Source organism: Streptomyces sp. NPDC024555, from assembly GCF_055559335.1.
Genome location: NZ_JBVHKV010000029.1, coordinates 55,451 through 99,498 on the forward strand (window position 1 = coordinate 55,451; position 44,048 = coordinate 99,498).

The 44,048-nt window shown below is 72.8% G+C and carries 43 protein-coding genes (1 of these 43 cut by a window edge); 29 read left to right on the forward strand and 14 right to left on the reverse strand.

Annotated elements, in window-relative coordinates; all coding sequences use genetic code 11:
- A protein-coding gene (locus ACZ4FH_RS34215; RefSeq protein WP_467309660.1) for an SAM-dependent methyltransferase crosses the window boundary here: on the reverse strand, window positions 1-179 show its 5' portion. Its footprint begins 790 nt before the window's first position; the window shows 179 of its 969 coding nt (coding positions 1-179); the start codon lies at window positions 177-179; its stop codon lies beyond the left edge, outside the window.
- A gap of 96 nt (window positions 180-275) precedes the next feature.
- Here ACZ4FH_RS34215 and ACZ4FH_RS34220 point away from each other — a divergent pair, with 96 nt between their 5' ends.
- The 3 genes from ACZ4FH_RS34220 to ACZ4FH_RS34230 are packed head-to-tail and all read left to right on the forward strand — an operon-like array spanning window position 276 to window position 2,834.
- Window positions 276-1,490, forward strand: a complete 1,215-nt coding sequence (locus ACZ4FH_RS34220; RefSeq protein WP_467309661.1) for a sensor histidine kinase — start codon at window positions 276-278, stop codon at window positions 1,488-1,490.
- 57 nt (window positions 1,491-1,547) lie between these two features.
- A complete protein-coding gene (locus ACZ4FH_RS34225; protein ID WP_467309662.1) occupies window positions 1,548-2,222 on the forward strand; it encodes a response regulator in 675 nt (224 codons plus the stop codon).
- Window positions 2,223-2,225: 3 nt separating this feature from the next.
- A complete protein-coding gene (locus tag ACZ4FH_RS34230) occupies window positions 2,226-2,834 on the forward strand; it encodes an AAA family ATPase (RefSeq protein ID WP_467309663.1) in 609 nt (202 codons plus the stop codon).
- Window positions 2,835-2,849: 15 nt separating this feature from the next.
- On the opposite strand, the gene ACZ4FH_RS34235 is transcribed toward ACZ4FH_RS34230, so the two are convergent.
- On the reverse strand, window positions 2,850-3,962 hold the full coding sequence (locus ACZ4FH_RS34235) for a DUF5937 family protein (protein ID WP_467309664.1): 1,113 nt from the start codon (window positions 3,960-3,962) through the stop codon (window positions 2,850-2,852).
- Window positions 3,963-4,044: 82 nt separating this feature from the next.
- Window positions 4,045-5,280, reverse strand: a complete 1,236-nt coding sequence (locus ACZ4FH_RS34240) for a threonine aldolase family protein (RefSeq protein WP_467309665.1) — start codon at window positions 5,278-5,280, stop codon at window positions 4,045-4,047.
- 179 nt (window positions 5,281-5,459) lie between these two features.
- Here ACZ4FH_RS34240 and ACZ4FH_RS34245 point away from each other — a divergent pair, with 179 nt between their 5' ends.
- The 10 genes from ACZ4FH_RS34245 to ACZ4FH_RS34290 all read left to right on the forward strand — a co-directional run bounded on the left by ACZ4FH_RS34245 (window position 5,460) and on the right by ACZ4FH_RS34290 (window position 13,536).
- Window positions 5,460-6,398, forward strand: a complete 939-nt coding sequence (locus ACZ4FH_RS34245; RefSeq protein ID WP_467309666.1) for a Rossmann-like and DUF2520 domain-containing protein — start codon at window positions 5,460-5,462, stop codon at window positions 6,396-6,398.
- The gene (panC, locus tag ACZ4FH_RS34250; RefSeq protein ID WP_467309667.1) at window positions 6,395-7,429 is read left to right on the forward strand and encodes a pantoate--beta-alanine ligase; all 1,035 of its coding nucleotides are present in this window, start codon (window positions 6,395-6,397) and stop codon (window positions 7,427-7,429) included. Before ACZ4FH_RS34245 ends, panC begins: the two co-directional genes overlap by 4 nt.
- Window positions 7,426-9,132, forward strand: a complete 1,707-nt coding sequence (locus ACZ4FH_RS34255) for an L-aspartate oxidase (protein WP_467309668.1) — start codon at window positions 7,426-7,428, stop codon at window positions 9,130-9,132. Before panC ends, ACZ4FH_RS34255 begins: the two co-directional genes overlap by 4 nt.
- Before the next feature lie 2 nt (window positions 9,133-9,134).
- Window positions 9,135-10,178 carry a carboxylating nicotinate-nucleotide diphosphorylase gene (gene nadC, locus ACZ4FH_RS34260; RefSeq protein ID WP_467309669.1) on the forward strand — a complete coding sequence of 348 codons (1,044 nt, stop codon included), beginning with the start codon at window positions 9,135-9,137 and terminating at the stop codon, window positions 10,176-10,178.
- Entirely contained in the window at window positions 10,178-10,975 is a 798-nt protein-coding gene (locus ACZ4FH_RS34265) for a type III pantothenate kinase (RefSeq protein WP_383648725.1), read from the forward strand. Before nadC ends, ACZ4FH_RS34265 begins: the two co-directional genes overlap by 1 nt.
- Window positions 10,976-11,121: 146 nt before the next feature.
- Window positions 11,122-11,700 (forward strand): hypothetical protein, encoded by a 579-nt coding sequence (locus ACZ4FH_RS34270; RefSeq protein WP_467309692.1) that lies wholly within the window; start codon window positions 11,122-11,124, stop codon window positions 11,698-11,700.
- 37 nt (window positions 11,701-11,737) lie between these two features.
- Window positions 11,738-11,917 (forward strand): hypothetical protein, encoded by a 180-nt coding sequence (locus ACZ4FH_RS34275; protein WP_383648728.1) that lies wholly within the window; start codon window positions 11,738-11,740, stop codon window positions 11,915-11,917.
- Between the two features lie 122 nt (window positions 11,918-12,039).
- Entirely contained in the window at window positions 12,040-12,489 is a 450-nt protein-coding gene (locus ACZ4FH_RS34280; protein ID WP_467309670.1) for a BlaI/MecI/CopY family transcriptional regulator, read from the forward strand.
- 9 nt (window positions 12,490-12,498) lie between these two features.
- The gene (locus ACZ4FH_RS34285; RefSeq protein WP_467309671.1) at window positions 12,499-13,056 is read left to right on the forward strand and encodes an amino-acid N-acetyltransferase; all 558 of its coding nucleotides are present in this window, start codon (window positions 12,499-12,501) and stop codon (window positions 13,054-13,056) included.
- A gap of 144 nt (window positions 13,057-13,200) precedes the next feature.
- Window positions 13,201-13,536 carry a histone-like nucleoid-structuring protein Lsr2 gene (locus ACZ4FH_RS34290; RefSeq protein ID WP_136320273.1) on the forward strand — a complete coding sequence of 112 codons (336 nt, stop codon included), beginning with the start codon at window positions 13,201-13,203 and terminating at the stop codon, window positions 13,534-13,536.
- On the opposite strand, the gene ACZ4FH_RS34295 is transcribed toward ACZ4FH_RS34290, so the two are convergent.
- Window positions 13,515-14,135: an SCO3374 family protein gene (locus ACZ4FH_RS34295; RefSeq protein WP_467309672.1), complete on the reverse strand. Its 621-nt coding sequence runs from the start codon at window positions 14,133-14,135 to the stop codon at window positions 13,515-13,517. The two genes, ACZ4FH_RS34290 and ACZ4FH_RS34295, sit on opposite strands and share 22 nt — an antisense overlap.
- 443 nt (window positions 14,136-14,578) lie before the next feature.
- Here ACZ4FH_RS34295 and ACZ4FH_RS34300 point away from each other — a divergent pair, with 443 nt between their 5' ends.
- From ACZ4FH_RS34300 to ACZ4FH_RS34310, 3 genes are all read left to right on the forward strand, one after another.
- Window positions 14,579-17,107, forward strand: coding sequence for an ATP-dependent Clp protease ATP-binding subunit (locus ACZ4FH_RS34300; protein ID WP_467309673.1), 2,529 nt, complete (start codon window positions 14,579-14,581; stop codon window positions 17,105-17,107).
- A gap of 221 nt (window positions 17,108-17,328) precedes the next feature.
- On the forward strand, window positions 17,329-18,525 hold the full coding sequence (locus ACZ4FH_RS34305; protein WP_467309674.1) for a PQQ-binding-like beta-propeller repeat protein: 1,197 nt from the start codon (window positions 17,329-17,331) through the stop codon (window positions 18,523-18,525).
- Between the two features lie 431 nt (window positions 18,526-18,956).
- Entirely contained in the window at window positions 18,957-19,682 is a 726-nt protein-coding gene (locus tag ACZ4FH_RS34310; protein ID WP_383648744.1) for a M23 family metallopeptidase, read from the forward strand.
- 22 nt (window positions 19,683-19,704) lie between these two features.
- On the opposite strand, the gene ACZ4FH_RS34315 is transcribed toward ACZ4FH_RS34310, so the two are convergent.
- Window positions 19,705-20,289 carry a TetR/AcrR family transcriptional regulator gene (locus ACZ4FH_RS34315; RefSeq protein ID WP_467309675.1) on the reverse strand — a complete coding sequence of 195 codons (585 nt, stop codon included), beginning with the start codon at window positions 20,287-20,289 and terminating at the stop codon, window positions 19,705-19,707.
- A 122-nt stretch (window positions 20,290-20,411) separates the two neighbouring features.
- Here ACZ4FH_RS34315 and ACZ4FH_RS34320 point away from each other — a divergent pair, with 122 nt between their 5' ends.
- Entirely contained in the window at window positions 20,412-21,986 is a 1,575-nt protein-coding gene (locus ACZ4FH_RS34320) for an MDR family MFS transporter (RefSeq protein WP_467309676.1), read from the forward strand.
- On the opposite strand, the gene cseC is transcribed toward ACZ4FH_RS34320, so the two are convergent.
- The 5 genes from cseC to ACZ4FH_RS34345 form a co-directional block, all read right to left on the reverse strand.
- A complete protein-coding gene (cseC, locus tag ACZ4FH_RS34325) occupies window positions 21,983-23,380 on the reverse strand; it encodes a two-component system sensor histidine kinase CseC (RefSeq protein WP_467309677.1) in 1,398 nt (465 codons plus the stop codon). The two genes, ACZ4FH_RS34320 and cseC, sit on opposite strands and share 4 nt — an antisense overlap.
- Window positions 23,377-24,081 (reverse strand): two-component system response regulator CseB, encoded by a 705-nt coding sequence (gene cseB / locus ACZ4FH_RS34330; protein ID WP_467309678.1) that lies wholly within the window; start codon window positions 24,079-24,081, stop codon window positions 23,377-23,379. The genes cseC and cseB overlap by 4 nt, the downstream gene beginning before the upstream one ends.
- Window positions 24,082-24,091: 10 nt before the next feature.
- Complete coding sequence (locus ACZ4FH_RS34335) at window positions 24,092-24,829, reverse strand: hypothetical protein (RefSeq protein WP_467309679.1); 738 nt, start codon at window positions 24,827-24,829, stop codon at window positions 24,092-24,094.
- Window positions 24,817-25,461: a SigE family RNA polymerase sigma factor gene (locus tag ACZ4FH_RS34340; protein ID WP_383648761.1), complete on the reverse strand. Its 645-nt coding sequence runs from the start codon at window positions 25,459-25,461 to the stop codon at window positions 24,817-24,819. Before ACZ4FH_RS34340 ends, ACZ4FH_RS34335 begins: the two co-directional genes overlap by 13 nt.
- A gap of 210 nt (window positions 25,462-25,671) precedes the next feature.
- Complete coding sequence (locus ACZ4FH_RS34345) at window positions 25,672-26,574, reverse strand: HhH-GPD family protein (RefSeq protein ID WP_383648764.1); 903 nt, start codon at window positions 26,572-26,574, stop codon at window positions 25,672-25,674.
- Between the two features lie 337 nt (window positions 26,575-26,911).
- Between ACZ4FH_RS34345 and ACZ4FH_RS34350 the strand changes: the two genes are divergently transcribed.
- Window positions 26,912-27,742 (forward strand): hypothetical protein, encoded by an 831-nt coding sequence (locus ACZ4FH_RS34350; RefSeq protein ID WP_467309680.1) that lies wholly within the window; start codon window positions 26,912-26,914, stop codon window positions 27,740-27,742.
- A 42-nt stretch (window positions 27,743-27,784) separates the two neighbouring features.
- Here the strand turns inward: ACZ4FH_RS34350 and disA are convergent, their stop codons facing one another.
- Both disA and radA read right to left on the reverse strand, forming a co-directional pair.
- The gene (gene disA, locus ACZ4FH_RS34355; RefSeq protein ID WP_383648771.1) at window positions 27,785-28,909 is read right to left on the reverse strand and encodes a DNA integrity scanning diadenylate cyclase DisA; all 1,125 of its coding nucleotides are present in this window, start codon (window positions 28,907-28,909) and stop codon (window positions 27,785-27,787) included.
- A 123-nt stretch (window positions 28,910-29,032) separates the two neighbouring features.
- On the reverse strand, window positions 29,033-30,445 hold the full coding sequence (radA, locus tag ACZ4FH_RS34360) for a DNA repair protein RadA (RefSeq protein WP_383648774.1): 1,413 nt from the start codon (window positions 30,443-30,445) through the stop codon (window positions 29,033-29,035).
- Between the two features lie 184 nt (window positions 30,446-30,629).
- Here radA and ACZ4FH_RS34365 point away from each other — a divergent pair, with 184 nt between their 5' ends.
- A complete protein-coding gene (locus ACZ4FH_RS34365; protein WP_467309681.1) occupies window positions 30,630-32,561 on the forward strand; it encodes a BACON domain-containing protein in 1,932 nt (643 codons plus the stop codon).
- Between the two features lie 13 nt (window positions 32,562-32,574).
- Here the strand turns inward: ACZ4FH_RS34365 and ACZ4FH_RS34370 are convergent, their stop codons facing one another.
- Window positions 32,575-33,405, reverse strand: a complete 831-nt coding sequence (locus tag ACZ4FH_RS34370) for a DUF3109 family protein (RefSeq protein ID WP_467309682.1) — start codon at window positions 33,403-33,405, stop codon at window positions 32,575-32,577.
- Window positions 33,406-33,490: 85 nt separating this feature from the next.
- Here ACZ4FH_RS34370 and ACZ4FH_RS34375 point away from each other — a divergent pair, with 85 nt between their 5' ends.
- The 9 genes from ACZ4FH_RS34375 to proC all read left to right on the forward strand — a co-directional run bounded on the left by ACZ4FH_RS34375 (window position 33,491) and on the right by proC (window position 42,064).
- Window positions 33,491-34,441 (forward strand): Ppx/GppA family phosphatase, encoded by a 951-nt coding sequence (locus ACZ4FH_RS34375; RefSeq protein ID WP_467309683.1) that lies wholly within the window; start codon window positions 33,491-33,493, stop codon window positions 34,439-34,441.
- A 110-nt stretch (window positions 34,442-34,551) separates the two neighbouring features.
- On the forward strand, window positions 34,552-35,364 hold the full coding sequence (locus tag ACZ4FH_RS34380) for a sugar phosphate isomerase/epimerase family protein (protein ID WP_467309693.1): 813 nt from the start codon (window positions 34,552-34,554) through the stop codon (window positions 35,362-35,364).
- Window positions 35,361-35,984 carry a TetR/AcrR family transcriptional regulator gene (locus ACZ4FH_RS34385; RefSeq protein ID WP_383648788.1) on the forward strand — a complete coding sequence of 208 codons (624 nt, stop codon included), beginning with the start codon at window positions 35,361-35,363 and terminating at the stop codon, window positions 35,982-35,984. The genes ACZ4FH_RS34380 and ACZ4FH_RS34385 overlap by 4 nt, the downstream gene beginning before the upstream one ends.
- A 132-nt stretch (window positions 35,985-36,116) precedes the next feature.
- Complete coding sequence (gene ilvD / locus ACZ4FH_RS34390; RefSeq protein WP_467309684.1) at window positions 36,117-37,967, forward strand: dihydroxy-acid dehydratase; 1,851 nt, start codon at window positions 36,117-36,119, stop codon at window positions 37,965-37,967.
- A 104-nt stretch (window positions 37,968-38,071) separates the two neighbouring features.
- Window positions 38,072-38,632 carry a hypothetical protein gene (locus ACZ4FH_RS34395; protein WP_467309685.1) on the forward strand — a complete coding sequence of 187 codons (561 nt, stop codon included), beginning with the start codon at window positions 38,072-38,074 and terminating at the stop codon, window positions 38,630-38,632.
- 128 nt (window positions 38,633-38,760) lie between these two features.
- Window positions 38,761-39,552, forward strand: a complete 792-nt coding sequence (locus tag ACZ4FH_RS34400; RefSeq protein WP_467309686.1) for a class I SAM-dependent methyltransferase — start codon at window positions 38,761-38,763, stop codon at window positions 39,550-39,552.
- A gap of 84 nt (window positions 39,553-39,636) precedes the next feature.
- Window positions 39,637-40,404 (forward strand): ABC transporter ATP-binding protein, encoded by a 768-nt coding sequence (locus ACZ4FH_RS34405; protein WP_383648801.1) that lies wholly within the window; start codon window positions 39,637-39,639, stop codon window positions 40,402-40,404.
- The gene (locus tag ACZ4FH_RS34410; protein WP_467309687.1) at window positions 40,401-41,180 is read left to right on the forward strand and encodes an ABC transporter permease; all 780 of its coding nucleotides are present in this window, start codon (window positions 40,401-40,403) and stop codon (window positions 41,178-41,180) included. The genes ACZ4FH_RS34405 and ACZ4FH_RS34410 overlap by 4 nt, the downstream gene beginning before the upstream one ends.
- 74 nt (window positions 41,181-41,254) lie before the next feature.
- Window positions 41,255-42,064 (forward strand): pyrroline-5-carboxylate reductase, encoded by an 810-nt coding sequence (gene proC, locus ACZ4FH_RS34415; RefSeq protein ID WP_467309688.1) that lies wholly within the window; start codon window positions 41,255-41,257, stop codon window positions 42,062-42,064.
- A 19-nt stretch (window positions 42,065-42,083) separates the two neighbouring features.
- Here the strand turns inward: proC and ACZ4FH_RS34420 are convergent, their stop codons facing one another.
- Window positions 42,084-42,668, reverse strand: a complete 585-nt coding sequence (locus ACZ4FH_RS34420; protein ID WP_467309689.1) for a cysteine hydrolase family protein — start codon at window positions 42,666-42,668, stop codon at window positions 42,084-42,086.
- Between the two features lie 74 nt (window positions 42,669-42,742).
- On the opposite strand from ACZ4FH_RS34420, the gene ACZ4FH_RS34425 reads away from it, so the two are divergent.
- The gene (locus ACZ4FH_RS34425; protein WP_467309690.1) at window positions 42,743-43,765 is read left to right on the forward strand and encodes a GlxA family transcriptional regulator; all 1,023 of its coding nucleotides are present in this window, start codon (window positions 42,743-42,745) and stop codon (window positions 43,763-43,765) included.
- Window positions 43,766-44,048: the final 283 nt, after the last annotated feature.

The window sequence follows — 44,048 nt, forward strand, 5'->3', positions numbered from 1 at the left end:
GTGCCCAGCTCCCCGGCCGTCGCGACCAGCAGCCGGGCGACGGCGGCGGCGAACAGCGGGGAGGCGTGCACCGACGTACGGAAATGCCCCGCGGGCCCCTCCGGTCTCCGGTAGAACCCCTCGTCCCCGTAGAGCGCGGCCTCGGCCGCCTCCTGCCACCCACTCCACTCGTCCGTCACGTTTCCCAGTCTCCACCTTGGGGAGTACGGTCTCCGGACCCGGATCGGCCCTCGGGCTGACCCACCCACCCCCCGGCCTTCCCTACTCTGGGTTACGTGCAGCGCTTCTACGATTTCATCCGCAGACACCCGACGGGCGTCGACTGCTTCTGGGCGGTCGTCCTCCTCGGGCTCTCCGGCATGACGATCGTGGTGGGCGACGTCGGCGACGGCGGGCGCGGGGAGCGCGTCGCCGTCGTCCCCGTGGTCGTCGGACTCTGCGCCGTCGTCGCGCTGCGCCGGCGCGCCCCCGAGAAGATGCTGCTGCTGGCCATCGCCATGGGCCTGCTGCAACTGCTCTCCGGGGTCCGGCCGACCGTGGCGAACTTCGCGATGCTCGTGATCACCTTCACGGTCGCCACCATCGGTGAGCGCTGGGCCTCCCGGCTCGCCCTCGTCTGCTCGCTCTGCGCGGCCTCGCTCGCCCAGCTGCGCTGGCCGGAGGGGTCGGACCCGCACCGCAGCTGGGCGCAGACCGTGTTCCTCGTCGTCGTGATGACGGTGCCCTTCGTGCTGGCCTGGGTGCTCGGCGACTCGATGCGGACCCGGCGCGCCTACTTCGACCAGCTGGAGGAGCGCGCGGCCCGGCTGGAGCGGGAGCGCGAGGCGCAGTCGAAGGTGGCGGTGGCGGCCGAGCGGGCCCGGATCGCCCGTGAACTGCACGACGTCGTCGCGCACAACGTCTCCGTGATGGTGGTGCAGGCCGACGGCGCCGCCTATGTGCTGGACGCCGCCCCCGACCAGGCGCGGCAGGCGCTGGAGACGATCTCCAGCACCGGCCGGCAGGCCCTCGCGGAGATGCGTCGGCTGCTCGGGGTGCTGCGCACCGGGGACACCCCGGAGAGCGGGGAGTACGTGCCGCAGCCCGACGTCGAGCAGATCGAGGTGCTGATCGAGCAGGTCAGGACCGCCGGGCTGGCCGTCGACTTCCGGGTCGAGGGCACCCCGCGCCCGCTGCCCAGCGGCGTCGAGCTGACCGCGTACCGCATCGTCCAGGAGGCCCTGACCAACACGCGCAAGCACGGCGGTCCGAACGCGGGGGCCAGCGTGCGGCTGGTCTACTTCGACGACGGACTCGGTCTGCTGGTGGAGGACGACGGGCGCGGCGCCGCCCACGAGCTGTACGAGGACGGCGGTGCGGACGGCGCCGGCCACGGCATGATCGGCATGCGGGAACGCGTCGGCATGGTCGGCGGCACGCTGGACGCCGGACCGAGACCGGGCGGCGGCTTCCGGATCAGCGCGCTGCTGCCCCTCAAGACCGCGGGATAGTCCGTGCCCGGGACCCCCGCCCCCGACCGACCCGTACCGAACAGGAGACCGTGACCGATGGCGATCCGCGTGATGCTCGTCGACGACCAGGCGCTGTTGCGCACCGGATTCCGGATGGTGCTGGCCGCCCAGCCGGACATGGAGGTCGTCGCCGAGGCCGGCGACGGCGCGGAGGCGATCGAGATCCTCCGCTCCACCGCCGTCGACGTGGTGCTGATGGACGTGCGCATGCCGCGGCTGGACGGGGTGGAGGCGACGGCCCGCATCTGCGCGCAGCCGGACGCGCCGAAGGTGCTCATCCTGACGACGTTCGACCTCGACGAGTACGCGTTCTCCGGGCTGAAGGCCGGGGCCAGCGGCTTCATGCTCAAGGACGTCCCGCCGGGCGAACTGCTCGGCGCGATCCGCTCGGTGCACAGCGGGGACGCCGTCGTCGCCCCGTCCACCACCCGCAGGCTGCTCGACCGCTTCTCCCCGATGCTGCCCAGCGGCCGGGCCGAACCGGAGCACAAGGACGTCGCCAAGCTCACCGAGCGCGAGCGCGAGGTGATGCTGCTGGTCGCCCAGGGCCTGTCGAACGGCGAGATCGCCGGCCGGCTGGTGCTCTCCGAGGCGACCGTGAAGACGCACGTCGGCCGCATCCTGACCAAGCTCGGCCTGCGCGACCGGGTGCAGGTGGTGGTCCTCGCCTACGAGACGGGACTGGTGCGGGCCGGCGGCGGGGCGGGCTGAGCCGTGGCCGCCCTGGTCTGGGTCAACGGCCCGTTCGGCGGGGGCAAGACGATGACCGCGTACGAGCTGGAGCGGCGGCTGCCCGGCAGCGTGGTCTGCGATCCGGAACACGTCGGCTTCGGGCTGCACCGCACGATGCCGCGCGCCCTGCGCGGCGACTTCCAGGACCTGGCCGCCTGGCGGCAGGGGGTGCGCGAGGTCCTCGACCTCACCCTGCGCGGGCACGACGGCACGGTCATCGCCCCGATGACCCTGGTCGAGCCCGGCTACTTCGCGGAGATCGTCGGGCGGCTGCGCGAGGACGGGCACACGGTCCACCACTTCTCGCTGCTCGCCGACCGGGCCACCGTGCTGGGGCGGCTGCGCGAACGCGGTCTGGGACGGGGCCTGAAGCACGAGAGCTTCGCCGTGGAGAGGCTGGACCACTGCCTGGAGCGGCTGCACGCCCCGGAGTTCGCCGAGCACATCCGTACCGACCGGCTGACCGTCCCCCAGGTCGCCGACCGGATCGCCGCGTCGGCCGGGCTGTCGCTGCTGCCGAACACCGACGGCCGGCTGCGGGGCCGGCTGCGCCGGACCTGGACGGGCCTGCGCCACATCCGCCTCGGCTGACCGGCGGGCCGCGGCTCAGCGCAGGATGCCCTCCAGGAAGTCGCTGCCGAGCCGGGACACCAGGGTCAGGTCCAGCTGGTGCAGGACGTAGCGGCCGCGCCGCCGCGTCGTGACGAGACCGGCCTTCTTGAGCACCGCGAGATGGCGGGAGACCTCGGGGGCGGTGATGCCGATGGAGTCGGCCAGCTCGCCCGTCGTGTACGGGGAGCGGGCGATGTTGCGGCAGAGCCGCATCCGCATCGGGTGGGCCAGCGCCTCCATGCGCAGCTGGAGCAGCTCCACCGAACCGGGCGAGGGCAGCTCCGGCCGGTGCACCGGGTAGTGGATGACCGGGCGCCAGCCGGGGGCGTGCAGCACCGTCAGATGCGGCCAGCCGAAACTGGTCGGGATGAGCGTCAGTCCGGGGCCGGCGGCCGGATCGGTCGCGTCGGTCGAACCGCTGGTCATCTTGTCGACGCTGATCCGCTTGCCGTCCTCGTCCACGGAGAGGGCCGCCGACACCGCGCCCACCGCCTCGGCCAGCCCCCTGCGGCGCAGCAGATCCGTCTTGTGCCGGGCGTCGGCCACCAGCTGGACCCGGACCCGCCGCCAGGTGTCCGCGAAGAACGCCTGGTCGCAGTCCTCGAACAGCCGCCTGAGCCAGTGGCGTACGGAGACGGGGTCGGCGAGCAGCCGCTCGGTGAACTCGGTCTGGCGCGGGCCGCGCGCCGCCGCCATGTCCAGTGCCCGCGCCCGCATCCGGGCGTCACTCAGCGGCGAGGGCGCGCCGGTCCCGTAGAGCGAGGTGCAGGTGAACTCCAGGGCGGCCGAGGCGAACCGCTCGTCGTCCAGCCGGTCCAGGATGTCCAGGTCCTCGGCCAGGTCGGCGCCCGCCCTGCCGGTCCCGCCGCGGACCCCGGCGAAGGGCATGAAGATGTCCGAGAAGATGTTCCGCCACAGGAACTCGGCCTCGTGCAGCCGGTCGGCCAGGTCCGGTTCCAGGGCCGAGGCGGTGGCCGTCGCCCAGCCGTGCACCCCGGGGTGGTGGCCCGGCTCGGACAGGGCGTGCAGGGCCAGCCCCAGCTCGGCGAGGGGGGAGGTCTCGAAGACGACGTGCCCGGGGTCGAGCCCGGCGATGTCGATGGTCACGCTCACCCCTCCATGGTGCGGGGTGCGCGGGGCGGTCCGGGCCCCGATTGACGGCGGGCGTCAATCGGGGCCCGGACACGCACTAGGGCGTCACCCGCTCCAGGAAGGCGGTCAGTGCCGCCTTCACGTCGGCCGCCGTCCACTCCAGGGCCTCCCGGGCCACCGTGACCTCGGTGAAGGAGACGCCGGGCGGGCCGTCCGCCGCGAACCACCGGCGGAAGAGCGTGACGTCGGTCTCCTCCGCCAGCCGCACCGAGGCCTCCGTCAGCACGTCGGCCCCGTACGGCAGCCACACCTGGAACTGATGGGTGTGCGGCTCCTCGGGATGCACCCGGAACCATCCGGTCCCGGCCTCCGCGAAGCCCTCGGCCAGCGCCCCGGCCACCGTCCGCGCGTGCGCCACGTACGACGGCAGCGCCGGCAGCTCCCGGTCCAGGCCGCCCAGCGCGGAGAGCGCCGCGGGGAACTGCTGGAAGACCTGCCCGCCGTACCGGTGCCGCCAGGCGCGGGCCTCCTCGACGAACGAGGCGGAACCGGCGAGCGCGGCCCCGGAGATCCCGCCGAGGGTCTTGTAGAACGAGACGTACACACTGTCCGCGAGCGCCGTGATCTCCGGCAGCTCCCGGCCGAAGCGGGTGGTGCACTCCCACAGCCGCGCCCCGTCGAAGTGGACCACCGCGTCGCGTTCCCGCGCCGCCGCGACCACGGCCTCCAGCTCCTCCCAGGTGGGCAGGACGAATCCCGCGTCCCGCAGCGGAAGCTCCAGCATCAGGGTGCCGAACGGCTCGTCGAAGCCGCGGATCTCCTCGGCCGTGGGCAGCCGCGGCTCGTCCGTCGGATGGACGGTGCGCAGCCCGCTCACCGTCGTCAGCGCGCCGCGCTCGTGCACCTCCGGATGGGCCAGCGGATGCAGCGCCACCGTCGGGCTGCCGGTGCGTCCCGCCCAGCACCGCAGCGCGATCTGCTGCGCCATCGTGCCGGTCGGGAAGTACGCGGCCGCCTCCGTGCCCAGCACCTCGGCGACGCGCCGCTCCAGCGCGGCGACGATCCCGTCGCCGTAGATGTCCACCGGCCCGTCGAGGTCGGCCGCCGGTTCCCCCGCGGCGGCCAGGGCGGCCAGCTCGGCCAGCTGCTCCCCGAGCGTGCGGTCCATCGGCGCCCGCCACAGGGTCCGCGCCGATCCCCGCCAGGCGGCGAGCCGGCGCAGCCGCGCGGCGTCCTCCGGGCCCCGGTCCGCCCCGCCGGTCTCCCCCTGCCCGGTGTCCTCGGGTCCGTCGTGCGCCGCCCGGCCGCGCACCTGCTCGTTGATGTCTGCCATGGGACGATCATCACGCAGATCAGGTGCTCCGGCCCACGGGATATCCGGGGCACGGCGGGCGGCGGTGCGGAGTTTCCCACAGCCTGTGGACAGCCGGATGTCCGGACGAAACGCTGGCGTAGCATGCAGATAAATCGTCCGGTACCCCCCGCGGACTGGAACGGAAGGTCACCCCCCGCGTGAACGCAACAGCCCCGAAGGATCCCCTGGAGGCCAGGGACCGCCCCGCCCGGCTCACCGTCGGTGTGGTGGGGGCGGGCCGGGTCGGCCCCGCGCTCGCCGCGTCCCTGGCGCTCGCCGGGCACCGCCCCGTCGCCGTGTCCGGCGTCTCCGACGCCTCCGTGCGCCGCGCCGCGGCCCTGCTCCCCGACGTGCCCCTGGTGCCGCCCGCCGAGGTCCTCGCCCGCGCCGAGCTGGTCCTGCTGACGGTCCCCGACGACGCCCTGCCGGGGCTCGTCGAGGGTCTCGCCGAGACCGGCGCGGTCCGTCCGGGCCAGCTCATCGTCCACACCTCGGGCCGGTACGGGACGCGCGTGCTCGACCCCGCGCTCAGGGCCGGCGCCCTGCCGCTCGCCCTGCACCCCGCCATGACGTTCACCGGCACCTCGGTGGACGTCCAGCGGCTGGCCGGCTGCTCCTTCGGCGTCACGGCCCCCGATCAGCTGCGGCTGGCCGCCGAGGCCCTGGTCATCGAGATGGGCGGCGAGCCCGAGTGGATCGACGAGGAGGCCCGCCCGCTCTACCACGCGGCCCTCGCGCTCGGCGCGAACCACCTGGTCACCCTGGTCGCCCAGTCGATGGAGCTGCTGCGCACGGCCGGGGTCTCGGCCCCCGACCGGATGCTCGGCCCCCTGCTCGGCGCCGCCCTCGACAACGCGCTGCGCTCCGGCGACGCCGCGCTGACCGGCCCGGTCGCCCGCGGCGACGCCGGCACCGTCGCCGCGCACATCGGCGAGCTGCGCCACCACGCCCCCGGCACCGTGGCCGGCTATCTCGCGATGGCCCGCGCCACCGCCGACCGCGCGCTCGCCCACGGCATGCTCAAGCCGGAGCTGGCCGAGGACCTGCTCGGGGTCCTGGCCGACGGCTCGGGCACCGGACCGGAGGAGTCCCGATGACCGCACCCGCCGCCCTGCTGCGCACCGCCGCCGAGCTGGAGGCGTTCGGCCCGGTCCCGTCCGCGGCGGGCACGGGCGCCGCCCGTGCGGACCGCGCCGTCGTGATGACGATGGGCGCCCTGCACGAGGGCCACGCCTCCCTGATCCGTGCCGCCCGCGCCCTGGTGAAGGACGCCGGGCAGGTCGTCGTCACCGTCTTCGTCAATCCGCTCCAGTTCGGCGAGGCCGCCGACCTGGAGCGCTATCCGCGCACCCTGGACGCCGATCTGGCGGTGGCCGGGGAGGCCGGCGCCGACGCCGTCTTCGCGCCCTCCGTCGACGAGGTCTATCCGGGCGGCGAGCCCCAGGTCCGCATCTCCGCGGGCCCGATGGGCGAGCGCCTGGAAGGGGCGTCCCGCCCCGGCCACTTCGACGGGATGCTCACCGTCGTCGCCAAGCTGCTCCACCTCACCCGCCCCGACGTGGCCCTCTTCGGGCAGAAGGACGCCCAGCAGCTGGCGCTGATCCGCCGCATGGTGCGGGATCTGAACTTCCCGGTGGAGATCGTGGGCGTGGAGACCGCCCGGGAGGCCGACGGCCTCGCCCTCTCCAGCCGCAACCGCTTCCTCGACCCGCACGAGCGCCGCACCGCGCTGGCGCTCTCGCGCGCCCTGTTCGCGGCCCGCGACCGGCTCGCCGCCCAGCAGGCGCTGCACGCCCGCGCCCGCGCGACCGGGGTGACGCAGGACCGGGCCGCCGGGCTGAACCGGCTGGGCGAGGCCCGGCTGGCCGCCGACGCCCAGGCCGTCGCCCGCGCCCTGCCGGACGACGGCCCCGCCGCCGTGCGCGCGGCGGCCCGCGCGGTCCTGGAGGAGGCGTCCGCCGCCTCGCCCCCGCTGGACCTGGACTACGTGGCGCTGGTGGATCCGGCGGACTTCACCGAGATCCCCGACGACCGCACGGCGGGCGACGCCGTCCTGGCCGTCGCCGCCCGGGTGGGTGCCACCCGCCTCATCGACAACATCCCGCTGACCTTCGGAGCCCCCACGTGACCGGTATACGGCTGACCGCCCCCGCCCCCGGCTGGGCCATCGACGCCGATGTCGTGGTCGTCGGATCCGGCGTGGCCGGTCTCACCACCGCGCTGCGCTGCGCCGCGGCCGGCCTCGCCACCGTCGTCGTCACCAAGGCCCGTCTCGACGACGGCTCCACCCGCTGGGCCCAGGGCGGCATCGCGGCCGCGCTCGGCGAGGGGGACACCCCCGAGCAGCACCTGGACGACACGCTCGTCGCCGGCGCCGGCCTCTGCGACGAGGCGGCGGTCCGGATGCTCGTCACCGAGGGCCCGGACGCGGTGCGCCGGCTCATCGACACCGGTGCCCACTTCGACACCACGGACGAGGGCGACATCGCGCTGACCCGCGAGGGCGGCCACCACCGCCGCCGCATCGCCCACGCGGGCGGCGACGCCACCGGCGCGGAGATCTCCCGCGCCCTGGTCGAGGCGGTGCGCGGGGCCGCCCTGCGCATCGTCGAGAACGCGCTGGTGCTCGATCTGCTCACCGACGCCGAGGGCCGGACGGCGGGCGTCACCCTGCACGTCATGGGGGAGGGCCAGCACGACGGCGTCGGCGCGGTCAACGCCCCCGCCGTGGTCCTCGCCACCGGCGGCATGGGCCAGGTCTTCTCCGCCACCACCAATCCGGCGGTCTCCACCGGCGACGGCGTGGCGCTCGCGCTGCGGGCCGGCGCGGAGGTCTCGGACCTGGAGTTCGTCCAGTTCCACCCCACCGTGCTCTTCCTCGGCGCCGGTTCCGAGGGCCAGCAGCCGCTGGTCTCGGAGGCGGTACGGGGGGAGGGCGCCCATCTCGTGGACGCCTCCGGCACCCGCTTCATGGTCGGACAGCACGAGCTGGCGGAACTGGCCCCGCGCGACATCGTCGCCAAGGCCATCACCCGCCGGATGCAGGAGCAGGACGCCGACCACATGTACCTCGACGCCCGCCACTTCGGCGCCGAGATGTGGGAGCAGCGCTTCCCGACCATCCTGGCGGTCTGCCGCTCCCACGGCATCGACCCGGTCACCGAGCCGATCCCGATCGCCCCGGCCGCGCACCACGCCTCCGGCGGCATCCGCACCGATCTGGCCGGACGGACCACCGTGCCCGGTCTGTACGCCTGCGGCGAGGCCGCCTGCACCGGAGTGCACGGGGCGAACCGGCTGGCGTCCAACTCGCTCCTCGAAGGGCTCGTCTTCGCCGAGCGCATCGCGGCGGACATCGCGACGACGCGCCCCCGCGCGGGCGAGGCCCTGCTCGGCGACGCCGCGACCGTACCGCTGCTGTCCCCCGAGACGCGCCTCGCGATCCAGCGCACCATGACCCGCGGCGCGGGCGTCCTGCGGTCCGCGGAGAGCCTGGCCGCCGCCGCGGCGGAGCTGGAGGAACTGCACCGGGGCGCCGTGGAGCGGGCCGGCGCCGAGAGCGCGAAGACGGCCGAGCCCGGCGTCGAGGCCTGGGAGGCCACCAACCTCCTGACGGTCGCCCGGGTCCTGGTCGCCGCCGCCCGCCGCCGCGAGGAGACCCGGGGCTGCCACTGGCGCGAGGACCGGCCCGAGCGCGACGACGCCGGCTGGCGCCGCCACCTCGTCGTGCGGATCGCCCCGGACCGCGGCCTCGTCGTCCGTCGGACGGATACCGAGGCGTTCGGACCCATAGGGTCTGTCTGCACCCACCCCACTCCCGAGGAGCCGTGACCGTGAGCACCCCCGAAGAGAATCCGCGCCCCACTCCCGTGGACGTCCCGCTGATCCGGGTCGGCGCCCCCGCTCCCGACGCGGGCGGCTGCGGGGACGCCTGCGGCTGCGGCGGGGAGGACGGATACGGGCCGGACGCCCTGGAGTGCGGGCTCGACCCCGCGCTGGCCCGGCTGCTGGCCGAGGCGGGCCTGGACCCGGTCACCGTCGAGGACGTCGCGCACGTCGCCATCGAGGAGGACCTGGACGGCGGGGTGGACGTCACGACCGTGGCCACCGTCGCCGAGGACGCCGTGGCCACCGGGGACTTCACCGCCCGCGAGGCGGGCGTGGTGGCCGGACTGCGGGTCGCCGAGGCCGTGCTGTCGATCGTCTGCACCGACGCGTTCGAGGTCGAGCGGCACGTCGAGGACGGCGACCGCGTTGTCCCCGGCCAGAAGCTGCTGACCGTGACCACCCGCACCCGCGACCTGCTGACCGGCGAGCGCAGCGCGCTCAACCTGCTGTGCCGGCTCTCCGGCATCGCGACCGCCACCCGCGCCTGGGCCGATGTGCTGGAGGGCACGAAGGCCGAGGTCCGCGACACCCGCAAGACGACGCCGGGGCTGCGCGCCCTGGAGAAGTACGCGGTGCGGTGCGGCGGCGGGGTCAACCACCGGATGTCGCTGTCGGACGCCGCGCTGGTCAAGGACAACCACGTGATCGCGGCCGGCGGGGTCGCCGCGGCGTTCAAGCGGGTCCGCCAGGAGTTCCCGGACGTGCCCATCGAGGTCGAGGTCGACACGATGGAGCAGGTCGCCGAGGTGCTGGAGGCGGGCGCCGACCTGATCCTGCTGGACAACTTCACCCCGGAGCGCACCGCCGAGGCCGTCGCGCTCGTCGGCGGCCGCGCGGTCCTGGAGTCCTCGGGCCGGCTCTCGCTGGACACCGCCCGCGCCTACGCGGAGGCCGGGGTCGACTACCTGGCCGTGGGTGCGCTGACCCACTCCTCGCCGATCCTCGACATCGGCCTGGACTTCCGCGACACCGACGGGGACGGCGTCTGATGCTGCTCACCATCGACGTCGGCAACACCCACACCGTCCTCGGCCTCTTCGACGGCGAGGAGATCGTCGAGCACTGGCGCATCTCCACCGACTCCCGCCGCACCGCCGACGAGCTGGCCGTGCTGCTCCAGGGGCTGATGGGCATGCACCCGCTGCTCGGCATGGAGCTGGGCGACGGCATCGAGGGCATCGCGATCTGCTCCACGGTCCCGGCCGTCCTGCACGAGCTGCGCGAGGTGACCCGCCGCTACTACGGCGACGTCCCCGCCGTGCTCGTCGAGCCGGGCATCAAGACCGGGGTGCCGATCCTGATGGACAACCCGAAGGAGGTCGGCACCGACCGCATCATCAACGCGGCCGCCGCCGCCGAGCTGTACGGCGGTCCGGCGATCGTCGTCGACTTCGGCACGGCCACCACCTTCGACGCGGTCTCGGCCCGGGGCGAGTACACCGGCGGCGTCATCGCCCCCGGCATCGAGATCTCCGTCGAGGCGCTGGGCGTCCGGGGCGCGCAGCTGCGCAAGATCGAGCTGGCCCGGCCGCGCAGCGTGATCGGCAAGAACACCGTCGAGGCCATGCAGTCGGGCATCATCTACGGTTTCGCCGGCCAGGTCGACGGGGTCGTGAGCCGGATGAAGCGGGAGCTGGCGGCCGACCCGGACGACGTCACGGTCATCGCGACGGGCGGCCTTGCTCCGATGGTGCTGGGCGAGTCCTCCGTGATCGACGAGCACGAGCCCTGGCTGACGCTCATCGGGCTGCGCCTGGTGTACGAGCGGAACGTGGCGCGGCTGTAGGGCGGCGCCCGGATCAGCGCTTCCTTCGCGCGGCGGCTCTCCTTCTCCTCCGGAGCCGCCGCGCCATCGACGACCAGCTAAGCGGATTTTGTCCCTTTAGCACGTATTGTCGCGTTATGCCCACGCCCTACGGATCACGCGGCGGTATGGCGTTCAGCGCGGACGAACTGCGCGTGCTCCGCCGTGCCCTCGCCGTCGCCCTCCACCCCGCGCCCCTGCCCGACGAGGACGTCCAGGACTGCCTGCGCCTCGCGGGCTCCGTCGACGAGGCCGCCGCCGAGGCCGGACGGCTCCGCGCCTTCCTCCTCGCGGACCTCGCCCGCTACCGCGACGCGCTGCCCGGTTCGCTCAGCGGCTACCTGGAGCTGCTCCAGGACGCCCTGGCCGCCGGTTACGACCCGCGCCCCGAGGATCTGGCCGCCCTGCGCGCCCTGCGCGGCGCCCCGGTCGCCGCGGCGCTGCTGGAGCGCTGCCGGATCCTGGCGGAGCGCTCGGTCCGGGCCCGGCTGGCCGGACGGGCCGCCCCCGTGACGGCCCCCGCACCGCGCGGCCGGCTGCTCGCCCTGCCGGGCGGCCGGGCGGCGGACTCCCCGAAACCGGAGCCGGTCCCGACACCCCCCGCCCGCCCCGCGAACCCCTCCGGACGCCCGGCGCCCAAGCCCTCCGAGGTCTTCCCGCCCCGTCGCCGCCCCTCGCCGCCGCCCTCGCAGCGCGCCGCGGGGTAGGCGCGGGAGCCCGGATCCGGCTCGCTACTCTGGACGCATGGACTACGTATCCGCGCTTGTGCCGCCCGTGGTGATGGCCGCCTTCTTCATCGGCCTGGTCGTGACGATCGTCAAGAGCCAGGGCGGGCCGAACAAGGCCAAGGAGGACGCGGCCGTGGACGCCGCGATCGGCCGCGCGGAGGCCGCCCGCCAGACGCCGGGCACCGACGGGGCCTGACCCTCCCGGACCCGTTTCCGGGCACACCGCACGTACGAAGGGCGTACGGCTCCTGAGAGCCGTACGCCCTTTTGCTGTGTAAATACCAGTGCATTTCGGACATCCGACACTAAGGTGGCGCTGTGCCCCGTCAATTGGGAGAGCTGGAAGACGCCGTGATGACCCGGGTCTGGGAATGGAACCGGCCGGTCACGGTTCGAGAAGTACTCGAAGACCTTCAGCAGGAGCGGTCCATCGCATACACGACCGTCATGACGGTTATGGACAATCTCCATCAGAAGGGCTGGGTGCGCCGGGAAGTGGACGGCCGCGCTTATCGATATACGGCCGTCTCCACCCGCGCCGCCTACTCGGCCGCACTGATGAACGAAGCCTGGTCGCGCAGTGACAACCCCGCTGCCGCCCTGGTCGCGTTCTTCGGGATGATGTCGGCCGAGCAGCGCGAGGCCCTGCGGGACGCCATGCGGATCGTTCTGCCCTCACTTCCCGGGGACGACGCCCGGACCGGTCCGGACACAACCGCCGAAGGCGGCGAAGCGGCCGATGACGCGGAGCCGGACGCCGGGCGATAGCGTCTGGGTATGTCCTCAGAGCTTCCGCAAACCGATTCCCATACCGAACCGTCGGTTATAAACGTGGCCATCACCGTCCGTCGCGCGCGGACGAGCGATGTCGGCGCGGTCCGGCGTCTCCTCGACGGCTACGTGCGAGAAGGCATCCTGCTCGACAAAGCGACCGTCACCCTTTACGAGGACATCCAGGAGTTCTGGATCGCCGAACGCGACGAGGACGCCCGGGTCGTCGGCTGCGGCGCACTCCACGTCATGTGGGAAGACCTCGCCGAAGTCCGTACTCTCGCGGTCGACCACAGCATCCGCGGTGCCGGAGTGGGACATCAGGTGCTGGACAAGTTGTTGCAGACCGCCCGCTGGCTCGGTGTGCGGAGGGTTTTCTGCCTCACCTTCGAAGTCGACTTCTTCGCCAAGCACGGCTTCGTCGAGATCGGAGAGACTCCGGTCGACGGAGATGTCTACAGCGAGCTGCTGCGTTCCTATGACGAGGGCGTCGCGGAGTTCCTGGGGCTCGAACGAGTGAAGCCGAACACCTTGGGCAACAGCCGGATGCTTCTGCACCTGTGACCGTCGGAAGTGGCCCGGACCCTATGTCCGAATCGCGCACGTTTCCCGTCCTCTTGTGCTCCTGAACCTCTCCCGGGGGTTTGTGTTTTCCGGGGAAAAGCGGTTTCCTTTCCGCGTACTCCATTTTCGATGAAAGGAAATCCGGTGGCACAGAAGGTTCAGGTCCTTCTTGTTGACGACCTCGACGGTGGCGAGGCGGACGAGACCGTGACGTTCGCTCTCGACGGCAAGACCTACGAGATTGACCTCACCACCAGCAACGCGGACAAGCTGCGCTCCCTTCTGGAGCCCTACGCCAAGAACGGCCGGCGCACCGGTGGCCGTGCGGCGTCCGGCCGCGGCAAGGGCCGCGCGGTCTCCGGCGGCAACAAGGACACCGCCGAGATCCGCAAGTGGGCGCGGGAGAACGGCCACAGCGTGAATGACCGGGGCCGCGTTCCCGCCGAGATCCGGGAAGCCTACGAGAAGGCCAACGGCTGAGCGGCGGTTTTCCCGGAGTGCAACCCCGTCCGGGCGCGCGTCAGCCGGGCCCGGTGGCATTCCGTCGCCATGGCGTCCACGAGCCGGACGAGATCGGGAGCATCCCCACCCCTGCTCCCGAAGCCGGAGAGGGCCGGAAACACCGGCTCGTCTCCCCGCTCGCGCGAGGCACTGGGGGGCCGCAGCCACACGGCGGCCCCCGGCGCACCCTCCAGACCCGGCGGCCGGGGTGCGGTGATCCGCCCGCCCGCGCCCAGCGCGGTCAGGGCCAGGGCGACCCCGCCCCACTCCAGCCAGTCGAGCAGCCCCGGCAGCTCATCGGCGCTCCCCGGAGCGACCAGCACGCTCATCCGCCGGCCCGCGACCGCCACCGGACCGGTCCGGCCCACCCGCCGCAGCGCCGCACGGCCGACGGCGGCGGGGACGACGAGCGCGTCGAACCGCAGCCCCGTGAGCAGACGCACCGGCGTGCCGCCGGCCGTCGCCCAGCCCAGCTCCCGCTCGTACCACCGGGCCCACGGATCCCGTGACACCGCGTCGGCGCGGCCGTCCCGCGGTACGGGGGGCGCGATACGGGGCGGGGGGACGGTGAGGGCCATGCCGGAAGAACGGCCGATGCGCGCCCGGGGTTACGCAGAGTTCCCCCTCGAACGCATAGGGTGTCCGGGTTGGGGGCGTACGGGCGCATTCGGGAGTACGAAGATGTTCGCCCGTAGCGGAGGGAACCCGCGTACGCCGCATGGACTGTCTGTAATTGCGGGTAGGACATCCCCAGTGGGGAGGGGCGACACGCAAGCCACCGGACGTCTCACGTTCGCCATCGGCGTACTGGCGATAGGGGTATCCGCCTGGCCTGCGGGAACATCGTCTCGCACCATCGGGTTGGAGGAGTTGTCGGCGTTCGGGGCGGGCGATCCCCCCGGGAAGCAGGGCCGGGTGTCGGCAGTTGGAATGAGCGGTCCCCGCTTGCGGGACTAAGCTGCGGAAGGACAGGGAGGGGACCGACCCCTTACTGCCTGACCGCTCTGAGGAGCGATTAACGATGTTCGAGAGGTTCACCGACCGCGCGCGGCGGGTTGTCGTCCTGGCTCAGGAAGAAGCCCGGATGCTCAACCACAACTACATCGGCACCGAGCACATCCTCCTGGGCCTGATCCACGAGGGTGAGGGTGTCGCCGCTAAGGCACTGGAGAGCCTCGGGATTTCGCTCGAGGCGGTCCGTCAGCAGGTGGAGGAGATCATCGGTCAGGGCCAGCAGGCCCCGTCCGGGCACATCCCCTTCACCCCCCGAGCCAAGAAGGTCCTGGAGCTGTCGCTCCGCGAGGCCCTTCAGCTCGGCCACAACTACATCGGCACCGAGCACATCCTGCTGGGCCTGATCCGCGAGGGCGAGGGCGTCGCCGCCCAGGTCCTCGTGAAGCTGGGCGCCGACCTGAACCGGGTCCGCCAGCAGGTCATCCAGCTGCTGTCCGGGTATTCGGGCGGCAAGGAGGCGGCCACCGCCGGTGGCCCCGCGGAGGGCACCCCCTCCACCTCGCTGGTGCTCGACCAGTTCGGCCGGAACCTCACCCAGGCCGCTCGTGAGTCCAAGCTCGACCCGGTCATCGGGCGCGAGAAGGAGATCGAGCGGGTCATGCAGGTGCTGTCCCGCCGCACCAAGAACAACCCGGTCCTCATCGGCGAGCCCGGCGTCGGCAAGACGGCGGTCGTCGAGGGCCTGGCCCAGGCCATCGTCAAGGGCGAGGTGCCCGAGACCCTCAAGGACAAGCACCTCTACACCCTCGACCTCGGTGCCCTGGTCGCCGGCTCCCGCTACCGCGGTGACTTCGAGGAGCGCCTGAAGAAGGTCCTCAAGGAGATCCGCACCCGCGGCGACATCATCCTGTTCATCGACGAGCTCCACACCCTGGTGGGTGCGGGTGCCGCCGAGGGCGCGATCGACGCCGCCAGCATCCTCAAGCCGATGCTGGCCCGCGGTGAGCTCCAGACCATCGGTGCCACCACGCTCGACGAGTACCGCAAGCACCTGGAGAAGGACGCCGCGCTGGAGCGCCGCTTCCAGCCCATCCAGGTCGCGGAGCCGTCGCTGCCGCACACCATCGAGATCCTCAAGGGTCTGCGCGACCGCTACGAGGCCCACCACCGCGTCTCCATCACGGACGAGGCGCTGGTCCAGGCCGCGACGCTGGCCGACCGGTACATCTCGGACCGCTTCCTGCCGGACAAGGCGATCGACCTGATCGACGAGGCCGGTTCCCGGATGCGCATCCGCCGGATGACCGCGCCGCCGGACCTCCGCGAGTTCGACGAGAAGATCGCGGGCGTGCGCCGCGACAAGGAGTCGGCCATCGACTCCCAGGACTTCGAGAAGGCGGCTTCCCTCCGTGACAAGGAGAAGCAGCTGCTGGCGGCGAAGGCCAAGCGCGAGAAGGAGTGGAAGGCCGGCGACATGGACGTCGTGGCCGAGGTCGACGGCGAGCTGATCGCCGAGGTCCTCGCCACCGCCACCGGCATCCCGGTCTTCAAGCTGACGGAGGAGGAGTCCTCCCGTCTGCTGCGCATGGAGGACGAGCTGCACAAGCGCGTCATCGGCCAGAAGGACGCCATCAAGGCCCTCTCGCAGGCGATCCGCCGTACGCGGGCCGGTCTGAAGGACCCGAAGCGCCCCGGTGGCTCGTTCATCTTCGCCGGCCCGTCCGGTGTCGGTAAGACCGAGCTGTCCAAGACCCTCGCCGAGTTCCTCTTCGGTGACGAGGACGCGCTGATCTCCCTCGACATGTCGGAGTTCAGCGAGAAGCACACGGTCTCGCGTCTCTTCGGTTCGCCCCCCGGCTACGTGGGCTACGAGGAGGGCGGCCAGCTCACCGAGAAGGTGCGCCGCAAGCCGTTCTCCGTCGTCCTCTTCGACGAGGTCGAGAAGGCCCACCCCGACATCTTCAACTCCCTGCTCCAGATCCTGGAGGACGGTCGCCTGACCGACTCCCAGGGCCGGGTCGTGGACTTCAAGAACACGGTCATCATCATGACGACCAACCTCGGGACCCGGGACATCTCCAAGGGCTTCAATCTGGGCTTCGCGGCCCAGGGCGACGTCAAGACGAACTACGAGCGGATGAAGGTCAAGGTCAACGAAGAGCTCAAGCAGCACTTCCGGCCCGAGTTCCTCAACCGTGTGGACGACACCGTCGTCTTCCACCAGCTCAGCCAGGAAGACATCATCGAGATCGTCGACCTGATGATCGCCAAGGTGGACGAGCGGCTGAAGGACCGCGACATGGGCATCGAGCTCAGCGCGGACGCCAAGAAGCTGCTCGCGAAGAAGGGCTACGACCCCGTGATGGGCGCCCGGCCGCTGCGCCGGACGATCCAGCGCGAGATCGAGGACGTCCTCTCGGAGAAGATCCTCTTCGGCGAGCTGCGCCCCGGCCACATCGTGGTCGTCGGCAGCGAGGGCGAGGGCGAGGACCAGAAGTTCACCTTCCGCGGCGAGGAGAAGTCGGCCCTGCCCGACGTCCCGCCGATCGAGCAGGCGGCAGGCGGCGCCGGCCCGAACATGACGAAGGAGGCGTGACGGCTCCCCGGAGCTGACACGTCGCACGAGGCGGCCCCGTACCGGTGCATACCGGTACGGGGCCGCCTCTTTGCTGTCGCGCATCAGGTGACGGCCGCGTCACAGAGATGTCCCGGTCACGTTCCCCGTCGTCGGAGACGGAAAATCGCTGGTTAATCTGCTCCCGGATCCGGACACCCGGTCCGGATCGTGGACGGACAGCGAGGGGGACGAGGCAGATCATGCGCAGACGCGATGTGTCACGCAGGCAGATGATGAAGCTGGCGGGAGCCGGGCTGGTGCTTCTGGGAGGCGGCGCGGCGGCCTGCGGGCCCGAGGAGGAGGTCATCGGCGGCGGTACGGAGAAGCCGGGGGAGGGGGCGGCCACCCCGGCGCCCGGCTCCAAGCCCTCGCCGACCTGGCAGCAGTCCACCACGTACGACGGACTGGCCTGGATCTCCGCGGTGGCCGTGGTGGACGACGTGGTGCTCGTCTCGGGCGATCCGCTGGTGGCCCGCGACCTCGCCACCGGCAAGGAGATCTGGTCGCGCGCGGAGGTCACCACCCCCGGCGCCTCCATGCTCGTGGGCGACGGCACGCTCTATCTGGCCAGCGCCCGTTACGACGGCAACATCATCGGGCTCGACCCGAAGACCGGCAAGGACGTCTGGCGCAGCCGGCTGGGCGACAAGGAGTACGCGCAGCCCAAGGTCATCGCCGCGGACGGCCGGCACGTCTACGTCGTCGCCGGAATCCTGGACAAGGACTTCCGGACGCCGGACAACGTGATCGCCGCGATCGACACCGGCTCGGGCAAGGTCGTCTGGCGCGAGCAGCGCGACCACGGCACCGAGGCGAACGGGATCACCGCGCGGGTGGCGGGCAACCGCCTGGTCTACACGGACTTCCGGGAGAACCTCACGGTGCGCGACACCGCGACCGGCAAGCAGGTGTGGACGAAGAAGATCGGCCGGTCCAACAACCGGGGCTTCGTGCTCCACGAGGGCCTGGCGATCCTCTCCAACGGCGAGCGGATCCGCGCCTTCGACCTGGCCGACGGCAGCGAGAAGTGGTCCTTCGCGACGGAGAAGTACAGCCGCTTCAACGACCCGGCGGTCCTCGACGGCGTCCTCTACGTCTCCGACAGCGTGCACGGCCTCTGGGCGGCGGACCCGGCGACGGGCAAGCGGCACTGGCACGACAAGGGGAGCCTGGAGGTCGCCGCGCCCTGGCAGTACGCCAAGGTCGGGGACGTCCTCTACGGGGCGACCGAGTTCGACAAGAACGGCGGCATCCACGCCTTCGACGCGGGGAGCGGCAAGCTGCGCTGGACGTACAACGACGGCAGCGGCGACCTCGACCGCTGGTACCTGGCCTCGGGCGGCAAGCAGCTCGTGGCGCTGCACGCCAAGAAGGTCACGGGCCTGCCGGCGGTGTAGGGCCGCTCCGGCGGCGTTCCGCACCCGGGCCGAAGGTCCCGAAACGGACGGGCGTCGGTCCCACCGCCGGTGACAAGGCGCACAGGCCTTTCAGGGCCTACTAGGCACCTTAGGAGCTGGGGGGTGGAGGTCGGAAGGGACCTTCGACCCCCTCCCGAAGGGTGCCTTCGGGTGTTTAGCGGCAACTGCCGCGATAGCAGGGTTCTGTCCGTTTAGTGCGGTTCGGAACAGGGGTTAAACCTCTTCGCGCACAGACTTTCGGCGACCTCTTCCGTGATCGTTCCGGGGGGTGCCGAAGCGAATTCCCGGGGCTTCGACTACGGCCTCCCCTCGTAGGAGGGGGGTTTGAGCCGACCCCCGGAGGCGGGTTACCAAGGTGGGGCAAGCCCGGCAGAACGCCGGGTCCAGTCATACCCGGAGGTTTTCCGCTTATGTCGAAGCGCGTCACGTTCCAGTCCCGCCGCCTGTCCGCCCCCCGTGTCCGCGGCGCCGTGGTGGCAGCCGGCCTCGGGACGTCGATGGTTCTCGGTGCGGGTGCTGCGATCGCGGCCGCCCCGGCGGGAACCGCCGGCTCCGCGAGCCTGGTGAGCACCACGACCGCCGACTCGGTCGCCCAGCAGGCCGCCGCGCAGGGCAAGGCCGCCCAGCACGCCGCCGCGAAGAAGGCCGAGAAGAAGGCCGAGAACGCCAAGAAGAAGGCGGCCGCCAAGAAGGCCGCCGCGAAGAAGGCCTCGAAGCTGGCGTGGAAGACCCCGGTCAGCCACTACCAGCTGAGCGCGAGCTTCGGCAACGACGGCAGCCGCTGGGCGCACAAGCACTCCGGCCAGGACTTCGCCGTGCCGATCGGCACCAAGGTCGCCGCCGCGCACAACGGCACCGTCGTGAAGGCCGGCCCGAACGGCGGCGGCGACGGCCCCGCGTACGGCAACGCCGTCGTGATCAAGCACGGCAACGGCACGTACTCGCAGTACGCGCACCTGTCGAAGATCGATGTGCACATCGGCCAGCACGTGAAGAAGGGCCAGAAGATCGCCCTGTCCGGCAACACCGGGAACTCCAGCGGCCCGCACCTGCACTTCGAGATCCGGACCACCCCGAACTACGGTTCCGCGGTGAACCCGGTCGACTACCTGCACCGCCACGGCATCTCGGTCTGACCGGACCGTGACGCGCCGCCCCTCAGCGGGCGGCGCCCGGGTCATGGGCCTGGGTGACCAGATCGACGGCGACTTCGAGGACGGCCTTGCGCTTCTCCTCGGGGTCGCCTTCGGCGTCCCGGAGCGCGAACATCCCGGCGTGCATCGTGAAGAGGGCGGTGAAGCACCGCACCTGGTCGACGAGGGGGGCGTCGGGGTCCTTGATCAGGTCGACCAGCCCGATCACCCGGTGCTTGATGGTCTCCCCGATGCTCAGGTCCCGCACCGTCGCCTGGTTCTCCTGCATGAAGCGGAAGAGCGCGGAGGCGCCGGTCAGTGCCTCGCTGTAGCGGAGCAGGATCTCCTTCTTGGTCTCCAGCGTGCGCGGCTGCTCCTCGCCCCAGGCGATCAGCTCCTCGATCGGACGGTTCAGGTCCTCGAAGATGCTGACGAGGATGTCTTCCTTCGTCTTGAAGTGGTAGTAGAGTGCCGCCTTCGTGACGTCGAGCCGCTCGGAGATCTCGCGCAGCGAGGTCTTCTCGTACCCCTGCTCGGAGAAGAGCTCCAGCGCGACGTCCTGGATGCGCTGGCGCGTATTGCCCCGGCGCCGCTGCGGCGTGCTGCTCATGGTGCTCTCCCAAAAACTTACTTGACGCCCGGCTAGTTACGGGTCTACTTTCCCCTAGTGTAATCAACTAGCCGGGCGGCAAGTAAGTGCTCGGTGAACAGGGGAACCGGGGAGTGGGAACCATGGCGGATCTGGTGAAGGCGACCGACGGCAGGGCGGATTCCCCGCCCGCCGCGACGGGGAGCCCCGAACCGAAGCAGCGCAGCGTCCGGGTGGTGATCCTCGCCCTGATGATCACCATGCTGCTGGCCATGCTGGACAACCTGATCGTCGGCACCGCGATGCCGACGATCGTCGGTGATCTCGGCGGACTGGAACATCTGTCCTGGGTGGTCACGGCCTACACCCTGGCGACGGCGGCCTCCACCCCGATCTGGGGCAAGCTCGGCGACATGTACGGACGCAAGGGCATGTTCCTCACGTCCATCGTGATCTTCCTGATCGGCTCGGTGCTCAGCGGCATGGCCCAGGACATGGGCCAGCTGATCGGCTTCCGCGCGATCCAGGGCCTGGGCGCCGGCGGTCTGATGGTCGGCGTGATGGCGATCATCGGCGATCTGGTGCCGCCCCGTGAGCGCGGCAAGTACCAGGGCATGATGGCCGGCGTGATGGCGATCGCCATGATCGGCGGCCCGCTGGTCGGCGGCACCCTCACCGACCACCTCGGCTGGCGCTGGAGCTTCTACATCAACCTGCCGCTGGGCGCCGTGGCCCTCGCGATGATCACCGTCGTGCTCCATCTGCCCGCCCGCGAGCGCGTCCGCCCCAAGGTCGACTACCTCGGCGCCGCGCTCCTGACCGTCGGCATCACCGCGATCGTGCTCGTCACCACCTGGGGCGGTACGGAGTACGACTGGAACTCCGCCGTGATCATGGAGCTGATCGCGATCGGTGTCGCCGCGCTGGCCGGCTTCCTCTTCGTCGAGACGAAGGCCGCCGAACCGATCATTCCGCTGCACATCTTCCGCAACGCCAACTTCACCCTGATGTCCGTGGTCGGCTTCATGGCGGGCTTCGTGATGTTCGGCGCGGTCCTCTTCCTGCCGCTGTTCCAGCAGTCCGTCCAGGGCGCCTCCGCGACCAACTCCGGACTGCTGCTCCTGCCGATGCTGCTCGCGATGATGATCGTCTCGCTGATCGCCGGACGGGTCACCACCAGCAGCGGCCGGTACAAGATCTTCCCCATCCTGGGCTCGATCCTCATGGTCACCGGCCTCTTCCTGCTCGCGCAGATGGACACCGGCACCACTCGCGTCACCTCGGGCCTCTACATGGCGGTGCTCGGCGCCGGCATGGGCTTCCTCATGCAGATCACCATGCTCGTGGCGCAGAACAGCGTCGAGCTGAAGGACATGGGCGTCGCCTCCTCGGCCACCACCCTGTTCCGCACGCTCGGCAGCTCCTTCGGCGTCGCCATCATGGGCGCGCTCTTCACCGGCCGCGTCCAGGACGAGATGACGGCCCGCGGCGGCGGCGCGGCCACCGCGCACTCCGCCCAGTTGGACGCCGCGAGCCTGGCCAAGCTGCCCGCCCCGGTCCGCGAGGCCTACGAGTACGCGGTCGCCTCCGGCACCCACCTCGCCTTCCTGGTCGGCGCGTCCGTCGGAGTGCTCGCCCTGGTCGCGGCGGTCTTCGTCAAGGAGGTGCCGCTGCGCGGCGCCGGCCCCGAGAAGACCCCGGCCGCCGAAGCGCTCTAGCGCCTGTCGCCCCGGCGCTCACCGGAACCCGCGGTCCTCGTGCCGTCCGGTTCCGGTGAGCGCGGCTGGGGTGCGCGCTGTTCGGCGAACTGGAGCATCGGATAGCTCCCGGTGTCGGTCGGCGCGTGCTCCGGCAGCCACAGCACGGCGACCGCCCCGCCGGTGCCCTCGGCGGCCCCCTCGGGCGCCGCGTTCCGGAAGGTCAGCCGGGCCCCGAGGACCCGGGCCTGCCCGGCCGCGATGGTCAGCCCGAGCCCGTGCCCCTTCCCCGCCCGGTCGCTCGATCCGGTACGGAACCGGCTCGGCCCCTCCCGCAGCAGCGCGGCCGGGAACCCCGGACCGTGATCGCGGATCCGCACCACCCGGCCCTCGACCGTGACCTCGACCGGCGTCGCGCCGTACTTGGCGGCGTTGCCCAGCAGATTGCCCAGGATCCGCTCCAGCCGGCGCGGATCGGTGTTCACCCACGACTCGTGGACCACCCGCACCCGCACGTCGGGATCGAGCAGCGCCACCCGGCGCCCGACGAACTCGCCCAGCGCGATCTCCTGGAGCTCGGCCCGCTCCGACGCGCTGTCCAGCCGGGCCACCTCCAGCACGTCCTCGACCAGCGTCCGCATCGCCTGCGCCCGGTCCCGTACCAGCTCCGTGGGGCGGCCCGGGGGCAGCAGCTCGGCCGCGGTCAGCAGCCCGGTCACCGGGGTGCGCAGCTCGTGCGCGATGTCCGCGGTCACCCGGCGCTCGGCCTCGATCCGCTCGTTCAGCGCGTCGGTGAGCGCGTCCACCGCACCGGCCAGCTCATCGGTCTCGTCCCGTACGACCCCGCCGACGGCGTCCCTGACCCGGACCTCGGTGTTGCCCTGGGCGACCTTCCCGGCCGCCGCGGCCGCCTTGCGCAGCCGGCGCGAGAGCTGCCCGCCGATCAGCACCCCCAGCGCGGAACCGCCGAGGACCACGGAGACCGAGCCGATGATCAGCGCCCGGTCCAGATCGCCCATGATCGTGGCGGAGCGGTCGGCGAAGCTGGTGTGCAGCGAGAGCACGTCCCCGTTGCCCACCGGCACCGCCGCCCAGACATCGGGCACCCCGCCCGAGTCGTCGACGTGGGTGGCCCGCCGGTTGCGCCGGGTCTCCTGCCGCAGGCTCCGGGGCATCGTCGGATCGTTGAGCTTCGCCCCGAAGCGGGGATCGGCCTTCTTGGTCTTCTTCGCCTCGTAGAGCAGCTGGGCGTAGGTCAGCCGCTCCAGCTGGACCTCGCGCGCGTTCTCCAGCATGGAGACCCGGGCCGCGTTGTGCACGACCAGGCTCAGCGCCACCGCGATCAGCGCGCCGACCGCCGCGATCGCCGCACTGATCTTCCAGCGGACCCCGGTCCGCAGCGCCGGCCGCCTCATGCCCTGAGCTTGTAGCCGAAGCCGCGGACCGTCTCGATCCGGTCCTGGCCGATCTTGGTGCGCAGCCGCTGCACATGGACGTCCACGACCCGGGTGTCGCCGCCCCAGCCGTAGTCCCAGACCCGCTCCAGCAGCCGGTCGCGGGAGAGCACGGTGCCGGGCGCGGCGGAGAACTCCAGCAGCAGCCGCATCTCGGTCGGCGTCAGCGCCACCGGCTCACCGCCCCTGCGGACCTCCATGCCCTCGGTGTCCACCTCCAGCTCACCGAAGGCCAGCACCCCGCCCCCGTCCGCCGGCTCCGGCTCGCCGCCACCGGGCCGGCCGCCCGTGGCGTGGCCGAAGCGGCGCAGCACCGCCCGGATCCGGGCGACCAGGACCGCCCCGTCGAACGGCTTGGTGACGTAGTCGTCGGCACCGGCCTCCAGGCCGAGCACCACGTCGATGGAGTCGGCCCGCGCCGACAGCATGATCACCGGAACCGTCGACTCGTCCCGGATGCGCCGGCAGAGGCTCACCCCGTCCAGGCCGGGCACCATCACGTCCAGCAGCGCGATGTCCGGCCGGTTCGCGCGGAACGCCTCCAGCCCGCGCAGCCCGTCCGGCATCGCGGTGACGGTGAAACCGTCGCGCTCCAGCGCGAGCTGGGTCGCCTCGCGGATGACGTCGTCGTCCTCGACGAACAGGACATGGGTCTCGGCCATCGGACAGCTCTCAGTTCTCCGGCGGTTCGGTGGGCGCGGGCAGATCCCCGTCCCCGCTGCCGACCGCCCGGTTGAAATCGTTGTGCACCCGGTCCTGCTCACTGAACCGGCTGCCCGCCCAGTGGTACGTGATCACTTCCTCGGCCGAGGGATAGGCGACCGCGTCCTTCTTCCCGTACAGCTGCGTGGTCACCACCAGATCGCCCCGGTCGATCGTCCCGTAGACCGCGGGCTGCTCGACCGTGAAGACGTTCTCGTACGTGCCGTCCGGCCGGGGCCGGTAGACGTACGTGCCCACGCCCACCGAGTCCCCGCAGGTCATCACGTTCACCACGACATCGGCGGTCGGGCCGCCGGTCAGCCTGCCGTACGAGGTGTCCACCGGGTACTCCTCACCGGTGCAGGGCCGCAGCACCGACCGGACCCGCTCGCTGACCTTGGGGTCCGCCTTGAGCAGGTCCACCGGGGCGACCCGCGGCACCGGCCGGCCCGGGGCGGACGCGGTCGTGCTCGGCGTGACCCGGGCGACCGGATCGGTGCCCGCCGGACCCTCGTCGCGCGTGCCCGTACCGCCCGTGGAACAACTGACCGCGAACAGCCCGAAGGCGGCGAGCCCGGCCAGTGCCGCACTGCTCGCCGCCCAGCCCGTCAGCGCGCGTCCCCGCGCGCCGCCCGTGCCGTCCCCCGTGGGATGTCCGATGGTTCCGGCCCTCCCACGGCCGTCCCCGCTGCCTCTCAGGCCGCGCACCGCTCCCGCCCCCGCTCGTCATGACGCCTCTTCGCGGGCGCCCCCGCCTGTGTCCGCGGCCGCGCCGGGGTCCGGGCGGCCGTGCCGCGATGCGCCACCGGGACCCCGAGGTCCTCCCGGGCCCGCTCCTCGCGGCTCGCCGCCTCCCTGCTCTCCAGCTCCTGGCGCAGCCGCGCCAGCGCCCGGTGCAGGGTGCTCTTCACCGTACCGGCCGACATGCCCAGGGCGGCGGCCGTCTCCTCCGTGCTCATCTGCTCCCAGTGTCGCAGGACGACGACACTGCGCTGTTTGGGAGCCAGCACGCCCAGGACGTCCATCAGCAGCGCGCGGTCGGCACGCTGCTCGGTGCCGTCCTCGATGCTGGCGTCGGGAAGCTGCTCGGTGGGGACCTCGTCGAGCCGGCGCGCCCGCCACCACTCGGTACGGGTGTTGATCATGACGCGGCGGAGGTAGGCGTCGGCGAGGGACTTGTCGGCGATGCCGTCCCAGCGCCCGTAGGTGCGGGCCAGCGCGGTCTGCAGCAGGTCCTGCGCGTCCACGGGATCGGGGACCAGCCGGCGGGCGCTGCGCAGCAGCGCGTCCTGCCGGGTCCGCACGTACTCCTCGAAGCCGAGCACCTCGCCCTGCGCCATTACAACCGCCTCCGTCCCCGTGTAACCCCGTAGAACCACTCCCAGCCGCTGGTCACCGGCTGATGGGGAAGACGCTACGGAGCAGTTGTCACGAGGCTGTGCGCGGCAGCCATAGGGCGGCGCACGGCTGTCCATCGGTTGTGTAACAGCCGGGGGCGCACCCGGCGCGAGCGGGGCGGTTCCCGGCGGGGGCGGCCCGCCGGGAACCTCTCAGGTCAGCGGCAGCCGGTAGTGGCCGCCGGCCAGCGGTTCGACGAGCCCGTCGGCGACCAGCCCGTCCAGGGCGCGGGCCCGCTGCACGGGCTCCTCCCACACGGCGTCGAGCGCCGCCTGCGGCACCGGGGTCACCGCGTCGCGCAGCACCGCGAGGAGCCGTCCGCGCACCTGCCGGTCGGTTCCGGCGTACGTCTGGCCGCGGCGCGGCGGCCCCTGGTGCGCGGGCTTCCCGGCCAGCCGCCAGGCGCACTGCGCGGCGATCGGGCAGCGCGAACAGTCCTCGTTCTTGGCGGTGCAGACCAGGGCGCCGAGCTCCATCGTCGCGGCCGCCCACTGCGCCGCCCGCTCGTCCTCCTCGGGCAGCAGGGCGCGGGCGAGCTTGCGCTCGGCCGCGGTGGTCGCGTTCGGCGGGTACTGGATGCCGGTCGCGGCCCGCGCGAACACCCGGCGGACGTTCGTGTCGAGGACGGCGTGCCGCTGCCGGTAGGCGAAGGAGGCCACGGCCGCCGCCGTGTACTCGCCGATCCCGGGCAGGGCGAGGAGCTGGGCGTGTTCACTCGGTACGTCGCCGCCGTGGCGTTCCGTTATGGCCTGGGCGGCGCCGTGCAGGCGCAGTGCCCGGCGCGGATAGCCGAGCCGGCCCCAGGCGCGGACGGCCTCACCGGGCGGGTCCGCCGCGAGATCGGCGGGGCGCGGCCAGCGGGCCAGCCACTGCTCGTACACGGGGAGCACTCGGTTCACGGGGGTCTGCTGCAGCATGAACTCGCTCACCATCACGCCCCAGGCGCCCGCCTCGGGGCGGCGCCAGGGCAGATCGCGGGCGTGCTGGTCGAACCACCCGATGACGGGGGTGTGGAGGGAGGCGGGGGTCGTCTGAGTCGCAGTCGTGGCAGTCATCGCACCCTCGATCCTGGCACGGACGGCAGGAACGGGGTCGGGGGCACGGGGGTGTCGCCCCTCATACGAGCCCTTGGAGTGATAGGGACCGCCGTCCGCCCCTGCTGGGCCGCCTCCGCGTACCGGCAACTGGCCGCACCTCCCGCGAGCCGTTGCGGCAACCGGCCGAACCCCGCCCGCGCGCGGTCACGCGAGGCGACCGCCCGGTCGCCGAACGTCACGGTGTGCCGCTCCGGAGCGGGAACGGCCCCTCCCGGAATGATGATCGGCAGAACTCGGGGGCCCGGGGCGGCGGGTGGGGCGGGAGTCGACGCCGATCTCTCGTACAGTTTGCGCCGTGGGATCTCTGCGTAATCCGATCGGGCCGCTTCCCTCCTCCATCTACTGGCGACGGAGGGCGGTAGCGGCGACGCTGATCGCGCTGCTCGCGTTGCTGATCGTATGGGCCGTCACCTCCGGTGGCGGCAAGGGGGATCACGACGATTCCAAGGCGCCGTCCTCGGGACCCGCGCACTCCATCACGCCGGGCCCCTCGGGCACCGGCCCCGTCGTCACCGAACGGCCGGGCGGGGGCGGCGAGTCGGGCGACGGCGGCGGCAGCGGCGCGGCCGGCGGCGGGAGTTCGGCCGGCGGCGACGAGACCGACGCCCCGGCGGACGGCGAGGCGACCGACGGCAACGGCAACGCCGCCGGAACCGGGGCCGGTTCGGGAGCGGGATCGGGCGCGGGCGTCGCCGGGCAGCGCGTCCCCGCCGACTCCCCGCTGCCCGTCTGCGCCCCCACCGCCCTGCGGTTCACGCTGAAGACCGATCTGCGCTACGCGCCGGGCGACAGGCCCCGGTTCCGCCTGCTCGCCGAGAACACCACGAAGACCACCTGCAAGGCCGACTTCGGCCCCAGGGCCGCCGTCCTCACCGTCACCGAGGCGGGCGGCGACGACGAGCAGGTGTGGTCCTCCAAGGACTGCCCGCGCGACACCGCGGCGGTCCTGCTGAAGGTTCCGGCGGGGCAGACCGTCGAGTACGCCGTGGACTGGAACCGCGACAAGAGCGCCCCGAAGTGCGCGACGCCGCCGGCCGGCAAGGCCGGGCCCGGTACGTATCTGGTCGAGGCCAAGGCCCCCGGCGCCCCCGTGCAGCGCGCCTCGTTCGTCCTCGCGAAGGACTGAGCGGACCCCCTCCGGGCCGCTCGGTCCCTGGCCGGGCACGCCCTAGACGTACCGCTCCAGGATCGACGACTCGGCCAGGCGCGACAGACCCTCGCGCACGCTGCGCGCCCGTGCCTCGCCGACGCCGTCCACCGTCTGGAGGTCGTCCACGCTCGCGGCGAGCAGCTTCTGCAGTCCGCCGAAGTGCTCCACCAGCCGGTCGATGATCGCGCCGGGCAGCCGCGGCACCTTCGCCAGCAGCCGGAAACCGCGCGGCGAGACCGCCGAGTCGAGCGTCTCCGGAGAGCCGCTGTATCCCAGCGCCCGCGCCACCACCGGAAGTTCGAGCAGCTCCGTGTGGCTCAGCGCGTCCAGCTCGGTGAGCGCCTCGGCCACCGTGCGCGAGCGCTTGGCGGTCGGCTCCGGCACGTAGTCCCGGACGACCAGCTCGCGCTCGGGCTCCACTCCGGCGATCAACTCGTCGAGCTGGAGCGAGAGAAGACGGCCGTCGGTGCCCAGCTCGACCACGTACTCCGCGATCTCGGTGGCGATCCGGCGGACCATCTCCAGGCGCTGGGCCACGGCCGTCACGTCCCGGACGGTCACCAGGTCCTCGATCTCCAGCGCGGAGAGCGTCCCGGCGACCTCGTCGAGACGGAGCTTGTACCGCTCCAGCGTGGCGAGGGCCTGGTTGGCCCGGGAGAGGATCGCGCCGGACTCCTCCAGGACCCGGCGCTCCCCGTTCACGTACAGCGCGATCAGGCGCATCGACTGGGAGACCGAGACGACCGGGAAGTTGCACTGCTTGGAGACCCGGTCCGCCGTGCGGTGCCGGGTGCCGGTCTCCTCGGTGGGGATCGAGGCGTCCGGGACCAGCTGCACACCGGCGCGCAGGATCTTGGTCATGTCCTTGTCGAGGATCAGTGCCCCGTCGAGCTTGGCGAGCTCCCGCAGCCGGGTCGCCGTGAACTCCACGTCCAGCACGAAACCACCGGTGCACATCGACTCGACGGCCTTGTCCATGCCGAGGACGACCAGCCCGCCGGTGTTGCCGCGGAGAATGCGCTCCAGGCCGTCCCGCAGGGCCATTCCGGGCGCGACGGCGGACAACGAGGCGCGCATCAGCGGCTCGATCCCGGTGCCTTGGCCGGACTTTCCGGGCGATGCTGCCCGGTCGCTGGCTGCCACTGCACTCCTCCGGTCACAGGTTGCGGTGCCCTCAGGGCCTGCTGCGCCGATCCTGCCGGAACCGGACGGGAGACCCTACGTGCCTCGTGCCGTTCGTACGGACGGGCGAGACCAGGGCAAAGTCTACCGGCGCGCGTTGTCCTCCTGTGGGGCCTGTGCACGAGAGCGGCGCGGGAGGACCCTGAGCGCGTCGCCCATGTTGGCGACTTCCGTGACCTTCATACCGGCCGGGACCTTCCCCGGATCGGCCGGGACCAGCGCGTGCGTGAAGCCCAGCCGGTGCGCCTCGGCCAGCCGCCGCTGGACCCCGGTGACCCGTCTGACCTCGCCCGCGAGTCCCACCTCGCCGATCGCCACCAGGTTCTTCGGCAGCGGTGTGTCGCTGGCCGCGCTGGCCAGGGCGAGCGCGACGGCGAGGTCCGCCGCGGGCTCGGTGAGCTTCACCCCGCCGACCGTGGCGCTGTAGATGTCCCGCTTGCCCAGCGCGCTGATCCGGCCGCGCTGCTCCAGGACCGCGAGCATCATCGACACCCGGGACGTCTCCAGGCCCGAGGTGGTGCGCCGGGGCGAGGGGATCTGGGAGTCGACCGTGAGCGCCTGCACCTCGGCGACCAGGGGGCGCTTGCCCTCCAGGGTGACCGTCAGACAGGTGCCCGGGACGGGCTCGTCGCGGCGGGTGAGGAAGAGGCCCGAGGGGTCGGCGAGGCCGGTGATGCCCTCGTCGTGGAGCTCGAAGCAGCCGACCTCGTCGGTCGCCCCGTAGCGGTTCTTCACCCCGCGCACCAGGCGCAGCCGGGCGTGCCGGTCGCCCTCGAAGGAGAGCACCACGTCGACCAGGTGCTCCAGCAGCCGGGGACCGGCGATGGCGCCGTCCTTGGTGACGTGGCCGACCAGCAGCGTGGACATGCCGCGCTCCTTGGAGGCGCGGATCAGCGCCCCGGCCACCTCGCGGACCTGCGCCATCCCGCCGGGCGCCCCGTCGATCTCCGGGGACGCCACGGTCTGCACCGAGTCCAGGACGAGCAGCGAGGGCTTGACCTCGTCCAGATGGGCCAGCACCGCCGAGAGATCGGTCTCCGCCGCCAGGTACAGATGGTCGTGGATCGCCCGGATCCGGTCGGCCCGCAGCCGGACCTGGCTGGCGGACTCCTCACCCGTGACGTACAGCGTGCGGTGGTCCTCGCTCGCGGCCTTGGCGGCCACGTCGAGCAGCAGCGTGGACTTGCCGACGCCGGGCTCGCCCGCGAGCAGCACGACGGCCCCGGGCACCAGCCCGCCGCCCAGCACCCGGTCCAGCTCGCCGACCCCCGTCGAGCGGGCCGTGGCCTGCCGGCTGTCGATCTGGCCGATGGGGAGCGCGGCCGTGGAGACCCGGCCGGCCGCCGTGGTGCGCACGGCCGGGGCACCGCCGAACTCCTCGACCGTGCCCCACGCCTGGCACTCGGGGCAGCGGCCGAGCCACTTCGCGGTGGTCCAGCCGCATTCGGTGCAGCGGTAGGACGGCCGGTCCTTCGCGGATTTCGTACGGGCAGCCATGGCGCCACCGTATCGGTGGGGTCGGACAGTGCCGTCCCGCGCGGTGCCCCGCGGCGCCCGGAGCCGGGGGAGCGGGGGCGGCCGGGTCCGCCCGGTGTCCCTTGTCGACCGATACGTTCACCCGTAAGGGTTAAATGTCCGCAAGAGGTACGAGAGGGTGGTCCGCCCTGCCTACGGTCGCAAGGTGACGAGCAGCAGGCTGGAGACCCCCGCGAACACCCCCGGCGCACACCGGGCGCCGCGCCGCGCGCCCCATGCCTCGCCGAAGCGGCCGCCCGCCCGCTACGAGCCGCACCTCGACGGTCTGTTCACCTACTGCCTCTCCGTGCTCTGCGACCACGACGCCGCCACCGAGGCGCTGGGGGCCGTCCTCGCCCTGGCCGAACGGCAGGGCGGGCGGTGTCCCACGGGCGAGGAGGAGCGCAGGACCTGGCTGTACGCGCTGGCCCGCTGGATGTGCCTGCGCAGGCTCGCCGAGCGGAAGCAGGGCCGGCAGGCGCACCGCAGGCCCGACCCCGCCCGCGCGCACGGACAGCCGTCCCCGGCCGGCGACGACCACCGGGGCCCCGCCGCGCACCCGGGCCGCCGAGGACGGCGCACGGCCGCCTCCGCACGCGCCCCCAAGCCCCCGGTCACCACCCCCGCGCCCCGCTCCGCCCCCGCGTCCCCGGCCCGGTCCGAGCCCGCCGAGGCCTCCCCGGCCCGCTCCGAGCCCTCCGCCGCCCCGGCACCGTGGTCGGAGAGCCCGGCCGCCGCCGAGGCGCACCGGCGCGAGCTGGCCCGGCTGGCCTGGCCCGAGGCGGCCGGGACCACGCCCGAGCAGCGCGAGGCCCTGGAGCTAGCCGTCCGCCACCGCCTCGCCCCGCGCGCCGTCGCCGCCGTCCTCGGGCTGGAACCGGCGACCGCCCGGGAGCTCCTGGCGGCCGCCGCCTGCGAGGTCGAGCGGACCCGGGCTGCCCTCGCCGTCGCCGAGACGGGCACCTGCCCCGCGGTCGGCCGGCTCACCGGCGACCGGATGCTGCTCCTCTCCGCCCCGCTCCGCCGTGAGCTGGTCCGGCACGTGGACGACTGCCCGCGGTGCCGGCGCGCCGCCGAGCGGGCCGACGCGCGGGGGCCCTGGCCCGGTGCCGCGATCACACCCGCGGCGGCGCTGGCGGTCGTCGAGGCGCCGCGCCCCTCCGCCTATGTGGCGATGCTCCAGGCGCAGAAGCACCAGAAGAATCGGTCCGCCACACCCCGGTTCGACCGCACCGGCTTCCCCATGGACCCCAAGGACCACGCGGCGCGCCGCGACCGGCTGCGGTCCCGGGTGATGACGACGACCGTGGTCGCCACGGTGGTCGCCGCCCCCGTGATCGCGCTCTGGTCCGCCTACCGGGGCGCGCCCCTCACCGGCGAGGGCCACGAGGGCCCCGTGGTCACCGCCACCGACAACGACGAGCGCAGCACCGAGGCCCCGTACGGCCACTACGAGAACGCGGGCAACGCACGCCCCCAGAAGAGCCGCCCCTTCACGGACGGCGACGGCCTCCCCGAGGTCTCCGCGGAGGTCATCGGCGCGGAAACGGCCCCGGACGGGGACGGCCGGGAGCGGCGCACCGGCCGGCTCACCGTCGAGGCCCGCTCCTCCGGCGGCACGACCACGCTCACGCTCACCGCCTCCGCGTCCGGCCCGGTCGCCTGGACCGCCGGCACGGCCCAGTCCTGGCTGCGGCTGAGCGCCACCTCGGGCCGGCTCGCCCCGGGCGCGTCCACCACGGTCCGGGTCCTGGTGGACCACGCCCGCGAACCCGCGGGGTACTGGACGGCCAGGATCGCCGTCGCCCCCTCCGGAGCGGTCGTCGCCCTGCACGGCTACGGGGGCGCGCGCCCGTCCGTCCCCCCGCCGTCCCCGAGCGGACCGTCCCGCCCGCACCCGCCCGCACCGCAGGAGCCGTCCCCGTCGTCGCCGGACCCGGATCCGACGCCCACTCCGACGCCGACCCCCGACCCGACGGGCAGCACCCCGCCGCCCACGGACCCGGACTCGCCCAGCCCCTCGCCGGACCCGACGGGCCCGCCGTCGACCTCGGAGCCGGGGAAGGGCGGCCCCGGCACCCCGCCCCGGGCCGACTAGGCCCTGTCGGGCCCTACGCCGGATCCGCCGGGTGCGGGGCCATCGGCAGCAGGGCGGAGAGCCGTTCCTCGCAGAGTTCGGCCAGCCGCTCGTACGCCTCCTTGCCCATCAGCTCCGTCAGCTCGGGCCGGTAGGAGACGTAGACCGGCTCACCGGCGCCGTGCGCCGATGTCGCCGAGGTGCACCACCAGTGCAGATCGTGGCCGCCCGGACCCCAGCCCCGGCGGTCGTACTCACCGATCGACACCTGGAGCACCCGGGTGTCGTCGGGCCGGTCGATCCAGTCGTACGTGCGCCGGACCGGCAGCTGCCAGCAGACGTCCGGCTTGGTCTCCAGCGGCTCGCGGCCCTCGCGCAGCGCCAGGATGTGCAGGGAACAGCCGGCGCCCGCGGCGAAGCCGGGACGGTTCTGGAAGATGCAGGAGCCCTGCCAGCGCCGCGTCTGGCGCTCCCCGTCCTCGTCGGTCTGGATCCACCCGGACTCGCTGCCCACGTCGTGGAACTGCCACAGCTCGGGGGTGAGGCGCGCGACGTGCCCGGCGACCCGCTTCTCGTCGTCCTCGTCCGAGAAATGGGCGCCCAGGGTGCAGCAGCCGTCGTCCGCGCGCCCCGCCTGGATGCCCTGGCAGCCGCTGCCGAAGATGCACGTCCACCTGGACGTCAGCCAGGTCAGATCGCAGCGGAAGACCTGCTCGTCGTCGGCCGGGTCGGGGAACTCCACCCAGGCCCGCGCGAAGTCGATGCCCTTCTCGTCGGGCTCCTCCGTCCGCACCGGCGGGGTGGCCCGCCCGGTCGTCTGCTTCTTCGTGGCTTTGCCCGGCTTCGCCTTTTTCGTCTTTGGCACGGGCCCAGAGTAAGGCGCACCGGCGCATGCGTGCGGATGCGTGCGCCGGTCCGGACCGGCCGGGGGCCGCAGTAGCGTTCTTCGTATGAGACTCGGAGTCCTCGACGTGGGGTCGAACACGGTTCATCTGCTGGTGGTCGACGCGCACCCCGGCGCCCGGCCGCTGCCCGCGCACTCGCACAAGGCGGAACTGCGCCTGGCCGAACTGCTCGACGACGACGGCGCGATCGGCCCGGTCGGCGTGGACCGGCTGGTGGCGACGGTCGCCGAGGCGCTCCAGGCGGCCGAGGACAAGGGCTGCGAGGACGTGCTGGCGTTCGCCACCTCGGCGGTGCGCGAGGCGAGCAACGCCGACCGGGTGCTGGCCCGGGTCCGCGAGGAGACGGGCGTGGACCTGGCCGTCCTCAGCGGCAGCGAGGAGGCCCGGCTGACCTTCCTCGCCGCCCGCCGCTGGTTCGGCTGGTCGGCGGGGCGGCTGCTGGTCCTGGACATCGGCGGCGGTTCGCTGGAGATCGCGTACGGCATGGACGAGGAGCCGGACGCCGCGGTGTCGCTGCCGCTCGGCGCCGGCCGCCTCACGGCCGGCTGGCTGCCCGGCGACCCGCCGGACCCGGCGGAGGTCAGGGCGCTGCGCCGGCACGTGCGGGCCCGGATCGCCCGCAGCGTCGGCGAGTTCACCCGCTTCGGCCGCCCCGACCACGTGGTGGCCACCTCCAAGACCTTCAAGCAGCTCGCCAGGATCGCGGGCGCCGCCCGCTCCACGGAGGGGCTGTACGTGCAGCGCACCCTCGGCCGCCGGGCGCTGGAGGAATGGGTGCCGAAGCTCGCCGCGATGACGGCCGAGGAGCGCGGCACCCTGCCCGGCGTCTCCGAGGGCCGCGCGGCCCAGGTGCTCGCGGGCGCGCTGGTCGCGGAGGGGGCGATGGACCTGCTCGGCGTCGAGGAGCTGGAGATCTGCCCCTGGGCGCTGCGCGAGGGCGTCATCCTGCGCCGTCTGGACCATCTGACGTCCCGGGAGGACGCGGCCCTGACCTGAGCCGGGTCCGGCCGCGCCCGGCCGCCCGGATCCATGGCCCTTCTCACTTTCCGTCCCGCTCCCTCGGCGGCGCGCACCGCTGCCCGTACGCTGTCTGCGTGGCAGAACCAGTGGTGCGCATCCCGGATGCGAAGGTCGCCCTGTCGACGGCCTCGGTCTATCCGGAGTCGACGGCGACGGCCTTCGAGATCGCCGCGCGCCTGGGATACGACGGCGTCGAGGTCATGGTGTGGACCGATCCGGTCAGCCAGGACATCGAGGCGCTGCGCCGCCTCTCGGACTACCACGGGGTGCCGATACTGGCGGTCCACGCCCCGTGCCTCCTCATCACCCAGCGCGTCTGGTCCACCGACCCCTGGGTCAAGCTCCAGCGGGCCCGCGCCGCGGCGGAGAAGCTCGGCGCCTCGACCGTCGTCGTCCACCCCCCGTTCCGGTGGCAGCGCACCTACGCCCGCGACTTCGTCCGCGGCATCTGGCGGATGGCGGACGAGACCGATGTGCGGTTCGCCGTCGAGAACATGTACCCGTGGCGCTACCGGGACCGCGAGATGCTCGCGTACGCCCCCGACTGGGACGTCACCAACGACGACTACCGCCACTTCACCGTCGACCTCTCGCACACCGCGACCGCGCGGACGGACGGCATGGGCATGGTCGACCGGATGGGCGACCGGCTCGCCCATGTGCACCTGGCCGACGGCAAGGGCTCCAACAAGGACGAGCACCTGGTGCCCGGCCGGGGCGACCAGCCCTGCGCCGCCCTGCTGGAGCGGCTGGCCCGGACCGGTTTCGACGGCCATGTGGTCATCGAGGTCAACACCCGGCGGGCGATGTCCTCCGCCGAACGCGAGGCCGATCTCGCCGAGGCGCTGGCCTTCACCCGGCTCCACCTCGCCTCCTCCGCGCGGGCGCCCCGCCCATGACCCCGGACGACGGCACCCCGGGCCCCCGGCGCCGGGGCCGCCCGGCCCGCGCCGACGCCGGACCCGGCCCGGACGCGCGCACCCGGATCCTCGACGCGGCCCGCGCCGAGTTCGCCGAGCGCGGCTACGACCGGACCTCGGTGCGCGGCATCGCCAAGGCGGCCGGGGTGGACCCGGCCCTGGTCCACCACTACTTCGGCACCAAGGACGAGGTCTTCGCCGCCGCCATCGAGGTCTCCTTCGAACCGGTCCTGGACATCGCGGAACTCTTCGGCGAGGGCGGCGCGGACGTGGGGGAGCGGCTGGCCCGCTACTTCATCGGGATCTGGGAGAACCCCGTGACCCGCGTCCCGCTGCTGGCGGTCATCCGCTCGGCGCTCACCCACGAGGCCGCCGCCGACGTGCTGCGGGCCTTCGTGCTGAGGCGGCTGCTGGAGCGGATCGCGGAGCGGCTGGACGTACCCGATCCGACCTTCCGCGCGGAGCTGGCCGCCTCGCACATGGTGGGCATCGTGATATTGCGGTACGTGGTGCGCGCCGAACCGCTGGCGTCGGCGGATCCGGAACGGATCATCGCGATGGTGGCCCCCACGCTCCGGCGCTATCTGACCGAGCGCTGACCGTACCCCCGCGCCCTCGCGCGGCGCTCACGGACCGAGCAGCCCGTCCCGCATTTCGGACACCGTGTCCAGATCTTGGCACCGGAGGCGTACGCTCGGAGACAGTCTTTTCTGTCTAAGGAGCGAGCGACGATGCCCGAGCTGAGGTCCCGCACGGTCACCCACGGACGCAACATGGCGGGCGCCCGCGCCCTTATGCGGGCCTCGGGCGTAGCGAGCGAGGACATCGGCAAGCCGATCATCGCCGTCGCCAACTCCTTCACCGAGTTCGTCCCCGGCCACACCCACCTCGCGCCGGTCGGCCGGATCGTCTCCGAGGCGATCAAGGCGGCGGGCGCGGTGCCCCGCGAGTTCAACACCATCGCGGTGGACGACGGCATCGCGATGGGCCACGGCGGCATGCTCTACAGCCTGCCCTCCCGCGACCTGATCGCGGACAGCGTCGAGTACATGGTCGAGGCGCACTGCGCCGACGCGCTGATCTGCATCTCGAACTGCGACAAGATCACCCCCGGCATGCTGATGGCCGCGATGCGCCTCAACATCCCGACGGTCTTCGTCTCCGGCGGCCCGATGGAGGCCGGCAAGGCCACCCTCGTCGACGGCACGGTCCGCAAGCTCGACCTGATCAACGCGATCAGCGACGCCGTCGACGAGAACGTCTCCGACGAGGACATCCTCCGCATCGAGGAGAACGCCTGCCCCACCTGCGGCAGCTGTTCCGGCATGTTCACGGCCAACTCGATGAACTGCCTGACCGAGGCCCTCGGCCTCTCCCTCCCCGGCAACGGCTCGGTGCTCGCCACGCACACCGCCCGCAAGGCGCTGTACGAGGAGGCCGGCCGCACGGTCGTCGACATCACCCGGCGCTACTACGAGCAGGACGACGCCACGGTCCTGCCGCGCGCCATCGGCACCCGCGCCGCCTTCGAGAACGCGATGGCGCTGGACATCGCGATGGGCGGCTCCACCAACACGATCCTCCACCTGCTGGCCGCCGCCCAGGAGGCGGAGCTGGACTACGACCTCTCGGACATCGACGCCGTCTCGCGCCGCGTCCCGTGCCTGTCGAAGGTCGCCCCCAACGTCGCGCCCGGCGGGACGTACTACATGGAGGACGTCCACCGGGCCGGCGGCATCCCCGCCATCCTCGGTGAGCTGCACCGGGGCGGTCTGCTCAACGAGGACGTGCACGCGGTGCACTCCGACACCCTCGCCGAGTGGCTGAAGGACTGGGACGTGCGCGGCGGCTCCCCGTCGCCCGAGGCCGTCGAGCTGTGGCACGCGGCCCCCGGCTGCGTCCGCTCCGCGACCGCCTTCTCGCAGTCCGAGCGCTGGGACACCCTCGACGTGGACGCGGCCGGCGGCTGCATCCGCGACGTGGCCCACGCGTACTCCAAGGACGGCGGCCTCGCGGTCCTCAAGGGCAACATCGCCGAGGACGGCTGCGTCGTGAAGACGGCCGGCGTCGACGAGTCGATCTGGACCTTCGAGGGCCCGGCGGTCGTCTGCGAGTCGCAGGAGGAGGCCGTCGACAAGATCCTCCGCAAGGAGATCAAGGAGGGCGACGTCGTCGTCATCCGCTACGAGGGCCCGCGCGGCGGACCCGGCATGCAGGAGATGCTCTACCCGACCTCGTTCCTCAAGGGCCGGGGCCTCGGCAAGAGCTGCGCCCTGATCACGGACGGCCGCTTCTCCGGCGGCACCTCGGGCCTGTCCATCGGCCACGCCTCGCCCGAGGCGGCCTCCGGCGGCACGATCGCGCTCGTCGAGGACGGCGACCGCATCCGGATCGACATCCCGAACCGCTCGATCGACCTCCTGGTCGGCGACGAGGAGCTGGCCGGCCGCCGCGCCGCGCTGAACGGGGTGTACGCGCCGAAGGGCCGCGAGCGCAAGGTCTCGGCCGCGCTGCGCGCCTACGCCGCCATGGCGACGAGCGCGGACCGGGGCGCCGTGCGCGACGTCTCCAAGCTGGGCTGACCCCTGGTTCCGTCCCGCGGGGACGCCGTATCCGGCCCCTCCGGCCCCGCGCCGGAGGGGCCGGACGCACGTCCGGCACCCCGGCGCCTGGGATAATCGGTCCCGTGAGCGAGAACAGCGACACCCCCGACGGCAACGCCCCCGGCCGCGAGGCCCCCGCCGGTGCCCCCGCGACCGCCCCGGGCCCGCAGCCGGAGCCGATCCGCTTCTTCGGCACCACCTGGGTCGCCCACGACGGGAACTACGGGCTGCGCCGCGTCGGAGCGGCCGTCGGTTCGCTGGCCGCCGCCGTCGCCTCCTGCTTCGTGCTCCGCTTCGCGTACCAGGGCCTTCAGGTCGCCGACATCGGCGGCTTCGTCGGCATGCTGGTCGTGCTGATGTTCGCCGTCTGCAGCGCCATCGCCTTCCGCAAGACCTGGGAGGGCTTCAGCCGCCGCCCGGCCGACGCCGCCCGCGAGGACAGCCTGCGCGGCCTCAAGACCATCGGCTTCGTCGGTTCGCTGCTCGCCTACTTCTTCCGTACGTTCTCCGAGGCGCCCGGCGAGAAGCTCCACCGCGAGGAGTACGAGGCCGCCCAGGCCCGCTTCGCCAAGCGCCGCGCGTCCCGCACCGGCAACCCGGCGGCCCGCAAGAACCCCAAGCCGAAGAAGCCCCGCCGCAAGTAGCACCGGACCGGGGACGGGGACGGAGACGGACCTGGACCCGGACCCCGAGCCGAATCCGGAGCCGAACCCGGCCCCGGGCCCGCGCCCGCAGCTCCCGGCCCGTACGCCCCGGGGTCCACGATGGCCCCATGACCGCATCCCGCCCGCAGGACCCCGCCGCCCTCGTCGCCGCCCGTGCCCGCTCGTTCGACCGGGCCGCCGCCCAGTACGCCGCGGCCCGCCCCGATTATCCGTCCGCGCTGTTCACCGCCGTCGTGGAACTGTCCGGCCGCCCGCTGCGCGGTGCCCGCGTCCTCGACATCGGCGCGGGCACCGGCATCTCCACCCGGCTGCTCGACGACCGGGGCGCCCGCGTCGTCGCGGTGGAGCCCGGCCCCGGCATGGCCGCCGAACTGCACCGGCAGCTGCCGCACGTCCCCCTCGTCCGGGCCGACGGCAACCGCCTCCCCTTCGCCGCGGAGACCGCCGACCTCATCACGTACGCCCAGTCCTGGCACTGGACCGATCCCGCGCTCGCCGCCGCCGAGGCCCGCCGCGTCCTGCGCCCCGGCGGCGCGCTCGCCCTGTGGTGGAACGTCGCGGACCGGGAGACGCCGTGGCTCGCGGACCAGGACGCCCGGCTGCGCCGCTTCTTCCTGGAGGAGGCGGGGGCCCGGGACACCAGCGCGCAGGGTTCGGCCGTGGAGCTGCGCGATCTGCCGGACGCGTTCGGCTTCGCGCACCGCCGCATCCCGTGGACCCGCCGGGTCCCGCTGGACACCCACCTCGCCAACCTCGGCAGCCACTCCGCCTTCCTGGTCATCGACGCGGAACCGGCCGGACGCTTCCTCGCCGAGGAGCGCGCCCGTCTCGCCGCGCTCTTCCCGGACGGCACGGTCGAGGAGCGGTACGTCGTCGACCTGAAGGTCGCCCTGCGCTGAGCGCCCGCCCCGTACGTCCCGACACGGCCCCGCCGTTGCGCGCTCCCTTGACGGCGGGGCCGTGCCGGGATCAAAATTCATCACATGATGAATTCTTCGGGCGTCGCCATCGAGGCCCGTGGCCTCACCGTCGTACGAGGCAGCCGCACCGTCCTCAAGGGACTCGACTTCACCGTCGAACCCGGCAGGATCACCGGACTCCTCGGCCCCTCCGGCTGCGGCAAATCCACTCTGATGCGTGCCGTCGTCGGCACCCAGGCCAAGGTCACCGGCACCCTGGACGTCCTGGGCAGCCCGGCCGGCCACCCCTCCCTGCGCCCCCGCATCGGCTATGTGACGCAGGCCCCCTCCGTCTACACCGACCTCACCGTCCGCCAGAACCTGGACTACTTCGCGGCGGTCCTCCGGCCCGGCCGCCGCCACCGCGACGAACGGCGGGACGCCGTCACCCGCGCCATCACCGAGGTCGACCTGACCAGCCACGCCGACGCCCTGGCCGGGGCGCTCTCCGGCGGCCAGCGCACCCGCGTCTCCCTCGCCGTCGCACTGCTCGGCACCCCCGAACTGCTCGTCCTCGACGAGCCCACCGTCGGCCTCGACCCCGTCCTCAGGCGCGACCTCTGGAACCTCTTCCACACCCTCGCCGCCGACCGGGGCACCACCCTGCTCATCTCCTCGCACGTCATGGACGAGGCCGAGCGCTGCCACCGGCTGCTCCTCATGCGCGAGGGCGAGATCCTCGCCGACGACACCCCCGAGGCCCTGCGCACCGACGCCGGCACCGCCACCGTCGAAGAAGCCTTCCTCCACCTGGTCGACGCGGCCGCCACCCGTCAGGAGAACGCCCGATGAGCACCACGACCGCCACCCCGCCCGCCGCCACCCCGCCGATCGGCCCGGCCCGCACCCTCGCCACCGCCGGCCGCGTCCTGCGCCAGCTCACCCACGACCCGCGCACGATCGCGCTGCTCCTGCTCATCCCGGTCGTGCTGATCACCCTGCTGCGGTACGTCTTCGACGGCTCCCCGCAGACCTTCGACTCCATCGGGGCCTCGCTCCTCGGGATCTTCCCGCTGATCACGATGTTCCTGGTGACCTCCATCGCCACCCTGCGCGAACGCACCTCCGGCACCCTGGAACGGCTCCTCGCCATGCCCCTGGGCAAGGGCGACCTCATCGCCGGCTACGCACTCGCCTTCGGCGCCGTCGCCGTCGTCCAGTCGCTGCTGGCCACCGGTCTCTCCGTCTGGGCCCTCGGCCTGGACGTCACCGGATCGCCGTGGCTGCTCCTCCTGGTCGCCGTCCTCGACGCCCTCCTCGGCACCGCGCTCGGCCTCTTCGTCTCCGCCTTCGCCGCGTCCGAGTTCCAGGCCGTCCAGTTCATGCCGGCCGTGATCTTCCCGCAGCTCCTGCTCTGCGGACTGTTCATCCCCCGCGACCAGATGGCCCCCGTCCTCGAAGCCGTCTCCGACGTCCTGCCCATGTCGTACGCCGTCGACGGCATGAACGAGGTCCTCCACCACGCCGACGTCACCGGCGCCTTCGTCCGCGACGTGGGCATCGTGGCGGGCTGCGCCCTCGTCGTCCTCGCCCTCGGAGCCGTCACCCTCCGCCGCCGCACCACCTGACGGGCCGGTGCGAGGATGACCGGGACGCGTACGGAGCCCCGTGCACAGCGAGCACCGCCCGGAGGGTGAACGGCATGACCCAGACAGTTGCAGTCCTCGGCACCGGCAAGATCGGCGAGGCCCTGCTCAGCGGCATGATCCGGGCGGGCTGGCGCCCGGCCGACCTCCTGGTGACCACCCGCCGCTCCGAACGCGCCGCCGAGCTGGGGGACCGCTACGGGGTCGACTCGGTCACCAACGCCGAGGCCGCGAAGCGCGCGGACATCCTCATCCTCGCGGTCAAGCCCCAGGACATGGGCCGGCTCCTCGACGAACTCGCCCCGCACCTCACCGCCGACCGCCTCGTCATCAGCGCCGCCGCCGGCATCACGACCGCCTTCATCGAGGACCGCCTCGCCACCGGCACCCCGGTCGTCCGGGTCATGCCGAACACCCCCGTCCTGGTCGACGAGGGCATGTCCGTCATCTCCGGAGGCAGCCACGCCACCCCCGGCCATCTGAGCTCCGCCGAGACGATCTTCGGCGGGGTCGGCAAGACCCTGCGCGTGCCCGAGTCCCAGCAGGACGCGGCCACCGCCCTCTCCGGCTCCGGCCCCGCCTACTTCTACTTCCTCGTCGAGGCCATGACCGACGCAGGCATCCTCCTCGGCCTGCCCCGCGCCCAGGCCCACGACCTCATCGTCCAGGCCGCCATCGGCGCCGCCGTGATGCTCCGCGACAGCGGCGAACACCCGGTCAAGCTCCGCGAGGCCGTCACCAGCCCGGCCGGCACCACCATCAGCGCCATCCGCGAACTGGAGAACCACGGCGTGCGCGCCGCCCTCATCGCCGCCCTGGAGGCCGCCCGCGACCGCAGCCGCGAACTGGCCTCCGGCAACGGCTGACCCCTTCCAGGACCCGCCCCTACCGCGCGGCCCCGATCAGCTCCGCGCTGCGCACCACCGTCGCGAACCCACCGCCGTGCAGCGACACGGCGGTGGCCCGCGCCACCTCGTCCGCCGCCAGCGTCCAGCCCCACGGCCCGGTCAGATCGAAGGTGTACGTGGCGTCCAGCGGCACGAACACCTCGTACCCGAGGTTCCCCGCCATCCGGGCCGTCGTCTCGACGCACATGTTCGTCTGGATTCCGGCCACCACGATCTGCCGCACCCCCGCCGCGTCCAGCCACGCCCGCAGATCCGGCGACCCGTAGAACGCCGAGTTCACGCTCTTCGTCACCAGCAGCTCGGCCCCGGCGCCCCGGCCCCGCCGCTCCTCCACATACGGCTTGAAGTCATTGCCCCCGTATCCCGCCCGCAACGGCGACCCGGGCTTGGGCGAGTCATGCCGTACGAAGACGACCGGCCGCCCGCTCTCCTGCCAGGCGTCGATCAGCCCGGCGATGTTGTCATCGGCACCGGGGTTGTTCCGCGGCCCCCAGAACGCCTCCTCCTCGAAGCCCACCTGCACGTCCACCACGACCAGCGCTGCGTTCCCTGCGATCTCCATGACCACGATCCTGCCGTCCGCGCCCACGCCGTCCCAGAGGTCGAAAAGCCATCGACCGATGCTTTACTGCCAGCATGGACGCGACCGGACAGCCCCGCCCCGCCCCCTTCCGCATCGCCCTCGTCGCGTTCCCCGGCATCCGCGCCTTCGACGTCTCGGTCATCACGGAGGTCTGGGGCGTGGACCGTACGGACCGGGGCGTGCCCCCCTTCGTCCTGCGCCGCACGGCGGCCGGCGACGCCCCGATCCCGCTGCGCGGAGGCCTCGCGCTCACCCCGGACCGCACCCTGACCTGGCTGGCCCGCGCCGACCTGATCGTCGTCCCCGGCCTCGACGACCATGTGACCCCCGCCCCGGACCCCGTCCTCGAAGCACTGCGCCGGGCCCATGGCCGGGCCACCCCGATCGCCGCCCTCTGCGGGGGCGCCTTCACCCTCGCCCAGGCCGGACTCCTCGACGGCCGCCGCGCGGTCACCCACTGGAACCTCACCCGGCTCCTGCGCACCCGCCACCCCGGGGTGACCGTGGTCCCGGACGCCCTCTTCGTCCACGACGACAACCTCTGGACCTCGGCGGGCACCGCGGCCGGCATCGACCTGTGCCTGCATCTCGTACGGACGCACCAGGGCGCGGAGACCGCGGCGACGATCGCCCGCTCGATGGTGACCGCTCCGTTCCGCACCGGCACCCAGGCCCAGTTCATCGAGCACCCCACCCCGCAGACCGACCGTGACGCCGACACCCTCGCCGCCGTACGGGCCCACGCCCTGACCCGTCTGGACCAACCGCACACCGTCGCCGAGCTGGCCGCCCTCGCCGGAATGTCCCCGCGCTCCTTCGCCCGCCACTTCCAGGCCACCACCGGCACCACACCCCTGCGCTGGCTCATCACCCAGCGCGTCGCCGCAGCTCAGAAGCTCCTTGAGCGCACCGACCTCCCCCTGCCCGAGATCGCCCGGCGCACCGGCTTCGGCAGCGAGATCACCATGCGCCAGCACTTCGCCACCCACCTGGCGACCAGCCCGCGCGACTACCGCCTCGCCTTTCACCGCAGTGCGCCCAGGCCGGGGGTTGACACGCCCCCCTCGCATCCGTAGTGTGCTCCGAGTTGTCCGACGTGAGCGCCGACTCCGGTCGGTCCCCGGACAGCCATTCCGCAGTAACCACACGAGCACGCGACACCTGTCGCAGGCTTTTCTGTGCGCGCCCGCGGAATGAGGAATCCGCGTTCGAAGGAACGTGACCCCGATTAGCGTTGGGGCCGGTGATTCGCTAATGTCTCACTCGTCGGAAGGGCCCAACGGCCCGGAGGACAAACCCCGCTGACTGGGAATCAGGCCCGAAAGGATCTGATAGAGTCGGACTCGCCGGAAAGGGAAA

Excerpts from the sequence above, each read along its gene's own strand:
- ACZ4FH_RS34225 (WP_467309662.1), top strand. The coding sequence starts at position 1,548 with ATGGCGATCCGCGTGATGCTCGTCGACGACCAGGCGCTGTTGCGCACC.
- ACZ4FH_RS34240 (WP_467309665.1), bottom strand. The coding sequence starts at position 5,280 with ATGGCAGACATCAACGAGCAGGTGCGCGGCCGGGCGGCGCACGACGGA.
- panC (WP_467309667.1), top strand. The coding sequence starts at position 6,395 with ATGACCGCACCCGCCGCCCTGCTGCGCACCGCCGCCGAGCTGGAGGCG.
- ACZ4FH_RS34265 (WP_383648725.1), top strand. The coding sequence starts at position 10,178 with ATGCTGCTCACCATCGACGTCGGCAACACCCACACCGTCCTCGGCCTC.
- ACZ4FH_RS34270 (WP_467309692.1), top strand. The coding sequence starts at position 11,122 with ATGGCGTTCAGCGCGGACGAACTGCGCGTGCTCCGCCGTGCCCTCGCC.
- ACZ4FH_RS34275 (WP_383648728.1), top strand. The coding sequence starts at position 11,738 with ATGGACTACGTATCCGCGCTTGTGCCGCCCGTGGTGATGGCCGCCTTC.
- ACZ4FH_RS34285 (WP_467309671.1), top strand. The coding sequence starts at position 12,499 with ATGTCCTCAGAGCTTCCGCAAACCGATTCCCATACCGAACCGTCGGTT.
- ACZ4FH_RS34295 (WP_467309672.1), bottom strand. The coding sequence starts at position 14,135 with ATGGCCCTCACCGTCCCCCCGCCCCGTATCGCGCCCCCCGTACCGCGG.
- ACZ4FH_RS34300 (WP_467309673.1), top strand. The coding sequence starts at position 14,579 with ATGTTCGAGAGGTTCACCGACCGCGCGCGGCGGGTTGTCGTCCTGGCT.
- ACZ4FH_RS34305 (WP_467309674.1), top strand. The coding sequence starts at position 17,329 with ATGCGCAGACGCGATGTGTCACGCAGGCAGATGATGAAGCTGGCGGGA.
- ACZ4FH_RS34310 (WP_383648744.1), top strand. The coding sequence starts at position 18,957 with ATGTCGAAGCGCGTCACGTTCCAGTCCCGCCGCCTGTCCGCCCCCCGT.
- ACZ4FH_RS34315 (WP_467309675.1), bottom strand. The coding sequence starts at position 20,289 with ATGAGCAGCACGCCGCAGCGGCGCCGGGGCAATACGCGCCAGCGCATC.
- ACZ4FH_RS34320 (WP_467309676.1), top strand. The coding sequence starts at position 20,412 with ATGGCGGATCTGGTGAAGGCGACCGACGGCAGGGCGGATTCCCCGCCC.
- cseC (WP_467309677.1), bottom strand. The coding sequence starts at position 23,380 with ATGAGGCGGCCGGCGCTGCGGACCGGGGTCCGCTGGAAGATCAGTGCG.
- cseB (WP_467309678.1), bottom strand. The coding sequence starts at position 24,081 with ATGGCCGAGACCCATGTCCTGTTCGTCGAGGACGACGACGTCATCCGC.
- ACZ4FH_RS34340 (WP_383648761.1), bottom strand. The coding sequence starts at position 25,461 with ATGGCGCAGGGCGAGGTGCTCGGCTTCGAGGAGTACGTGCGGACCCGG.
- ACZ4FH_RS34345 (WP_383648764.1), bottom strand. The coding sequence starts at position 26,574 with ATGACTGCCACGACTGCGACTCAGACGACCCCCGCCTCCCTCCACACC.
- radA (WP_383648774.1), bottom strand. The coding sequence starts at position 30,445 with ATGGCTGCCCGTACGAAATCCGCGAAGGACCGGCCGTCCTACCGCTGC.
- ACZ4FH_RS34375 (WP_467309683.1), top strand. The coding sequence starts at position 33,491 with ATGAGACTCGGAGTCCTCGACGTGGGGTCGAACACGGTTCATCTGCTG.
- ACZ4FH_RS34385 (WP_383648788.1), top strand. The coding sequence starts at position 35,361 with ATGACCCCGGACGACGGCACCCCGGGCCCCCGGCGCCGGGGCCGCCCG.
- ilvD (WP_467309684.1), top strand. The coding sequence starts at position 36,117 with ATGCCCGAGCTGAGGTCCCGCACGGTCACCCACGGACGCAACATGGCG.
- ACZ4FH_RS34400 (WP_467309686.1), top strand. The coding sequence starts at position 38,761 with ATGACCGCATCCCGCCCGCAGGACCCCGCCGCCCTCGTCGCCGCCCGT.
- ACZ4FH_RS34405 (WP_383648801.1), top strand. The coding sequence starts at position 39,637 with ATGATGAATTCTTCGGGCGTCGCCATCGAGGCCCGTGGCCTCACCGTC.
- ACZ4FH_RS34410 (WP_467309687.1), top strand. The coding sequence starts at position 40,401 with ATGAGCACCACGACCGCCACCCCGCCCGCCGCCACCCCGCCGATCGGC.
- proC (WP_467309688.1), top strand. The coding sequence starts at position 41,255 with ATGACCCAGACAGTTGCAGTCCTCGGCACCGGCAAGATCGGCGAGGCC.
- ACZ4FH_RS34420 (WP_467309689.1), bottom strand. The coding sequence starts at position 42,668 with ATGGAGATCGCAGGGAACGCAGCGCTGGTCGTGGTGGACGTGCAGGTG.
- ACZ4FH_RS34425 (WP_467309690.1), top strand. The coding sequence starts at position 42,743 with ATGGACGCGACCGGACAGCCCCGCCCCGCCCCCTTCCGCATCGCCCTC.